This is a genomic window from Streptomyces sp. NWU339 (assembly GCF_003143855.1).
Lineage (GTDB): Bacteria > Actinomycetota > Actinomycetes > Streptomycetales > Streptomycetaceae > Streptomyces.
Genome location: NZ_QFRK01000059.1, coordinates 1 through 46,693, shown reverse-complemented (window position 1 = coordinate 46,693; position 46,693 = coordinate 1). Strand labels below are relative to the sequence as shown.

The 46,693-nt window shown below is 69.6% G+C and carries 49 protein-coding genes and 6 pseudogenes; 24 read left to right on the top strand and 31 right to left on the bottom strand.

Annotated features, from left to right (window positions below; all coding sequences use genetic code 11):
* Positions 1-615 (top strand): transposase (locus tag DIZ27_RS37915; protein WP_181383899.1); only part of this gene is annotated, 615 nt, incomplete at its 5' end.
* A gap of 134 nt (positions 616-749) precedes the next feature.
* On the opposite strand, the gene DIZ27_RS46205 is transcribed toward DIZ27_RS37915, so the two are convergent.
* From DIZ27_RS46205 to DIZ27_RS37885, 7 genes are all read right to left on the bottom strand, one after another.
* Positions 750-887 carry a hypothetical protein gene (locus DIZ27_RS46205; RefSeq protein ID WP_181383898.1) on the bottom strand — a complete coding sequence of 46 codons (138 nt, stop codon included), beginning with the start codon at positions 885-887 and terminating at the stop codon, positions 750-752.
* Entirely contained in the window at positions 887-1,369 is a 483-nt protein-coding gene (locus DIZ27_RS37910; RefSeq protein WP_109382926.1) for a hypothetical protein, read from the bottom strand. The genes DIZ27_RS46205 and DIZ27_RS37910 overlap by 1 nt, the downstream gene beginning before the upstream one ends.
* Complete coding sequence (locus DIZ27_RS37905) at positions 1,369-1,572, bottom strand: hypothetical protein (protein ID WP_109382934.1); 204 nt, start codon at positions 1,570-1,572, stop codon at positions 1,369-1,371. Before DIZ27_RS37905 ends, DIZ27_RS37910 begins: the two co-directional genes overlap by 1 nt.
* Before the next feature lie 25 nt (positions 1,573-1,597).
* Positions 1,598-1,855 (bottom strand): hypothetical protein, encoded by a 258-nt coding sequence (locus tag DIZ27_RS37900; RefSeq protein ID WP_258308734.1) that lies wholly within the window; start codon positions 1,853-1,855, stop codon positions 1,598-1,600.
* The gene (locus tag DIZ27_RS37895) at positions 1,852-2,298 is read right to left on the bottom strand and encodes a hypothetical protein (RefSeq protein WP_109382925.1); all 447 of its coding nucleotides are present in this window, start codon (positions 2,296-2,298) and stop codon (positions 1,852-1,854) included. Before DIZ27_RS37895 ends, DIZ27_RS37900 begins: the two co-directional genes overlap by 4 nt.
* Complete coding sequence (locus tag DIZ27_RS37890) at positions 2,295-2,972, bottom strand: GGDEF domain-containing protein (protein ID WP_109382924.1); 678 nt, start codon at positions 2,970-2,972, stop codon at positions 2,295-2,297. The genes DIZ27_RS37895 and DIZ27_RS37890 overlap by 4 nt, the downstream gene beginning before the upstream one ends.
* A gap of 131 nt (positions 2,973-3,103) precedes the next feature.
* Complete coding sequence (locus DIZ27_RS37885; protein ID WP_109382923.1) at positions 3,104-3,562, bottom strand: RRQRL motif-containing zinc-binding protein; 459 nt, start codon at positions 3,560-3,562, stop codon at positions 3,104-3,106.
* A 645-nt stretch (positions 3,563-4,207) separates the two neighbouring features.
* Between DIZ27_RS37885 and DIZ27_RS37875 the strand changes: the two genes are divergently transcribed.
* Positions 4,208-4,402, top strand: coding sequence for a hypothetical protein (locus DIZ27_RS37875; RefSeq protein ID WP_109382921.1), 195 nt, complete (start codon positions 4,208-4,210; stop codon positions 4,400-4,402).
* Positions 4,403-4,762: 360 nt separating this feature from the next.
* On the opposite strand, the gene DIZ27_RS37870 is transcribed toward DIZ27_RS37875, so the two are convergent.
* From DIZ27_RS37870 to DIZ27_RS37810, 13 genes are all read right to left on the bottom strand, one after another.
* Positions 4,763-6,895 (bottom strand): hypothetical protein, encoded by a 2,133-nt coding sequence (locus DIZ27_RS37870; protein ID WP_109382920.1) that lies wholly within the window; start codon positions 6,893-6,895, stop codon positions 4,763-4,765.
* Entirely contained in the window at positions 6,895-7,968 is a 1,074-nt protein-coding gene (locus tag DIZ27_RS37865; protein WP_109382919.1) for a hypothetical protein, read from the bottom strand. Before DIZ27_RS37865 ends, DIZ27_RS37870 begins: the two co-directional genes overlap by 1 nt.
* Positions 7,969-8,092: 124 nt before the next feature.
* On the bottom strand, positions 8,093-9,358 hold the full coding sequence (locus DIZ27_RS37860; protein WP_109382918.1) for a hypothetical protein: 1,266 nt from the start codon (positions 9,356-9,358) through the stop codon (positions 8,093-8,095).
* 4 nt (positions 9,359-9,362) lie between these two features.
* Positions 9,363-9,635 carry a hypothetical protein gene (locus DIZ27_RS37855; protein WP_109382917.1) on the bottom strand — a complete coding sequence of 91 codons (273 nt, stop codon included), beginning with the start codon at positions 9,633-9,635 and terminating at the stop codon, positions 9,363-9,365.
* A gap of 3 nt (positions 9,636-9,638) precedes the next feature.
* Positions 9,639-10,583 (bottom strand): bifunctional lytic transglycosylase/C40 family peptidase, encoded by a 945-nt coding sequence (locus DIZ27_RS37850; RefSeq protein WP_258308733.1) that lies wholly within the window; start codon positions 10,581-10,583, stop codon positions 9,639-9,641.
* 231 nt (positions 10,584-10,814) lie between these two features.
* Complete coding sequence (locus DIZ27_RS37845) at positions 10,815-12,431, bottom strand: FtsK/SpoIIIE domain-containing protein (protein ID WP_109382915.1); 1,617 nt, start codon at positions 12,429-12,431, stop codon at positions 10,815-10,817.
* Between the two features lie 168 nt (positions 12,432-12,599).
* Positions 12,600-13,790, bottom strand: a complete 1,191-nt coding sequence (locus DIZ27_RS37840; protein ID WP_109382914.1) for a hypothetical protein — start codon at positions 13,788-13,790, stop codon at positions 12,600-12,602.
* 152 nt (positions 13,791-13,942) lie between these two features.
* Positions 13,943-14,122, bottom strand: a complete 180-nt coding sequence (locus tag DIZ27_RS37835; RefSeq protein ID WP_109382913.1) for a hypothetical protein — start codon at positions 14,120-14,122, stop codon at positions 13,943-13,945.
* Positions 14,115-14,318 carry a hypothetical protein gene (locus DIZ27_RS37830; RefSeq protein WP_109382912.1) on the bottom strand — a complete coding sequence of 68 codons (204 nt, stop codon included), beginning with the start codon at positions 14,316-14,318 and terminating at the stop codon, positions 14,115-14,117. The genes DIZ27_RS37835 and DIZ27_RS37830 overlap by 8 nt, the downstream gene beginning before the upstream one ends.
* Before the next feature lie 101 nt (positions 14,319-14,419).
* Positions 14,420-14,794: a hypothetical protein gene (locus DIZ27_RS47880; protein WP_258308732.1), complete on the bottom strand. Its 375-nt coding sequence runs from the start codon at positions 14,792-14,794 to the stop codon at positions 14,420-14,422.
* A gap of 154 nt (positions 14,795-14,948) precedes the next feature.
* Positions 14,949-15,224 (bottom strand): hypothetical protein, encoded by a 276-nt coding sequence (locus DIZ27_RS37820; protein WP_109382911.1) that lies wholly within the window; start codon positions 15,222-15,224, stop codon positions 14,949-14,951.
* Positions 15,225-15,439: 215 nt separating this feature from the next.
* Complete coding sequence (locus tag DIZ27_RS37815) at positions 15,440-16,174, bottom strand: hypothetical protein (protein WP_181383897.1); 735 nt, start codon at positions 16,172-16,174, stop codon at positions 15,440-15,442.
* A gap of 281 nt (positions 16,175-16,455) precedes the next feature.
* Positions 16,456-16,851, bottom strand: coding sequence for a hypothetical protein (locus DIZ27_RS37810; protein WP_109382909.1), 396 nt, complete (start codon positions 16,849-16,851; stop codon positions 16,456-16,458).
* A gap of 185 nt (positions 16,852-17,036) precedes the next feature.
* Between DIZ27_RS37810 and DIZ27_RS37805 the strand changes: the two genes are divergently transcribed.
* The 3 genes from DIZ27_RS37805 (at position 17,037) to DIZ27_RS37795 (ending at position 19,667) form a co-directional block, all read left to right on the top strand.
* Positions 17,037-17,369: a GntR family transcriptional regulator gene (locus DIZ27_RS37805; RefSeq protein ID WP_181383896.1), complete on the top strand. Its 333-nt coding sequence runs from the start codon at positions 17,037-17,039 to the stop codon at positions 17,367-17,369.
* Between the two features lie 153 nt (positions 17,370-17,522).
* Positions 17,523-18,956 (top strand): helix-turn-helix transcriptional regulator, encoded by a 1,434-nt coding sequence (locus tag DIZ27_RS37800; RefSeq protein ID WP_258308731.1) that lies wholly within the window; start codon positions 17,523-17,525, stop codon positions 18,954-18,956.
* Between the two features lie 21 nt (positions 18,957-18,977).
* A complete protein-coding gene (locus DIZ27_RS37795; RefSeq protein WP_109382907.1) occupies positions 18,978-19,667 on the top strand; it encodes a dihydrofolate reductase family protein in 690 nt (229 codons plus the stop codon).
* Between the two features lie 32 nt (positions 19,668-19,699).
* On the opposite strand, the gene DIZ27_RS37790 is transcribed toward DIZ27_RS37795, so the two are convergent.
* On the bottom strand, positions 19,700-20,998 hold the full coding sequence (locus DIZ27_RS37790) for an IS630 family transposase (RefSeq protein ID WP_375232054.1): 1,299 nt from the start codon (positions 20,996-20,998) through the stop codon (positions 19,700-19,702).
* A 137-nt stretch (positions 20,999-21,135) separates the two neighbouring features.
* Here DIZ27_RS37790 and DIZ27_RS37785 point away from each other — a divergent pair, with 137 nt between their 5' ends.
* Both DIZ27_RS37785 and DIZ27_RS37780 read left to right on the top strand, forming a co-directional pair.
* Positions 21,136-22,365: an IS701 family transposase gene (locus DIZ27_RS37785; RefSeq protein WP_109382905.1), complete on the top strand. Its 1,230-nt coding sequence runs from the start codon at positions 21,136-21,138 to the stop codon at positions 22,363-22,365.
* 206 nt (positions 22,366-22,571) lie between these two features.
* Positions 22,572-23,084: a DinB family protein gene (locus DIZ27_RS37780; protein ID WP_109382904.1), complete on the top strand. Its 513-nt coding sequence runs from the start codon at positions 22,572-22,574 to the stop codon at positions 23,082-23,084.
* 7 nt (positions 23,085-23,091) lie between these two features.
* Here DIZ27_RS37780 and DIZ27_RS37775 read toward each other — a convergent pair whose 3' ends face one another.
* Complete coding sequence (locus DIZ27_RS37775) at positions 23,092-24,225, bottom strand: IS630 family transposase (protein WP_258308730.1); 1,134 nt, start codon at positions 24,223-24,225, stop codon at positions 23,092-23,094.
* A 173-nt stretch (positions 24,226-24,398) separates the two neighbouring features.
* Between DIZ27_RS37775 and DIZ27_RS37770 the strand changes: the two genes are divergently transcribed.
* From DIZ27_RS37770 to DIZ27_RS37755, 4 genes and pseudogenes are all read left to right on the top strand, one after another.
* Entirely contained in the window at positions 24,399-24,677 is a 279-nt protein-coding gene (locus DIZ27_RS37770; RefSeq protein ID WP_258308729.1) for a helix-turn-helix domain-containing protein, read from the top strand.
* A gap of 383 nt (positions 24,678-25,060) precedes the next feature.
* Positions 25,061-26,092, top strand: a complete 1,032-nt coding sequence (locus DIZ27_RS37765; RefSeq protein ID WP_109382902.1) for a hypothetical protein — start codon at positions 25,061-25,063, stop codon at positions 26,090-26,092.
* Positions 26,089-27,462 (top strand): replicative DNA helicase, encoded by a 1,374-nt coding sequence (locus DIZ27_RS37760; protein ID WP_181383895.1) that lies wholly within the window; start codon positions 26,089-26,091, stop codon positions 27,460-27,462. The genes DIZ27_RS37765 and DIZ27_RS37760 overlap by 4 nt, the downstream gene beginning before the upstream one ends.
* Before the next feature lie 132 nt (positions 27,463-27,594).
* Positions 27,595-28,153, top strand: a pseudogene (locus tag DIZ27_RS37755) (XRE family transcriptional regulator).
* Positions 28,154-28,208: 55 nt separating this feature from the next.
* Here DIZ27_RS37755 and DIZ27_RS37750 read toward each other — a convergent pair.
* The 3 genes from DIZ27_RS37750 to DIZ27_RS37740 all read right to left on the bottom strand — a co-directional run bounded on the left by DIZ27_RS37750 (position 28,209) and on the right by DIZ27_RS37740 (position 29,728).
* The gene (locus DIZ27_RS37750) at positions 28,209-28,877 is read right to left on the bottom strand and encodes an Abi family protein (protein ID WP_109382900.1); all 669 of its coding nucleotides are present in this window, start codon (positions 28,875-28,877) and stop codon (positions 28,209-28,211) included.
* Positions 28,878-29,031: 154 nt separating this feature from the next.
* Positions 29,032-29,244: a hypothetical protein gene (locus DIZ27_RS37745; protein WP_109382899.1), complete on the bottom strand. Its 213-nt coding sequence runs from the start codon at positions 29,242-29,244 to the stop codon at positions 29,032-29,034.
* A gap of 22 nt (positions 29,245-29,266) precedes the next feature.
* Positions 29,267-29,728 (bottom strand): hypothetical protein, encoded by a 462-nt coding sequence (locus DIZ27_RS37740; RefSeq protein WP_109382930.1) that lies wholly within the window; start codon positions 29,726-29,728, stop codon positions 29,267-29,269.
* A gap of 188 nt (positions 29,729-29,916) precedes the next feature.
* Between DIZ27_RS37740 and DIZ27_RS37735 the strand changes: the two genes are divergently transcribed.
* From DIZ27_RS37735 to DIZ27_RS37715, 5 genes are all read left to right on the top strand, one after another.
* Positions 29,917-32,154, top strand: a complete 2,238-nt coding sequence (locus tag DIZ27_RS37735; RefSeq protein ID WP_258308728.1) for a helix-turn-helix transcriptional regulator — start codon at positions 29,917-29,919, stop codon at positions 32,152-32,154.
* 9 nt (positions 32,155-32,163) lie between these two features.
* Positions 32,164-32,721: a DNA-binding protein gene (locus tag DIZ27_RS37730; RefSeq protein WP_109382898.1), complete on the top strand. Its 558-nt coding sequence runs from the start codon at positions 32,164-32,166 to the stop codon at positions 32,719-32,721.
* 210 nt (positions 32,722-32,931) lie between these two features.
* Positions 32,932-33,381, top strand: coding sequence for a hypothetical protein (locus DIZ27_RS37725; protein ID WP_258308727.1), 450 nt, complete (start codon positions 32,932-32,934; stop codon positions 33,379-33,381).
* Between the two features lie 468 nt (positions 33,382-33,849).
* Positions 33,850-34,083, top strand: a complete 234-nt coding sequence (locus DIZ27_RS37720) for a hypothetical protein (protein WP_109382897.1) — start codon at positions 33,850-33,852, stop codon at positions 34,081-34,083.
* A complete protein-coding gene (locus DIZ27_RS37715; protein ID WP_109382896.1) occupies positions 34,073-34,330 on the top strand; it encodes a hypothetical protein in 258 nt (85 codons plus the stop codon). The genes DIZ27_RS37720 and DIZ27_RS37715 overlap by 11 nt, the downstream gene beginning before the upstream one ends.
* 216 nt (positions 34,331-34,546) lie before the next feature.
* Here DIZ27_RS37715 and DIZ27_RS37710 read toward each other — a convergent pair whose 3' ends face one another.
* The 3 genes from DIZ27_RS37710 to DIZ27_RS37700 form a co-directional block, all read right to left on the bottom strand.
* Positions 34,547-34,927, bottom strand: a complete 381-nt coding sequence (locus DIZ27_RS37710) for a DUF6009 family protein (RefSeq protein WP_109382895.1) — start codon at positions 34,925-34,927, stop codon at positions 34,547-34,549.
* 133 nt (positions 34,928-35,060) lie between these two features.
* Positions 35,061-36,608 carry a phage/plasmid primase, P4 family gene (locus DIZ27_RS37705; RefSeq protein ID WP_109382894.1) on the bottom strand — a complete coding sequence of 516 codons (1,548 nt, stop codon included), beginning with the start codon at positions 36,606-36,608 and terminating at the stop codon, positions 35,061-35,063.
* Positions 36,601-37,620 (bottom strand): bifunctional DNA primase/polymerase, encoded by a 1,020-nt coding sequence (locus DIZ27_RS37700; RefSeq protein WP_109382927.1) that lies wholly within the window; start codon positions 37,618-37,620, stop codon positions 36,601-36,603. Before DIZ27_RS37700 ends, DIZ27_RS37705 begins: the two co-directional genes overlap by 8 nt.
* Before the next feature lie 703 nt (positions 37,621-38,323).
* Between DIZ27_RS37700 and DIZ27_RS37695 the strand changes: the two are divergent.
* The 3 genes and pseudogenes from DIZ27_RS37695 to DIZ27_RS37680 all read left to right on the top strand — a co-directional run.
* Positions 38,324-38,591: pseudogene (locus DIZ27_RS37695) on the top strand (hypothetical protein); the annotation flags it as partial.
* A 405-nt stretch (positions 38,592-38,996) separates the two neighbouring features.
* The gene (locus DIZ27_RS37685; protein ID WP_109382893.1) at positions 38,997-40,139 is read left to right on the top strand and encodes an IS110 family transposase; all 1,143 of its coding nucleotides are present in this window, start codon (positions 38,997-38,999) and stop codon (positions 40,137-40,139) included.
* A 118-nt stretch (positions 40,140-40,257) separates the two neighbouring features.
* Positions 40,258-41,459 (top strand): IS3 family transposase gene (locus DIZ27_RS37680; RefSeq protein WP_375232053.1). Its coding sequence is split into 2 segments (ribosomal slippage): positions 40,258-40,489 and positions 40,489-41,459, totalling 1,203 coding nucleotides; the frame shifts between segments, so codons are not numbered across the junction.
* A gap of 24 nt (positions 41,460-41,483) precedes the next feature.
* Here the strand turns inward: DIZ27_RS37680 and DIZ27_RS37675 are convergent.
* Positions 41,484-41,684 carry a hypothetical protein gene (locus DIZ27_RS37675; protein ID WP_109382892.1) on the bottom strand — a complete coding sequence of 67 codons (201 nt, stop codon included), beginning with the start codon at positions 41,682-41,684 and terminating at the stop codon, positions 41,484-41,486.
* Positions 41,685-42,034: 350 nt separating this feature from the next.
* On the opposite strand from DIZ27_RS37675, the gene DIZ27_RS46200 reads away from it, so the two are divergent.
* Positions 42,035-42,196 carry a hypothetical protein gene (locus tag DIZ27_RS46200; RefSeq protein WP_181383894.1) on the top strand — a complete coding sequence of 54 codons (162 nt, stop codon included), beginning with the start codon at positions 42,035-42,037 and terminating at the stop codon, positions 42,194-42,196.
* An 84-nt stretch (positions 42,197-42,280) separates the two neighbouring features.
* Here the strand turns inward: DIZ27_RS46200 and DIZ27_RS37665 are convergent.
* Positions 42,281-43,029 (bottom strand): annotated as a pseudogene (locus DIZ27_RS37665) (IS6 family transposase).
* A 252-nt stretch (positions 43,030-43,281) separates the two neighbouring features.
* On the opposite strand from DIZ27_RS37665, the pseudogene DIZ27_RS37655 reads away from it, so the two are divergent.
* Positions 43,282-43,650: pseudogene (locus DIZ27_RS37655) on the top strand (transposase); the annotation flags it as partial.
* 44 nt (positions 43,651-43,694) lie between these two features.
* Here the strand turns inward: DIZ27_RS37655 and DIZ27_RS37650 are convergent.
* Positions 43,695-44,237: pseudogene (locus DIZ27_RS37650) on the bottom strand (ISAzo13 family transposase); the annotation flags it as partial.
* A gap of 47 nt (positions 44,238-44,284) precedes the next feature.
* Here DIZ27_RS37650 and DIZ27_RS37645 point away from each other — a divergent pair.
* The 3 genes and pseudogenes from DIZ27_RS37645 to DIZ27_RS46195 all read left to right on the top strand — a co-directional run.
* Positions 44,285-44,743 (top strand): annotated as a pseudogene (locus DIZ27_RS37645) (transposase); the annotation flags it as partial.
* 377 nt (positions 44,744-45,120) lie between these two features.
* Entirely contained in the window at positions 45,121-45,522 is a 402-nt protein-coding gene (locus DIZ27_RS37640) for a hypothetical protein (RefSeq protein ID WP_181383893.1), read from the top strand.
* On the top strand, positions 45,519-46,688 hold the full coding sequence (locus DIZ27_RS46195; protein ID WP_181383892.1) for a hypothetical protein: 1,170 nt from the start codon (positions 45,519-45,521) through the stop codon (positions 46,686-46,688). Before DIZ27_RS37640 ends, DIZ27_RS46195 begins: the two co-directional genes overlap by 4 nt.
* Positions 46,689-46,693: the final 5 nt, after the last annotated feature.

Here is a 46,693-nt window from a genome sequence, read left to right as displayed (position 1 = left end):
GTCGCGGGCATCGACCCCGGCGCCTGGACGGCGATCAAGTACCCGWACGCCGTCTTCGACGAGGACGAACAACGCTGGGKCTCCGACGCCGAGGTCGCCKAGACCTCCTACACCGCGTTCACCGGGAAGCGGAAGGAGTACCACACCACTGCCCGGCTCCTTGTCCGCCGCGTCCGACGGCTGAATGCCGCCCAGGTCCCTGACGGGCAGGGCGAGTTGTTCGCCGCCCACCGCTTCCACGCCGTGTTCACCGACAGCCCTCTCGCCCTCCTCGATGCGGAGGCCGACCACCGCCGTCACGCCATCGTCGAGCAGGTCTTCGCCGACCTGGAGGACTCCGCTCTGGCCCACCTGCCATCGGGGAAGTTCACCGCGAACGCCGCCTGGCTGACCCTCGCGACCATCGCCCACAACCTCACCCGCGCCCTCGGCGCCCTGGCCTCCACGTTCCACGCCAGGGCCCGCACCGGCACCATCCGCCGCCACCTCATCGCCGTCCCCGCCCGCCTCACCCTCGGCGGACGCACCCTGACCTGGCACTTTCCCGACCGGTGGCCCTGGTGGGCGGCGCTGGAGAACCTGTGGACGGCCACCGGACACCGCCTGCGCACCTGACCGCCCGACCCGAACGCCCACCCACGACCCGAAAGATCTTGGAGACCCCGCCACCGGAACGGCCATCCGGCACCCACCCCTGCCCGAAACCCGAAAAAGCCCTCCCGGAACCGGCTCAGAAGCCTGATCAGGATTCACACGGTGGATCCAGGCTGAGTGTTGGCGCCTTGGGCGCGTTGGGCGGCGGCGTACTCTTCGGCCGGCCAGGAGCCGCGGGGGCCTCCGGCGGGGAACCGTTCCAGGACGGTGCGGGCCTGCGTGGTGGTGGTCATCAGGCGTCGCCGCCGGTCACGCGTTCGTGGATGTCGATGAGGGTGGCGATGGCGTCGGGGTTGTCCGCCAGGCCGACCCACTGCCCGAGCGCGGTGAAGACGGGCACGGCGTCGGTGTCGGCGTTGTAGATGACGCAGTAGTAGCCGTAGCGGTCCATCACCATGTCCCGCAGGACCGGGATCAGCGCGGTGTCCAGGACCTCCAGGGCGTCGACGGTGAGCCGGGCGGGCTCGCCGGGCGTCTGGGGCTGGACCAGGGTGCCGGTCGCGCGCAGCAGGTCGCCGGGCTGTATGCCGGTCAGCAGCTCGTGGGTGATCCGGGGGTCGCCGCTGGTGCAGGTGACGACCGTGTCGGGGGCGTCCTCGTCGACGGTGTCGATGTCGGCGGGTCGGACGATCAGGTCGAAGGTGGCGGTGCCGCGTGGGCCGGGGGTGGGTATCGCGTCGACCCAGCCGTCGACGGCGCAGTGCTTGGTGTCCATTAGCTGGCCTCCGCCAGGGTCTCGGTGGTGCGAGGGGAGCGGGGTCGGGTGGTGCGCTGGGCGAGGACCAGCAGCTCGCGGTTGCTTCGCTTCTGGGCGTCGGTGAGCGGGCGGGCCTTCGCGCCGTGCCGGTGCCAGAGCGGGGAGGCGGGTGGCTCGGGGTAGGCGAGGGCGTGGTCGACGTCGCGGTTGGTGCTGCTCATGGGGGCCTCCATCTGGAGGTAGAGGTCAGGCGTGGTCCTTGCCCTTGCCGCTCTTGGGCGGGTCGGAGACGAACCGGGTCTCGCCGGGATTCCGCGCGTTCCAGAGCTCCGCGCACGTCTTGTGCACGGCCTCTCCGGCGTGGGACCTCAGCGGAGTGGTCTTCCGGCACAGCACGCACTGCTGGGGCCAGGCGAAGTGCGCCCCGTCGTGCCAGTCCAGGAGTTGGACCGGCACGGCGGGCGGCGCGGGCGGTGCGGGTGCGGGGCGATGGCGGGTGCTCACGGCCGCAGGTCGGGCAGCTGCTGACGTACCTGAGCGACCAGGTCCTCGGTGGGCTTCCAGGGCCCGAGCTGTCTGCGCGCGGGGATCGGCAGGGCGAGCTCCTGGATGTCCATGAGCTCCAGGTGCCACCGGCCGGGCTCCGCCCACGGCCCGCAGGGCGGGGAGCCGTCCGGGTCCTGGTGGCAGCCGGTCAGGTGGGCGATGCCGATCACGGCGCCGGTCGGCAGGTCACGGCCGCGGATCGTGTGGGCGACCAGCGGCAGGCGCAGGGCGGGCCGGTCGATCTGCAGGCTCGCGTGCAGGAGCATCCAGCCTCGCCACGACCAGTCCCGGGGCCTGTTCTCGATCGTCTTGTCCCCGGCGAGGAGGCAGGCGGCATGCGGCTGCTTGACGCTGATTCCGCGGGTCCAGTCGCCCGCCGGCGGAAGGGTCGCGGTGCTCATGCCGCTCGCCCCCACACGGCCGTGCCCGGCCTGCCCGCGCGGCGCCCGTTGACGGACGGCGTGGTGGCGTGCGCGGCGGTCGCCAGGACCGCCTTCCCGGAGTGCTTGCCGTCGTACAGGGTGGCGTCGGCTGCCTTCTGCAGGCGCGTCAGGTCGCGTGTGCCGATCACGTCCGGGGTCGCGGCGCCGACCGAGGCGGCGACGTCGACGGTGCGGTCGTCGTCCAGGGTGACCGGCGTGTGCAGCATCCGGATCAGCTGCGCGAGGCGCTGCTTGCGGCGGTCGGAGGGCAGGTCCAGGACCACGGCGAACTCATCGCCTCCGAGGCGGCCGATCGCGGCGCGCGGGCCCGCCCAGGCCGTGAGCCGGGCCGCGATCGACGCGAGGACGGTGTCGCCCGCCGCGTGCCCGAGGCCGTCGTTGATCTCCTTGAACCTGTCGGCGTCGACCATGATCACGGTCGTGTCGTCGCCGTGGCGGGCCAGGAGCCGGCGGGCGCGGGCGGTGTAGGCGTCGCGGCGCAGCAGGCCGGTCAGCGGGTCGCGGCGGGTGGCGGCGAGTTGCTTGTGCAGCGCGACCGCGTGCACCGCCCAGCCGGTCAACGGCACGGCGGCGGTGGTCAGTAAGAGTGCGCGCTGCCCGATTCGGGCCTGAAAGCGCAGGAGGGACGACATACTTGGGTTCTCCGTCTCGTCTCGTACGGGATGGGTGGGCCCCGGGGCAGCCGTCCAGCCGCCAAGCACAGCGGCTGTCCCGGGAGCAGAGCTACAGCTCGAAGCCGCCGTCATCGGCGGAAACTCGGTGATCAGGCAGCCAGCTGGTGGATAACCGGGGCCGGGGACTGCGTCGTGTAGGTGTCGGGGCTGGGTTCATAGCCCCGGGCGCAGGGGTCACAGCAGCCCTGGGTGCGCAACGGGAGGCAATGGTGGTAGCGGCGACGGCAAAGGGGGCACGTGCTCCTGGCTGCCATCGCAGCGTCCAGGGCGGCTTCCTTGGCGAGGGTCATGGGCCGTACCGGCTGGGCGAGGTCGACGCGGTAGAGGTAGGCGGGCCGGGTGCAGGCGCGGTTCGGGCGAGTGGCGCAGGCTCGGCACCGCAGGATGGCGACGGGCTCCTGACCGCCGGGCCGCAGCCCGGCGGTGCGCAGCTGGCGGCGCGTGGCGAGCTGGTCGGTCGGGGCGGTGCCCCAGTCGTATTCGGGTAACCCCTGCTCGGTGCGCGGTCGGGCCGCCTTGAGTTGTCGGCGTCGGGCGCGGGTGCTCATCGTGGGCTCCGGGCGTGGGGCAGGTGGCGGGGGCGCTGCGGGCGGGGTCGGCCGACCTGGCGGCGCGATCGGGAAATAAGCACGGGCGTTCCTCCGGACGTCTGTAGACAGTGCCGCGCCCGCCGACCACGTCGGCGGGCGCGGGGTGGGGTTCAGGCGGGGTGGCTGAGGGCCGTGTGCGTGTGGTGCGGTCCGGGCGTGGCCGGCGCGGGCGTGGTGTGGCCCGGGCGTGGGTGCTGCGGCTGCTGATCGGGGGCGTCGGGCGCGTGGCTGCCGATCATGTAGCCGAGCAGCAGTCCGCTGACGCCGTAGACCTTGTGCCTGTTGGCTTGCCACCAGGTCGGGGCCGGGGGTGGCTTTATTCACGACTCACAGCGGCGTTTGTTCACGGCTGCGGGAGGCATCTACGGTGAGGTGGGGTCGATGTTCACGACGATGGCCAGCAGCCTGAATCGAGGGCAGGCGTCTGGCGACGACACGGTCGCCACCGACGGACTGTCCCTGTAGCCGGAGCTTTTGCGTCGTCCCGTCGGTGGGACGTACGGCATGTTGCCCAGGTGGCGTTTGGGCGGGACATCCCGTTGGAGCATCCCTTTCTAGCCTGAGACGATCACCAGAACCGTATGAGCGAATGCAGGGGGGAACATGGCTGTTCTGGCGCTGCTCGGCGTCTTGGCGCTCGTCGTTGGCGGATGCGCATGTGTGGTGTGGGCGGAGCGCGGCGGGCCCCGCTGGGTCCGCGGCGTGGCGACCGTGACGCTTGCCGCGGGGGAGTTGCTGCGCCGTTCCGAGAAGAACCGGCGCCGGGGCCTGAACCGGACCACCGATGACGGTGACTAGGAAACTGCGCGAGGGGCCGACGGTTCGCCCTCACGCAGCGCCCCCGCGCTGCTGCCCGTCGTCGTGAACAATCAACGGGCGCCGACGGTCACAACGCCGTCGGAACTGCTGTCAAAACGCTGCTCTCCGTCGCGTACAGAGCCACGGGGGCTCCGTCAGCACGCCTATGACAGCCACGAGTTCTCCAATCGATGGGGGACAGGGGGTTGATGGTGCGAGGCCGGACGGCCTGCCCGGTCCTCGCACGCCGCACGGCGGCGGGTGGGCGAGGACCAGGCGGAGCGTCCGGTGGTTGGTCGCGGCATGCAAGGGGCCCGCACCCCGGCGTTCGGGGATGCGGGCCCATCAGCCGTCGCGGGGTCAGAGGTCGGACGGCAGTTGCTTTCCGGTGTCGGCGTCGTAGGCGGTACCGGTGGGCGACAGGCGGATCGTGCGGGACTCTGCTCGAGACCCTTCCTTCCAGTCCTTCCCGCCGATCGCTACCCGGACCGTCACGTCAGCGATGGGATCCGTGACTGGCAGAGCGAGTTCCGGCGCCTTGGGGAACCAGCGGTCATCTCCGCGGGTGGTGTACGCGCTCTTCCCCGAGGCGTCGATCCGCAGGTATCGCGCGTTGCGATCGGCGTACGACCGCAGTTCCACGATGACGCGGTCACGGTCGCCGTTCCAGTGCGCCACCAGGTCTGCCTCGACGCCGTCGACACGAAGCGCAGTCCCCGACCTGCCCTTGTACGCGGCAGCCGTCTCCTGGCGTTCCTGACGGCGCTCCTCGTTGTCGGCGGCCTGCCACACACAGGCCGCCGCGACGGACAGGCAAGCGATGGCAGCGACGTAGGGCCAGGTACGCCGGCGTCCCTTCACCGGCTGTGCGTCGTCGACGGGCGGTTCGGGCGTAGCGGGTTGAGGTCCGCGGTGCCATTGCGGTGAGGTGCTGTCGTCTGTGGTCTGCTCGAACCATTCGACGTCTTTGCCCATGCGGGCGACGGTAGCGCGCAGCTGTATGGCTTGGTCCGGGCTTCCGCACAGTTCCGCCACCCGGGCCCGGGTCGACAGCCACGAGACGGCTTGGTCGGAGTTGATGCCGTGGGCGGTGATGTCCGCGCGTTCGCCGAGGGCGGCGAGGTGGGCGGCCTCGTTGCACCGGCCGTCCCTCGCGGCCTGGAGGACGTCGTGGTGGCGGGTGTCGATGACGTTGGGAGGCATCTCCCAGTCCCAGGCGCCGTCACCATCGGTGTCCTGCCCGGCCTCGGTGGGCAGATCGCCGTCCTGGTCCTGGTCGTGGCCGGTCGCGGGCGCCACAGTCGTGTGCTGTTCGACGGCCAGGGCCTGCTGTGCCATGCGGCGCCGGGACGAGGTGTCGGTGAGCGTGGCTTCGTCCTGGCTGATCACTGTCTGGACGATGTCGACGTAGTCGGGGCCGACCTTCCAGACGGCCTGTCCCGGGTCCAGGGCGGGGATCCGGTCGATGGCCCAGGCGGGCAGGTTGAGCAGGGCGCCGACGAGGGCCGCCTCCTCCGGGCCCAGGCGTCCGATGTGGGCGACCTCGCACAGCCGTGCCAGGTCCTGCGCCTTGCCGTCGCCGAGGTCGGACAGCGTGTGCATCACGACGTCCAGGGATAGCCCGGCCTTGCGGGAGTTCTTCAGGAGTCGCTGGATCAGCTCTGCCGTGGCGGGGGAGAGCAGGATCTGCCACGCCTCCTCCAGGACCAGGTGGCGGTGGACGGCGGTCGACTGGCGCAGCCAGACGTGCTCGGCCCAGCACGCCACCGCGGCCATCAGCGACGGGATCGCGGGGCTGTTGCGGTCCAGCCGGGAGAAGTCGAAGGAGAGGATCGGCAGGTCGGTTTCGGGGAGGCTGGCGTCCTGGCCGTCGAACAGGCCGCGCAGTGATCCTTCGGTGTAGCGGGACAGCGCGATGGCGGCGCCCTCGCCCCACTCGATGAGCTTCGCGGCCGGCCACCTGCCGTCCTCGGGCTGGACCAGGGCGTCCACCAGGCCGTTGAGGCTGGTTGCCTTGGGGTGGTTCAGGGCGTGCTGGAGGGCGTGGGTGGCCTGGGGGGTGAGGGCGCCGGGCTCCACGGCGGCGATCAGCGAGCGGACGAGCTGCTCGCGGACCTCGGCAGGGAACAGGCCGGAGACGGGGTTCAGCGTGAAGGAGCCGGCCTCGATGACCCGGCCCCCCAGCGAGCGGACCAGGGGCGCCCACTCGCCGGCGTTGTCCTCGCCGAAGGAGTCGATGACGACGGCCTGGTGACCGTGCTCGAGGATCTCGCGGCGAATCCGGGCTTTCGCCGTCGTGCTCTTGCCGGAGCCGAGACCGCCCAGGGCGAGGCTGTTCGTGGCGGGCAGGACGGCGGCGTCGGTCAGGACGGGGGAGAGGTGGAACGGGCGGCCGTCCAGCAGCGACCGCCCGATCGGGATGCCGGGGAAGCGGGTGCTGGACGCGACGAGCGGCGCCGTGATGGCGGCGTGGCTGGAGGGCAGGCGGATCATCAGAGGATCGCCCCTTTCCGGGTGGAGGCTCCGTGCGGGGTGGTCATCACGTGGGCGCGGTGCTGCTGGCCGGTGAGCCAGTCGAGCCGGATGCGGTGCCGGTCGGCCGTGAGACAGGCCTGCCACCGGGCGTCGGTGACGGCCTCGGGGCTGTCGCCCCACACCGTCAGGTAGGCGTCGAGGTCCACGAGCGTGGCGCCCTGGACCAGCGCACCATGCGTCGCGGTGCTGGCGAGGTCGTGGGTGTCCTGCTTGACCTTGTCCGTGGTGAAGGCCTCGGACGCGGCGCGCTGCCACTTCGCGGACCGGCGGGACTGGCCCGCCGGCAGCGGCCGGTACAGGACGGCCAGCGAACGGTCGGTGCCGTGGCCCAGCAGCAGTTTCGGCATGAGGTCGCCGCCGGTCTCCTCGGGCCAGGCGGTGATCCGTGCCGTGCTGGCGTGGCGGCCGTCGTCCAGACCGACCCAGCCCGGGCCCCGTGCGGTCACGGCGGGGACCGGCCCGGGCTCCACCGGGGTCAGCACCCCGAGGCCGGCGAACTCGTGCGCCAGGGTGTCGACGACACGGGCGGGCCGGCCCACCAGTCCCTTCGGCACGTGGACGGAGAGCGTCTGGGTGTGGGCGGTGTAGTCGCCGACGGCGGCGTGGTGGGTGATGTGCACCTGGAGGCCCGCGCCGCGGGCCTGGTCGCCGGCGAAGGCGAGGGCGCGGGAGAACGCCTCGTGGAACGCGGCCCGCTGCTGCGGGTCCTGCATGGTGCCGTGCTCCGGATACAGCGTCCACGTGGTGGTCACTCCCGCACCGGTGGCCATGGAGGCCGGCGCGGTGCGCTCCCGCAGCCGCCGGTAGCCGACGGCCGCCCACCGGGCGAGCGAGCGCGGCCCCGGCGCCACGTTGAACAGCGCCGCGGCGGCGCCCACCGCGCCGAACGTCCATGCCGGGGGCGGGGTGAGCATCGCCGACATGAGCACGGCGCCCCCGACCCCGGCGTTCGCCTTCGTCAGCAGAGTCTCGGCAGGGCTCAGTCCGCGCTGCAGGGCGGGCACGCGGTAGCCGGGCGTCAGGGAATACACGGGGTCCTCCTCAAGTACAGGTGTCTAGGACGGCCGGTGCGTCGGCCGGGCGGAGAGACCGCTTGGCCCCGGCGTGCTGCCCCGCAGGGCGGGGCAGCACGCCGGGGCCAGGACGGTCGGCTTGCTACGGGTTGTTCGGCCGGTTCGGCACCGGAGCCGGTGTGGGTGCCGGTGTGGGTGTGGGCGCCCCGGGAGTCCGGGGGTTCGGTGTCGACGGTGTGGCGGCGGCCCGCGCCTCGCGGCGCGCCTGGGTGATGTGCGCGGTGCGAGCCGCGTCGTGCCGGGCCTTGGCCACAGCGGACTCGGTCGTCAGCCGCCCGGGCCGCTGCTGCCGCTTGATCCCGTACGCGGCGAACAGGACACCGGTGTCCTGGGACACGGCGCGGCGCGGGGTGTCCACCGTGCGCGGCCCGCGCGGCGTGGTCTCCTGCTCGTACACATCCGGGACGCCGGCCCGCACGACCGCCCGCGCCAGCGGGTTGTCGGTCCTGCGCTCCACCAGTGTCCGGGCGGCGCCGGCTACCCGGGGGCCGATGTACGGCACACCGTGGAAGATCATGCGCAGCATCAGGGCGTCCGCGGCCACCAGCAGGACGGCGTCCATCACCAGCGCCCCCTCGGTGAGCTTCACGAACGGGCTGACCAGCAGCAGTGCGAACGGGGCGAACATCAGCCCCAGCAGCCGCTGCGCCCACGCCTTGACCGCCGACGTGTCGCCCCCGCGGGCCAGCGACGCCAGCACCACGGGAGCTATGCAGACGAACACCAGGATGCCGAGGTTGCGCGTCATGAACACCAGCGCCGCGAAGGCGAGGGCCACCACGAGCGCAGCGAAGATCAGCAGAACCGACAGCGGGTTGTCTGCGTCTGCCGCCTCCTTCATGTCGTCACGGATGACCGTGAACAGGGTCGACTCGTCGCTGTCGAACGCGACCGTGAACGCGGCGCTCACGGCCTTGTTCAGCAGCATCACCACGCCCGGGACCGACGCCATGCCGGCGACGGCCGCGAGCGTCCAGCCGGTCGAGGCGCCCATCTGCTTCAGGCGGGGTGCGCCCTGCCAGGCGGTCAGGGCGCACACGACGACGACACACATGAAGATGGCGACGGCCAGGTGCTGGCCCAGCCAGAGGAACTGCTGGTAGATCCAGCTGTCGGCCTGCTCCGGCGCCCATGTGTCCTTGGGGGCGACCAGATCAATGATCTTCTTGATCAGGCTGTCGGCGAGGTCTCGGACGTTGCCGGCGGCCCCGTCGGTGAGGCCCTGGCCCCCGCCGGGGCCGGGCGGCCCCCCGTCGGGGGGACCGCCGCCGTCGTTGTCCCGCGCGCAGTACTCGTAGCCCGGCGTGCCCTTCAGGGCGTCGCACGGGTCGTCTGCTCGGAACGCCATGTGATCAGCCCTTGGCCTCGGTCACGGTGGAGAACAGGGTGTCGCCGTACAGCGCGAGGATCACCGCGACGAACAGCGTGCCCACGGCCATGGAGCCCTTGCGCAGGGCGCCCTTGGGGTCGTTGGACAGCTGGAGCAGCATGCGGACGGCGATGACGGCGATGACGGCGGCGATGCCCTTGGTGACCAGGCCGCCGCCGGTGAGGCCGATGGTGTCGAAGAAGTCCTTGAAGCCGGTGGACATGTCGACGGGGGCGGCGAGGACGTTCTTGCGCATGGGTCAGATCTCCTTGTTGGTGTGCGAGGTGGGCCGGGCGACGGCGTACAGGTCGGTCATGGTGTCCAGGGGGGAATAGCGGACCTGTGTGCCGGGGCGGGGAGCGTCGATCATCCAGCCGCCGCCGACGTAAAGGCCGACGTGGTGAATACTCGTGGCGCTTTCGCCGTAGAAGACAAGATCTCCGGGCTTTACCTGTCCGGGCTTGACCGGCTCGGAGGCGGCGTATTGCGCGGCTGCCGTGCGGGGCAGGGTGATGCCTGCCTTCGCGTAGGCGTACAGCGTGAGTCCGGAGCAGTCGAAACCGGTGACGGTCTTTCCGGAGTTGCCATTGGGAGAGCAGCAGATTCCCGTACTGGGGCCGTTTACGCTGCCTCCGCCCCACGAATAGGGGGTGCCGAGCATTTCTTTCGCCGCGCTGATGGCCGTGGTGGCCTGGCCCGTGGTCGCCGCCTTTCCGCCGCCGCCCTGGTTCTGGTTGGCGAGGGCGGTGATCGACCGGACGTAGTTCTGCGTCTCCTGGTAGGGCGGGATACCACCGTATTTCTGGACGGCGCCGCTTCCGGCGTTGTAGGCGGCGAGCATGTTGTGCTGCTTGTTGCCGGGCACGCCTTTGACGTCCTGGGCGATGGTGCACAGGTATGTCGCGGATGAGGGGATCGCGTCCTCGGGATCCCACACGTCGCGTGTGCCGTCGCCGTTGCCGTCGATTCCGTGGCTCTCCCACGTGGACGGCATGAACTGTGCGATGCCCTGCGCTCCGACCGGTGACTTGGCTTTCGGATTGAAGCCGGACTCCTGGGTGAGCAGGGCGGCGAGCAGGTTCGGGCTGACCTCGGGGCAGGTGTTTCCCGCGTCCTCGATCAGCTGCTCGTACTGGGCGGGGACGGCCAGGCTGAGCGCCGTCCCTATCGGGTCGTCGCCGGCGGCCTGGACGAGCGCGGCCACGACGACAGCCGCGGTCGCTCCTAAGCCGATAGTGACCGCTGTAGAGGCTCTCAAGAGCGTCTTCCCTCCTTTCCTGGATTCTTGGGTGTTTTTGCAGGTCAGAACCGCCATGGCGGTCCGCCACAACACCGCCATGCGACCGCCGGGGACCGCCATGGCACCGTCGGGATGGCGGTGCCATGGCGGTCGATGGCGGTGTTGTGGCGGTGCGCTGGCGGTGCCGCGTGGCGGTCACGAACCGGACATCGCGAAGGCGACCAGGTCGTCCAGGCGGTAGCCGCGGCCCCGTGAGTTCTTGTAGGTGCGAGGGCCTCCGAGAAGCTCCTTGAGCTTCTTTCCGCGCTCGACATCGTCGTCTTCCAGGATTCCGAGGGCGGGCGCCAAGTCCGGAGTGGTCATGAAGTCCACGCCCTTGCTGCGCATCAGATCGATGGCCTGCCGGAGCGGGGTTTCCTCCGGAAGTGCCTCCAGGCGCTTGGTGGTTTTTTCGTCCACCACATCCCAGATGAACTTGTCGTCGAAGTTGAAGCCTCGGATGAGGGTGGAGCGCCCGTTGGCGAAGAGGACCGCCTGACCCTTGATATCCGGGTCGAGGAGTGCCGGGTTGATCGGTGCGACCGTTTCGAAATAGGTGTCACCGAGAGCAACCTTGGTGGTTCCCGCCGATGCCACGTACAGGCACATCCGGTACAGGAACTGGTCCCGCACCTCGACGGGAATGGCATTCACGGAGGGGCGCTGTGTCATGAGCACCGTGGAGATGCCGGATTCCAGGGACTTGGAGACCAGTTGCCGTGTGTCCTTGGCAATCTCCTTGGCCTGGTCCTTTTCCTCGTTCGTGGCGCCGGAAGCGAAGAAGTCGGCCGCCTCGTCCACGATGAAAATGACTGGCTTGAATTTCGGTGCAGGCTGCCGGTTCCGGATGGCCTCCTTGATTTTCGCGTACCGGCTGTCCGAGCGGACATTCAGCTCCCGGACCATGTCCCAGAACACGGCCGGGTCGTCGGACGATTCGTAGCGGGTGGCGATCGGCTCGAACCGGGTCAGCCCGCAGAATTTCCCGTCGAGCAGATACAGCTCGAATTCGCCGTAGGCGATCAGCAGGCAGGTGATGAGCCCGTTGACCAGGGTCGTCTTGCCCATCTGCGTCATCCCGGCGACCAGCAGCGACGCCTTGTCGAAGGTGGGCACACCGGTCAGCCGGCCGGTCACGTCGTGGCCGAGCGGAACGCCGGCGAACGTCTCGATCTCCTGCCGGGTGGGGGCCGGGAACGGGCGGGTGAACGGGGGCTCGTGCAGCTTGAGGAGCTTGACGCGGCGTTCGGTGTCGCGGCTGCGCTCCATGGTCATGTGCAGGCGGGTGACGCCGAACATGCCCGCCACGGTGCCCAGCCGCTTCTCCACGTCCTCGTATGTGCGGCCCTTGGGGACCAGGAAGTCGTAGACCTCGCCGGTCTGCACCGGGGCGATGGTGACCTCATCGGCCCGGATCACCTGCTCGTTGCCGATGACGCCGGCCGTGCGCAGCGCCGCGGTGAGTTCCGGGTGCGCCACCACGGCCTCGGCGTCCGTCGGCTCCCCGTCCAGGGAGGCCGCGGGCGCGTCCTGCTTCAGGGCTGTCGCAGGCTGCGCCCCGCGTGCCCACAGCTGTTTGACGGCCGTGCGGATCCGCCAGGCCGCGTAGCCGAGGGCGACCAGCGCCCCGGCGGTGAGCAGCACGGTGGCCGGCCACGAGAGGCCGAGCTTGTCCTTGATGGCGGCGAGGATGCCGAATGCGATGGCCAGGCCGCCGATGGCGCCTGCCGCCTGCCCGTAGGTGTCCTCGCCTGCCTGCTGTTTCTTCCCCACACCCCTCTCCTTCTTGTGGTTTCGGTCTTCTGTGGTGGTGCTCGCCGGGTCTGCTTGCCGGGTCTGCGAAGCGCGTTGTTCGCTCGCCGGGTCACTCGCCGGGTCTGCACTCGGGTCGACTGCGTGGTGTTGGTTCCGGCCCTCACTGGTGGTGCCGGACAGGGTTGGTCAGGCGTCCGCGTCCTCGGACTCGTCCTCGCTGTCGGCGTCCTCGGAGGCCTCGGCAGGCTCGGCGGGCTCGGTGCGTACGCCCGCGGGGGTCTCCTCGTTCGACAGCAGCGCGCCCCAGGCGCGGCGCACCCGCTTCTCGCTGCCGACGAAGCCGTGGTCGCGGAAGGTGGTGACGGCCTGCCGGTAGGACAGCGGCGGGTCGTCGTGGTAGCGCAGGTGCCGCAGTACGACGTCCAGCTGGCCGTCCGTGAGCTGTTCGCCGGGCTCCGGGGTGGGCACGCCCGTGACGGCCGCGAGGTCGGCGAGCGTGACGGCGTCACGGTCGGCGTCACGCCCGGTGTGACGGACCCCGTCACGGCCGGACGCGAAACCGTCCTGACCTGCGTGACTGCCCGTGCCGCCGGTGGTGGAGGCGTCACGCCCGGCGGGCAGGGCGGGCATGTCCGGGCCAAAGGCGTCACGGTCGGCCGTGCCGGGCAGGGCGGGCGCCTCGGGGGTCCATGTGCCGAGTTCCGGCAGGCGGATCGCCGCCACCGAGGGCGGGAGAGCCTGCTCCGTGACCGTGCTCGCGGTGGCCTCGGCCTGCCCGTGCAGCTTCTCGGTCATCTTCTGCTGCGTCTTGAGCACCGACTTGCGGTAGCGGGTCTCGGCCTCGGCCACCTGCTTCTCCAGCGTGGTGGCCAGCTCCAGCAGCTCGATCCGGTGCGCGGCCTCGGCCTCCATCTCCTCCAGGCGGTCGGCGACCTCCTGGCGCTTGATGTCGATGGCCTGCTGGGTGCCGGCCGACACCTTCCGCCCCAGCGAGGGCAGAGCGATCCACCACGCGGTCTTGGTCGCGACGATGGCGATCGGGGTGAGGACGACGGCCAGGTCGAACCCGTCGGCCCGGGACAGGATCAGGTCGGCCGTGGGGATGGCCGCGTTGACGGCCGTCAGCGCCAGGCCGGCCGCCTGGACGCGGCGGACGCGAGCGCGGTTGTTGCCGGCCAGGATCTCGGTGGCCTGGAACACCACCCACAGGGCGTCCAGGGCGCCGACGGTCGGCACCGCCCACGCGCCGAACTTCGGCTGAAGGATGTCGTAGGACACGGCCACCGACAGGATGGCCACGCTCAGGGTGACCATGCCCAGGATGCCGAGCACCACCCCGCGCGGGGAGGCGTCGTACCACTGCTTCTCGCCGTTCACGGAAGTCTCCATTCTTGGTACTTGGTACGGGGTCCGGGCTGTCCGGCTCCCCTGGACCGCGCCCGGACCAGCCGCCGCACAAGGGGTGCGGGGCGGGGCCGGGCGGGTCAGGCAACCGACAGAGGTGGCGGTGTCGGCCGAGCGGGAAGAGCTCAGCGGGTGGTGCGGTTGCGCTGGCGTTTGAGGTAGGCGTCCTGCAGCCGCTCGAACGCCGACCACAGCCGCTCGCCGTCGGGGCAGCGGGCGCGGTCCGTGCAATGGGTGCAGTCGGTGCGGTGCGCCTGGTGGGCGCGGTGCGCTTGCTGGTAGCGCTGATACAGATCGTCAGGCACGCGTTGCTCGTCTTTCGTGGTGTCGGCGGTTGGGGTGAAGGTCGGCGACCTGGTACCCGGCCTCCCAGGCCGCGGTGGCCGCCACCGCGGCGGCCACCAGCAGCAGGCGGGTGAGCGGGTGCGCGGGGCCGATGGTGAGGGCGGCCCGGGCGGCGCGGTGCTGCGCTGCCCGGGCCGCGTGTATGAGGTGAGGCATCCGCTCGTCTCGTCAGCGGCGGGGCCGCTGCTGCGACTGCTTGTTGACCTCGCGGACCTTCTCGGACAGCTTCTTGCGCTCTTCGTCCGTCAGGCGGGTGATCATGCGGTCACCGCCTTCCGGACCGCGGTGGCCGGTGCGGGCGCCGCCCCGGGCGGGCAGTCGCCGCCGGTGCACGACCAGCGGCCGCACAGCGGGCAGGCGTCCTCGGCCATCACCGGCCGGTGCAGGGTCAGGACCGGCTGCCGCTGGTAGCCGGGCGCCATCTCCTGGAGCGTGCGGCGTGCCCGCCGGCCGGACGGGATCCGGGCGTCGGCCTCGCGCACCCTGCGCGCCAGCAGATCCTCGAGCCGGTGGTGTGCGGCGGCGGGGCAGGCACCGGGATGCCCAGTGCCGCACCGGCCGCCCGCGTACTCGGGGTTGGTCGCGGCCTCTGCCGTAGGGGCCGCGGTTCGTGTCATGATCGTCGTGGTCAAGGGATTCTCCTTCTGTGGTCCGTTGACCGGACAGCCCCGGGGGTCCGATCCCTGGGGCTGTCGCCCTTGCTGGCTGGCCGGACGGCCGGCCACGGCCCGTCTCCCGCCCCGATCCGGCGCTCTGGCGGGGTGGGAGACGGACCGTGGCGGAGCGTCAGGCAGCCGCGGCGTAGCCGGTTCGGGCGGGCCGGACCAGGTAGTCCGACGTCGTCCAGACGGAGCCGACCGCGTAGGGCTGGCCGTCGGCGCGGAGGGTGTCGCGGACGATGACCGCCCACCGGGCGGCCCGGCGAAGGAGCTGCGCGGCCTCTACCGGGTTGGTGATGAGGGCCAGGACCTCGAAGCGTCCGTCCGTGTTGGCGTAGATGGCGCCCGGGCGGCGGGGGCCGATCTCGTCCTGGACGCTCGGGCGGGATGCGATGCTGCGCATGTGGGTCGTCCTCTCCTGACGGGGTGACCTGCGACAGAACCCCCAGGGCGGCATCCCTGGGGGTTCGTCGCGTGAGTGCGTCCTGCGCACTCCACCGGCTACCGGGCCCGTCATGGGCACGGTCGACGATGGGCAGCGCGGGCTGCGGGGAGGCCCGGCAGAGGTGGCGGTGCCGGAGCGAGAGCAGTCACAGCCGCGCTCGCGTAAGGGGTGGGTCAGCGCGCGGGAGGCTTGGGGCGGAGCGTGTCCAGCGGGACCGGCGGGCTCTCCAGCGGAGCGTCGCCCGCGGGCAGCATCATGCGCCGCTTGTCGGCCCGCTCCACGGCAGAGGCCACCCGGCGCCACTGCTGGGTACGCGGGATGGTCGGCGCGGCCGCGGCCCGCAGCGCACTCTCGTGCTGTTCGTGTGCCAGCCGCACCGCGGCGTCGGTGTGACCCATGCGGATCTCCAGCTCACGGCCGACGGGGCAGCGGGTCCGTCCGGTCCGGCACACCCCGCACTTGCCGCGGTGCTGGTTGACGGCGTCCCGGGCTCGAGTCTGCGCGGCCAGCAGTCGTGTGCTCGGGCCAGGCACGGAGGCCACACGGTGCACCGGCGTCGGGACAGCTGCTCGGGGCTTGCTGTTCACCCTGCCGCTGCGACGTCCCATCGCAGTGGCATCTGCTTCAGCGGCCTTGTGGCCCCATTCGGTGATGTCCACGTCGATGGTGATGCGCTGCGCGCTGCCGGGGCAGCGGCGGCCACCGGCCGGCTTGTCGCCGAGGTACCGGCGCTCGCCGGTCTTCGGGGTGTCGGTGCCGTCGCGGTGCGGCCTGATCATTGAGCGGGTGAGGCGGTGCCAGGTGTCGCAGTCGGGGCAGACCGCGAGGCGGGGCTCGCCGTCGCGGAGGTTGAGGTGTTCGGGCCGCATGGTGCTGGCCTTGATGGGGGCACGTCCGTTGTGACGCATCAGGTGTCTCCCTTGCTGCTGCGTTCTCCGCCGGCCAGGGGGCGGAGCAGGTCCTGCTCCTGGCCGGCGGGCAGCGCAACGGCTGCGGGTGGCTCACCTGGCTGTGCTCCGGGGGATCTCGTGGTGCGTCACCTCGGCCACGCGTGTAAGCGGCGGTCAGCCAGACGTATGAAGTTGATCGGGAGGGGACCGAGGGTCCGGCTCCCTCATCCGGCGCCGCCCAAGGGGCGGTTCCGGGTGGGGGAGCCGGGTCCGAAGACCCGGCGGGCAGGGGGAGGGAGTCAGGCCGCGATCGGGAGGGGCGCGGCGGTCGGCGGCGTGATGCGCAGCTGCGCGGCGTGGGGGAGGAGCACGTCGACCAGGCGCTCGCGGACGCGGGCGGTGAGGGCCGGGTCGTCGGTGAGGATGTCGCGGCCCGCGTCAATGCGGGCCTGAATCTCGGCTCCGTGGAGGCGCGACAGCTGGTGGCGCTGACTGGTCGGGGCGGCCACGACGGCGGCGGCGTAGGCACGCATCTCGCGTTGGCTGCCGGCGGGCTCGTACAGGTCCAGCGGCGTACCGAACGCCACGTCCAGGTCCAGGCCGGTGAACTCGGGAAGCGGCACCTCAACCGCCTCCAGGAGCCCGAGCGTCTCGGCGTCGAAGTCCTCGGTGGCGGGGGTGCGGGTGGCGTTCATGGGTGGTGCTCCTCTCGGTGTCGGGCTCTGCGTGATCCCGGCCAGTGGCAGGTGGAGGCTCTACCGACTGACTCATGTTGTCGACATACATAACTTAGCTGATACGGTTCGGGGTATGTCAAGCGGTTCATTGAGGAAGCTATGGAAGCTAGCTATGCCGAGGGGGTCGACCTACGATGTCGCTCATGAGCAACGAGGCCGTGCAGCCATACCAGCGAATCGTTCAGGACGTACGGGACAAGATCCGCTCGGCGCGGCTGACAGCCGGCACGAAGTTGCCGAGCACTCGGGAGCTTGCCGACGAGTACGGCGTTGCGCCGGGCACCGTCCAGCGCGCGCTGGCTGAGCTGCGGACAGCCGGACTGATCTACTCCCACCAGGGGCGTGGGTCGTTCGTCACCGAGACGGCCAGCGAGTCCACCGAGGACCCGACGGCTCGCGCCCTCAAGAGACTTGAGGAGCAGGTCGCCGACCTGTCCGCACGTCTCGAAAAGATCGAAAAGGGACGCAGCGACTGACATCCTTTCCTGCGTCACGTTCTGCATGTTCGCCCCTCCGAGCCGGGTTCAACCTCGTTAGCAAAGTTGTAGGCCGAGCCACGGAGCAAGTTCTAGATCGACCGTGTATCCAGCCGCCGGATACACCGAGTGGAGACATAAAGGAGGCACCAAGTGGGCCAGCGGCCGAAGGTGTTGACGCCCGATCAGTCACCTGTGCACCGCTTCGGCTACATGCTCCGGGAGTTCCGTGAAGCGCGGCGCTACTCCCTGCGCGGCTTAGCCGAGAAGGCGTTCATGTCGCACTCCAAGCTGCAGAAATGGGAGAACGGAGAGCGGGCGCCGAAGGATCGGGCGGAGGTCGAACTGGTCGACTCGTTACTCCAGGCCGGCGGCGTCCTGGTCGACCTCTGGGAGCGCATCAATCCGCCTGTATCCGCCCCGGGGCGTGTATCCGTTTCGGCCCCCCATGTATCCGAAGCGTCGATCGGGCTGGCCATGGCTGGTGCCCAGCAGGCAGCGTCTGATCATGAGGGGACCTTTGTCCCTGCTCGTCTACGGGATGGATCGGTGGTTTTCGTGGCGCTCGATCGACGCTCGATGCTGCGTGGTGGGGTGGGCATCGGTGCTGCGGCCGCATTCGGCATGGGCACGCCGGCGGTCGCGGACACAGAAGTCGTGCAGGGCCTTAAACAGCCCGCACGGTCCGCAGCCGCCTACAACGGCACGCCCATCGAGCACTTCAAGCGCGCTCGCCGACTGCTGATCGACAACGACAACCTGCTCGGGCCGGGGCACGCCGTCAAGACCGTGCGCGAGCACATTGAGCACATCAAGCACCTGCGCCGCGACGCCAAGGGCGTCGACCGTCAGGCCCTGATGGAACTCCAGACCCAGTACGCGGAATTCGCCTCCTGGCTCTACCAGGACCTCGGTGACTTCGACCGCGCGGAATTCTGGCTCGACCGCGCCTTCCAGTGGAGCCACACCGTCGGCGACAGCGACCTGACCTCCTACGTCATGGCTCGCAAGGCGCAGCTCGCCGGAGAGAAGCGGGACCTTGTCGACGTCGTCGACCTGGCCGAGGCAGCGCAGCGCATGGCCCGGCCTCGCAGTCGTCTCGCCGCGGTGGCCCGAACCTACGAGTCGTACGGCCACGCGCTGCGAGGCGAGTCCACCGACAGCGAGCGCGCCATCGATGACGTCCGCAACGCTCTCGACCGCGTCTCCAGTGACACAACCCCGTGGGGCGTGTGGCTGAACGAGCAGTACGTCGACGTTCATCGCGCGCAGGGCCTGGAGGTTCTCGGCAAGCACACCGAAGCTGCGGAGGTCTTCACCGACGCCATCAAGGCCCTGCCAGAGGGCTACCACCGGGACCGGGGCGTTTACCTGGCCCGCGCGGCGGTTGCCCACGCTGGCGCCGGTTCGCCGGAGGAGGCCGCCACCGTCGGCCTCCAAGCCCTGACGGTTGCAAACGACACTGGCTCCGGCCGGATCATGCGCGAACTCGTTCGCCTCGACAGGGCGCTGGTCCCGTGGCAGCGCCAGCCCGAGGTGTCCGACTTCCGTGAGAACTTCGACGCCGTCCTCGCCCACGAGGCCTAAGAGAAACGGATCACAACACCGATGACCACGCGCCCGTACGTCATCCTCTCCGCCGCCATGTCAGTCGACGGATACCTGGACGACACCAGCCCCGATCGGCTGCTTCTGTCCAACGAGCCCGACTTTGACCGCGTCGACCAGGTCCGCGCGGAGTCCGACGCCATCCTGATCGGCGCGAATACGATGCGCCGGGACAATCCCCGCCTGCTGGTGAATAGTGAGGAGCGGCGCACGCGGCGCATCGCCGACGGCAAGCCCGAGTACCCGCTGAAGGTCACCGTCACCGCGAGCGGCGATCTGTCCGCCGACCTCAAGTTCTGGCACCACGGCGGCCAGAAGTTGGTGCTCACCGTGGACAGCGCCGAGGAGAAGGTGCGTGCCACCCTGGGCGACTTCGCCGACGTTGTCAGCGTCGGCCCCGAGCTTGATTGGGGCCTGGTCCTCGATGAGCTGGGTCGTCGCGGTGTCGAACGGCTAATGGTGGAGGGTGGCGGCACCATTCACACTCAGCTCATGGCGCAGAACCTGGCCGACGAAGTACACCTGGCCATCGCCCCGTTGCTCGTGGGGCAGCCCGAGGCAGCCCGGTTCTTGGGCGCCGCCGACTACCCGGGCGGTTCGACGGCCCGGATGAAGGTGCTGGAGGTCAGGGCAATCGGCGACGTCGTCTTCGTTCGTTACGCACCGAAGGGACGTTCTACCGAGAACTAGTGTCCTGCGCCGTAAATCACGCGGGTAAGTTGCTACCTGTTTGGCGGGTTGATTTTGCTGAGGTAGTCGGCGAGAGATTTCAGAATCTCGTCGGCGGTCTTGACCCAGGTGAAGGGTCGCGGGTTCTCGTTCCAGGTGTCGATCCACGCCTTGATGTCGTCCTCGAGGGCCTTGACGGAGGTGTGCACGCCGCGGCGGATGAGCTTGTCGGTCAGCAGGCCGAACCAGCGCTCCACCTGGTTGATCCAGGAGGAGCCGGTCGGGGTGAAGTGGACGTGGAAGCGCGGGTGCCGGCCCAGCCAGGTTCTGATCTCGGCGGTGTTGTGGGTGGCGTAGTTGTCGCACACCAGGTGCACGTCGAGTTCACGCGGTACTGCCTTGTCTATCGCCACCAGGAACTTCTTGAACTCGATGGCCCGGTGGCGGCGGTGGATCTGGCTGATGACGGTGCCGTCGGCGATGTTGAACGCGGCGAACAGGCTGGTGATGCCGTGCCGCAGGTAGTCGTGGGTGCGGCGTTCGGGCATGCCCGGCATCATCGGCAGCACCGGCTGCGAGCGGTCCAGCGCCTGAATCTGGCTCTTCTCATCGACACAGAGCACCACCGCCCTCTCGGGCGGGTTGTGGTAGAGCCCGACCACGTCCACGACCTTGTCGACGAACTGCGGGTCGGTGGACAGCTTGAAGGAGTCCTGCAGGTGCGGCTTGAGGTCGAACTTCTTCCAGATCCGTCCGATGGTCGATTTCGACAGCCCCGTGCGGGCGGCCATCGAGGCCCGCGACCAGTGCGTGTCCTGGCCCGGGCTGGACTCCAGCGTCGCGGCGAGCACGTCCTCGACCTGATCGAGCAGGATCGACGGGGGCCGGCCCGGCCGTGGCTCGTCGACCAGCCCGTCCAGGCGCCTGGCGATGAACCGGGCCCGCCAGCGGTCCACGGTCGACTCGTCGACCCCGAGATCGGCGGCGGCCTGCCGGTTCGTCCCGCCCTCCGCGCAGCGCAGCACGATCTTCGCCCGCAGCGCGAGGTACTGCGCGGTCTTCGCTCGCCTCGCCCAGCGCACCAGCTGGTCCCGCTCGTCCTTGCTCAGGACCAGCTCCGCCTTCGGCCTGCCGATCCGGCCCGCGTCCCGCAGCCCGGCCAACCCCTCGGCCGCGAACTTCCGGCGCCACTTGCCCACCGTCTTGGCCTGAACGCCAACGAGCCGCCCCACGGCAGCATTCGACATCCCGTCAGCGCACGCCAGAATGATCCGGGCCCGCTCAACMRCWCKCCGGTCCSGCRRCCCSGCSCGGCGCACCARCTCGRYRCGCTCGTCSTCRGAMARMRYGATCKMYACWGCAGMRGGSCCTSGATGCGWCACCYGAAAAGAAGGTAGCAACTWACCCKCRKRATTTMYGGCGCASSACACTAGTAGGGCTTGGTTACCTTGGATGAGTAGCGGTGTGTCGTCTCTCGGAGGTGAGGGCCATGACACCGCAGGAGCTCACGGAGGCCCAGCAGCGGCTGGAGGTGTTCACCGCCGAGGTGTTCGGCTCGTTCGGCCGGACCGACCAGCGGCGGTGGGGCGAGCGGTATGTCCGCGGGCTGCTGGGGGCGGGACGACGCAAGTCGATGGAGCCGATGGCCGCCCGGCTGGGGGTGGACCGGCAGGGGCTGCAGCAGTTCCTGGCCGACTCCCCCTGGTCGCACCAGATGGTGCTGGCCGAACTGGCCTGGAAGATGGAGCCGGTCATCCGCCCGGCCGCCTGGGTGATCGACGACGTGTCCTTTCCCAAGGACGGTCACGCCTCCCCGGGGGTGGCCGCCCAGTACTGCGGGGCGCTGGGCAAGACCGCCAACTGCCAGGTCGCCCCGAGCGTGCACCTGGTCACCGACGCCGCCTCCTGCCCGGTGAACTGGCGGTTGTTCCTGCCCGAGGAGTGGGACCCGACGCGGGCCGCCGAGCCCGACCAGGCCGCCCGGCGGCGACTGCGGGCCCGCATCCCCGGCGATGTCGGACACGTGCCGAAGTGGCAGCTGGCCGTCGACATGGTCGACGAGCTGCGCTGCTGGGGGCTGGACCCGCCGCTGATCGTGGCCGACGAGGGCTACGGCCAGGACGGGGCCTTCCGCCTGGCGCTGGAGGAGCGCGGCATCTGCTACGTGGTGGGGGTGCGCTCGGACACCGCGGTGCTGCCCGAGACCGCGGTGCGCACCGCCCCGGCCTGGTCGGGCACCGGCCGCAAGCCCGTCCCGCGCTACCGCGACAAGCCCACCTCGGTACGGGAGTTGGTCTTGGGCGGCGGACGCGGCGCGCTGCACCGGGTGACCTGGCGGCAGGGCTCCAAGGGGCCGCTGCACTCGCGGTTCGCCGCGCTGCGGGTGCGCCCGGCGGGCCGGCGGATCCGGCAGGCCCACCCGGGCGAGGACCTGCCGGTGTGCTGGCTGCTGGCCGAGTGGCCGGCCGGCGAGAAGGAGCCGGCCAAGTACTGGCTGTCCACCCTGCCCGCCCACGTTCCCCTGCGGCGCCTGGTGCGGCTGGCGAAGATCCGCTGGCGGGTCGAGCACGACTACCGGGAGCTGAAGACCGCCCTGGGGCTGGGCCACTTCGAGGGACGTACCTACCAGGGCTTTCTGCGGCATCTCAGCCTGGCCTCGGTGGCGCAGGCGTTCTGCACCCTGGAGCGGCTGTGCCCGCCAGCATCGGCCACGGTCTGACGACCTACCAGGTCGTGGCCGGGCTGCAGTTCCTGCTGGCCTGCTGGGCCGGGACGTGCCCGACCTGCCGAAGATCCCTGAAGCCGACCCGACATGCCGAACCCGTCCCAACCTAACCAAGCCCTACTAGTGCCGCATCAGGCAACGTTCGCCCTGTAGTGAGGCCCCGCCTGTCGAGGGCTTCGGCCGCTGGCGATAATCAACCGGTGAGTGCCATCGATCGCCCTATGCCGCCCCTGAACGCCGACGAGCGCACGACGCTGGAAAGCTGGCTCGACTTTCACCGCACCACACTGGCCATGAAGTGCGAGGGGCTGGACGATGAGCAGGCCGCTGCGGCGTCCGTGCCGCCGTCCGGCTTCACGCTGACCGGCCTCGTCCAGCACATGGCGGAGGTTGAGCGGAATTGGTTCCGCCGTGTGTTCGCCGGAGAACAGGCTCCGCCCATCTACGACCCGCAGGCCGACCCGGATGCCCCCGACGGTGGGTTCGATGTGGCTGAGGGCGCCACTCTGAGCGACGCCCTCGCCACCTGGCACGCGGAGATCGCCCGCGCCCGTGAGAACTGCGCCGAGCATGCTCTGACCGATACGGGGCGCTTCATGGAGCAGGACGTCAACCTTCGCTGGATCTACGTCCACATGATCGAGGAGTACGCCCGCCACAACGGCCACGCCGACCTGGTCCGGGAACGCATCGATGGCGCCACCGGCGTGTAGCGCCGGATCAGGCAGCGTTGGCCCTGCCGACGACAGCGCGTAGGCGCTGGTCGTCGGCGTGGCGGTTTCGCCAGATGATGTAGCGGCGGATCATACTGCCCTGTTCCTTGTGGCTGGCGTGGTCGGTGCCGTCGAGGGTGAAGTAGCGCAGCGCGGTGAACTGGGCCTCGATGCGATTGAGCCAGGAGCTGTTGGTGGGGGTGTAGGCGATTTCGACGTTGTTTGCCGCGGCCCAGGTGCCGACGCGTTGGCACTTCTTGGTGGTCAGATGCGGGGAGAAGTTGTCGCAGACGATCGCGATACGGACCTGGGGCGGGTAGAGGCTGCGCAGGTAGCGGCAGAATTCCAGGAACTGGGTGCGCTTCTTGACCGGCTTGATGTGGCCGTAGAGCTTGTCCTTGGCCAGGTCCAGGGCGGCGAACAGGTGCCGTACTCCGCCGTAGCGGTTGTAGGTCGCCCGCCGCCTGCGGCGAGGTTCGCGGTCGGGGTCCTTGTACTTGCCACCGCGTTCGGTCCACTGCCGGCCCGGGTGGGGCATCAGGTTGAGCGGCCCGAACTCGTCCATGCAGAAGACGACTTCGGGCTCGCCCTCCTCGGGTATGACCTCGGCGTCGGCGATCGCGTAGAGGTGCTCGACGCGGGCCTTCTTCGCCGCGTAGTCAGGGTCCTTGGAGGTCTTCCAGGTCTTCAGGTGTTGAAAGGAGACGCCCTCCTCGCGGAGCAGGATGCGCAGGCCCTCGTGGCTGATGTCGTCGACCACCCCCTCGGCGACCAGGAAGTCCGCCAGCTTGGTCAGGCTCCACGTCGAAAACGGCAGGTCGTGCTCGGCCGGCCTGGACTTCGCGATCTTCTTGATCTCGCGCCGCTCAGGCAGGGTGAACGTCTTAGGCCGACCGCCCTTGTACTTCGGATACAGGGAGTCGAAGCCGTCGGCGTTGAAATTGTGGATCACATCCCGGACCCGATCCGCGCTCGTGAACGTCACCTCGGCAATCTTCGCCACGGGCATACCCTGCGCGGACAGCAGCACCATCTGAGCGCGCCGCCAGGTCACCACCGACCCCGTGCCCCTGCGGATAATCCGCAACAGGCGCTGCCCCTCGTCGTCATCGATCTCACGGACACGTACTCGTTCTGCCACCCGGACAGCCTGGCGACACCGCGCCGTCCGGACCAGCATCCGAACGGCGCGTCACGTCACTACGGGGCAAAGGTTGTCTGATGCGGCACTAGAACTGACGACACGCCGTCAACTCCACCTGAAGAAGTGCAGAACTATGTATAGTTCTGGATCGCGTAAGGAGAGGGGGATCAGTGTCTGAGCTACTCAACGCAGTCGATGCTCTGCTCGCGCGGCCGGACGCCATGCCGCCGCCGGACGTCCGGGCTCGGCTGAGGAAAGCCGACGGGTTGACGCAAGAAGAAGTCGCCGAAGTCTTCGGTGTCACCCGCGTGGCCTTCCATCGCTGGGAGACGGGCTTGGCCAAACCTCGCCGACGTCACCTCGAGGCTTACGTTCGTCTGCTGACCGGCTGGGCGGCAAAGCATCCAGAGGCAGCACAGGCTTCGGAAGCAGAACGACAGGCTGGATAAGGAGACTGATGCCAACCGGTCCGTAAACGCCGAAGCGGCCCCGTCGCCACAACGGGACCGCTTCTTAGCGATCGACTCGCAACCCTTCCAAAAGCTCGAGTCGTGAGCAGCGAGGTGACCTCGTCTGCCGGGTGATGCCCGTGGACCCTAGAGCCCGCGTGGTCACCTATACCCAGGATATGCGCGGCTTCGCGCGCATCGCCACTATCCCGGGTCGGCAGTTACGTCACACTCGCTGATCACGACTCCCCTACTTGGGGAGATGTCCTCCTTTGCACAGCCCACATCACCCGCCCGCCGGCCCTGCTGGCGAGGACTTCGGGTCCACCTACCTAGAACGCGCCTGGGAGCCACCGGAAGAGGTCATCCTGAGGCGAGAGCTGGTGCGCACACCCACGCTGCAGCCAGAAGATCTCGGCGTCCTGGCGGAGCTGCTGCTCCGTGACCCGCGCCTGCCGTCGACCATGGAAGCCATCCGCGCCGACCTCCAGGCGCGCGGCTGGAAGATGGGCAAGGACCGCTACAACGCCATCGCGGCGCGCCTGACGAAGGCCGGCCACCTCGCCCGCCTCTCGGTCTACGACGACACCACGCAGCGCCCTACCTGGGTCACTCGGGTCTACCGGAACCCCGCGAACAACGAGCAGTACGTCGATCTCGGCATCGCCGCATCAGCACAGGTCAGCACCGAAATGCGGGAAACCCGCGATCCAGCCGACGCCCCCGACTCCGAACAGCAGGAAACCCGCGTTTCGCCTGGTCAGAGCCGGACCGCGGAAAACCCGCGGTCCGGAGCCGGATCGCGGAAAACCCGCGATCTGAAAACCCGCGTTTCGCCTGGTCAGCGCCGAAATGCGGAAAACCCGCGATCCGCTCCGCACCCCCCACACCCCCCGGGGGAGGAGGATTCCTCCTCCCCTACCCCTCCCACGCGCACCACGGGGTCGCTCCCGTCACAGAGGGAGGAGGCGGAGTTCTCCTTGGAGGAGCTCTCGGCGGCCCGGGAGTTTCTGCAGCGGATGGAGCGCTGGCAGGCGGGCGCGGCCACGGCTCGCCGGGTGGCGCCGAAGCTGCTGGCCACGATGCGCGAGCAGGGCTGGCCGTCCCTGGTCGGCATGACTGCTCAGGACCGCGCGCTGCTGGAGGCCGATCTCCTGCGGAACACCGGCGGCGCCAAGTCCTGGGTCAAGTGCCTGCCCGGTTGGGTGCAGGACCTGCGCCGCTACGCGCTGGTGCGCCCGCAGCCCGCCCCCGCGCCGGGCGGCAGCCCGCGGCCGGCGGCAACGCGTGCCGTCATCGCGGCCTGCCCCGCATGCGACGAGTACGGCTGGCTCCTGGACGACGACGACAGCGGCCCGCAGCGCCGCTGCCCGCACCCCGGCATCACCCGCAGCCAAGTGGAGGCGGCTCAGTGACCACCCAGACCCTCGACCAGGAGCAGCAGGAGCAGGGGCAGGCCGTGTCGGTGGACGCGGAGCGCCGCGCGCTGGGCGCCTGCCTGCTGGCCACCCCCTCCTACGACCCGGTGGCCGACGTGGCCCGGGCCGTGCGCGAGGGCGACTGGCACGAACCCGCGCACGAGCTGGTCTGGTCGGCCGTGCAGCGGCTGCACGGGGCCAGTCGGCCGACCGGCGTACCGGCGGTGGAGGCGGAGCTGCGCCGCACCGGCGACCTGGAGCGCACCGGCGGCGTGGTCGGCCTGTCCCGGCTCGCGAGCGAGGCGTGTTCGGCGGCCGAGGCCGGCCACTACGCCGACCTGGTGCACGGCTACGCCCAGGTGCGCCGCTACCAGGCCGCGCTGGTGCGCGGGATGCAGGGTGCCCGCCTGGCCGACCCCCTGTCCGTGCCGGAGAGCATCGCGGCCCATCAGGCGGAGCTGGAGTACCTCGCCGCCGACGGCCAGGCCGACGATGACGACTTCGGCCGGTTCGGCGACCACTTGGACGCCCACCTGGACGGCCTGGCGGTGTCTCTCCCGGCGGCCGCCGTTACCGGCTTCAGTGATCTGGACGCCCTGATGAAGCTGATGCCCGGGCAGCTGATCGTGGTCGCCGCCCGGCCGGCCATGGGCAAGTCCGCGTTCGCGCTCGGCGTGGCCACCGCCAACGCCCGCACCGGGGCCCCCACCCTGGTGCACAGCCTGGAGATGGGGAGGGCCGAGGTCAGCAACCGCATCCTGTCCGCCCGGGCCCGGGTGGCGTTCCACCACATCCGCGACGGCGTCGACGGCCTGACCCAGGACGACTGGGACCGCCTGGACCGGCACACCCCCGAACTGCGGGGCCTGCCGCTGTGGATGGACTACTCCGCTCGCCTCAGCCCCGCCCGGATCCGCTCCCGGATCAAGACCATCCTCCGGGAGACCGGCCGGGCGCCGCTGGTGGTGGTGGACTATCTCCAGCTGATGCAGACCGATCAGCGTTCCGCCCGGCAGTCGCCGTATGAGCGGGTCACCGAGATCAGCCGCGAACTGAAGATCCTCGCCGCCGACACCGGCGCCGTGCTCATCGCCCTGGCCCAGCTCAACCGCGGCCCCGAGCAGCGGCAGGACAAGCGGCCGGCGGTCAGCGACCTGCGCGACTCCGGCGCCCTGGAGCAGGACGCCGACGCGATCCTCCTGCTGCACCGCGAGGACTACTACGAGCCGGAGTCCGAGCGGGCCGGGGAGACCGATCTGATCGTGGCCAAGCACCGCAACGGGCCCACCGCCACGGTGACGGTGGCGCACCAGTTCCACTACAGCCGCCTGCGCGACATGTCCGCCGCCGAAGAACCCGCCCCCTGACCGCCCTGGACGCCGCCGTGCGGCGCGTTCCACCCGACGCCGGGCAACTGCCCGGCGCCGGGCAAACTACCCCGGCCCGGCCGGGAACGCCGCACAGCGGCCCCCACAGCCGATCATGAACGGAGAGCCCCGATGGGCATCGTCGGAGACGGCTTCGAGCGGGCCGTGCAGCAGGCGTTCACCCGCCCCCTCCCCAAGTCCGCCGGCGCGCAGATGCGCTACCTGGTCAAGCAGCTCAAGGGCACCAGGGCCGTCGCCCAGATGCTGCGGATCTCCCAGCGCACCGTCAAGCGGTACGTAAAAGACCAGATCCGCCGGCCCCGCCCGGACCTCGCCCGGCGCCTGGAGGACGCGGTGCGCGCCCGCTGGCAGCCCCGCATCCGCATCCGCGAGCGCGCCCGCCGCCAGGCGGCCACCCGCACCGGCCTGGTCGCCGACACCCGGGCCCGCTTCGGCTTCACCGCCGCACCCGACACCACCGACGACGCCCGCATCCGCCACCTCACCCTCGCCCCCGCAGCACGCGGCCCGCCTCTTCGACGCCCAGCAGGCTGGCGCCAGCGACGCCCGACTCCAGGAGATCGCAGCCGAAGCGCTCAAGGAGGTCTACTTCCAGGACGGCGGCCGCCGCGCCGGAAGCCTGGAAGAGGTCCGGTTCACGGACATCGAGCACCTCGAGTTCGACCTGTAGCGGCAGTCCCAGGGGCTGTGGGCGTTGGAGAAGCGTATCGATCGCGTGCAGGGCGTCAGGGGCGGCGGGCGAGGACGTCGTCGATGCGGGAGGCGTCGGCGACCCAGGTTGCGGCGACCGGCGCTATGAAGCCGAGCACGGTCTGGATGTCGTCCCGGCGTGCTTCGAGCGGCAGGTGCCAGATGCCCTCGTGGTGGGCGATGCGGTTGCGGAACTTGTGCAGCCGCTTGACCGGGTCTTCCACCGTGTTCAGGGCACGGTTGGGGGCATGGGGGAAGGCACCCGCGAGATCGGGCCACAGGCTGGTCTTGTACTGGCGGGCCAGCAGGAAGCGCCAAAAGCCGAAGCTCAGCTCCGCAATGATCTTCCCGCGCGGGATGATTACGCCGCCCCGCCCAGCGCGCTCTTGGGCCTGGGTGATGTCGCTGCGGGCCTTGCCGCTGAGTGGAACCTGCCTGTCGGCGTACCACTCGGTGGTGCGGCCCCGACGCTGCTGGCGGGCAACGAGCCGCGCGTCCAGCGCGTTGCGCAGCATGATCTCCAGGTGCCCGAGCGATTCGAAGAACGCCGCGGCGAGGTCGCTGTTCCACTGGTACAGCGCGAGCGCGGCGGTGGTGTCGCCAGTGCATGCGGTCAAGTAGGGGTTCAGCCGGTCGGGGCTGATCAGCTCGATGACGGCCTTGTCGTCGGGCGGCTCGATGCTGGTGGGCGACGTGCTGTGCATGGTGGGGCAAATCGTAGGTACACTGGGCGGCGAAGACCCTGGAATCGTCCCTGGTAGCCCTCGAAAGTGGGCAGGCCATACCCCAGGGTTCAGACCTCAGACAAGGGCCGCCCGGGAAACCGGGCGGCCCTTGTGCGTGCCGGGCGAGGCCGACTCAGGTCTCGGAGACGTCTCCGTGCGCGTCTCGCTCCAGGCGGCGGAACAGCAGCTCCGCGCGGATGAGCACGGCGACGCCGGTGACCGTGGCAGCGAGCATGACCAGCCAGGCAGCGGCCTGCCACGTCGCTTCGGTGCGCAGAACGTACGGCGTGAGCACCGCCATCACGACGGCGAGCACACTGATCGCGGCCAGCCAGACAAGTCTCATCACATTCTCCTTCGGGGCGTCGTCAGGACGGGTCCGCCGGAGCCTTCTTCGGGCGCAGGGTGTCGAATAGCCGCGGGGACAGGCTCGGCGGCAGGAGCCACAGGCCGACGATGCCGATGGTCGTGACCATCACGGTGAGCACCACGAAGACGACGTCCCGGCTCGCGGAGTCGAAGAAGCCGGCCATCAGGGACAGGGCGACGACGAAGATCATCATGAACCGCCAGTGCTCGCGGTCCAAGAGGAACGGACGGGTCTCGGTGCTCCACCACCAGGACGTGCTGGAGATCGTGGTGAAGCTGAACGCGGCGAGTGGGACGACGATCGGCAGCCAGAAGCACAGGTCGTCGGCGGGCAGCTGCTGGCCCCAGCGGTCGCCCTTGTGGTGCAGGAACCACAGGTACAGCGGGATGCTCACGAGCGCGTACAGCCACAGCACCACCCGCATCGTCCAGTCGACCGGGCCGGTCTTCCCCTTCGCCATGGTCACGACGGTAGTGACCAGCGTCTCGAGCCGGTCCGCGTTCGTGAGAGCCGGCCACCAATCCGGTCAGAACAACCGACCCGACACCCCTCGAGCACATTCTGTACGCAATTCGTACGGTAAAAGTACGCGATTCGTACGCTTCATGGGGTAGGGTGCTGGTTGGCAGGAGGTGTTCCACGTCCGAGTTGTTCGACGCGGTCGACGCACTGCTCGCGTCCCGCGCCACGCTGCCGCCACCGGYGGAGCGCAAGCGGCTGCGTGCCGCRCACGGCCTGACGATCGACGAAGTGGCCACCGCRCTGAAGGTGCGCCGGGCCACGGTGTCCGGCTGGGAGTCCGGCAARACCGAGCCCCGCCCGCCGGAGCGCRACGCCTACGCCCGGCTGCTGGACAAGCTCGCGGAGCTCTACCCCGCCGACCCGCCCGCGCCCGCCCAGGACGCTGCGGTGCCGGCCGCGTCCACCGCCGCGCCCGCCCCGGCGAAATCGCAGACTCTCTCCCCAGGCCCGGCATCCGACGCTGCGGACACGACCGCACACGAAAACACCCAGACCAGCACCGCCCCCGTCGCCGCTGCTCCGACGGCCGCGCCGCGTCCGGCGCGCACCACCAGGCCGACGTCGTCGACGTCGCGCCGTCCGGGCGCGAAGCAGGCGGCCCCGGCCGGCGCTCCCGCGGGCGGCGCCGACGCGCGCTTCGAGAACGGGCCGCTGGCGGTCGTCGACGTCGAAGACGGCAAGGTGCTGGCGTACTGCACCGGCGGCCTGGTCCTGGACGTGCCCGCCAAGAGCATCCCGGCCCTGGTCGACTGGACGCTGCGCGAGGCGAAGCTCGGTCAGCCCAAGCTGTCCGGCCCGGGCAAAAACGCCGACCCGCTGCTCGTGCTCACCGAGGCCGCGCTGGAACGCTATGGCCTGCCGGCCGCCCTCGCGGAGGAGGAGCGACTCGCCGGGCGCATCCCGGAGGGCCACAAGGTCATCAAGCAGCTGGTCCGCGCGGAGTGGAAGCTGACCAAGCGCGGGTTCGGCCCGTGGGCGCGGATCTACCGCCCCGCGCAGGGTTCGGAGCGGGCCTGCGTGCAGCTGTGCATCCCGTCGTGGAACGCGCTGGACACCCGGCACTGGGGTGAGGCCGGGCAGCTGCCGCCGGCCGAACTCGCCCGCGTGCTGGGCGTGTACGCGTCCCGGTTGATGACGCCGCGCGGTTCCACCGCCGTCACCGGCCTGGAGCTGATGACCGCGCTGCACCCGCCGACCCGGGCCTCCGAGCCCGACGCCGACGGCAAGCGGCACTCCGAGCGCAACCCCGGCAGCCTGGGCAAGGACCCGGTGGACTGCGCGCCGTGCGAGGCCCCGGACGGGCACCCGCTGCTCAACGCCCTGGACCTTCCCCGCTTCCATGTCCGCGGCCCGGCGGAGAAGCTGTTCGAGGAGGCGTACGACTGGGCACGCCCGATGACCGACGCCGAATGCATGCGCCGCCACCTGGTCGGCATCGACGTGAACATGGCCTTCGCGGCCGGCGCCAACGGCCTGGTCGTCGGCCTCGGTGCGCCCACGCAGGTCAAGGCGCCGGTGTTCGACCCGAAGCTGCCCGGCTCGTGGCTGGTGGACCTCTCGCACGTCGACCTGTCCCGGGTGAAGGTCGGCAAGGACAAGTGGGCGGAGCTGGACGGCTCGCTGCTGCCCAGCCCGTTCACGCCGAAGGGCGACCGTCCCGAGGGGCCGGCCTGGTACGCGACACCCACCGTGGCGTACGCGGTGGAGCTGGGCTACGAGGTGCGCCCGATCGAGGCCTGGGTGCGCTACGAGAACGGCCGCTACCTGGACGGCTGGTACCAGCGGCTGCGCGATGCCTACCTGGCCACAATGGCCGACCTTGGCGTCGACGCCAACCTGCCGCCGGCCGACTTCCTCACCGCGATGGACGACTACAAGAGCCGCGACCCGGAGCTGGCGATCGTCGTCTCGGCGATCAAGGCGACGGTCAAGGGCGGCCTGGGCAAGCTGCGCGAGCGCCCGCGCGGGGAGGGCTGGCGGCCCGGCGAGCCGTGGCGTGCCCTGTCCCGGCCCACCTGGCGGCCGGACATCCGCGCGGCGGTCATCTCCCGCACCCGGATCAACCTGCACCGCAAGATCGTCAAGCACGCGGCGTTCACCGGCCAGTACCCGGTGGCGATCCTGTCCGACTGCGTCGTGTACGCGGCCGATGGGCCCTCGCCGCTGGACTTCCTGCCCTACCGGGACGGCAGGCCGCTGCCGGGCGGCTTCAAGCTCGGCCTCAACCCGGGCCTGGTCAAGCACGAGGGCACCCAGAGCGTGCTGTGGGGCGAGGGGGTCCGCGAGCGGTTCGAGGCGCCGGAGCTGAACCTCGCCCGGTACATCAAGGACGGCACCGTCACCGACGTCGATAACGGAGAGTAGGAGTAGGCGATGAGCCTGTTCGGGGACGGCCTGGACGCCGCGGTGCACAAGGCGTTCACCCGCCCGGTACCCAAGAGCGCGCCCGCGCAGATGCGGTACCTGGTCAAGCAGCTCAAGGGCACCAAGGCGGTCGCCCAGCTGCTGCGGATCTCCCAGCGCACCGTGGAGCGGTACGTGAAGGACCAGATCAAAAAGCCCCGCCCAGAGCTTGCCGCGCGGATGGAGCGCGAGGTGAAGAAGCGGTGGCAGCCGCAGATCCGGGCGAAGGCCAAGGCGAAGGCGGCGAGCACGGGCGGCATCGTCATCGACGCCCGTGCCCGCATGGGCTACACCGCGCCGATCGGGTCGACGGACCAGGACCGCATCCGGCACCTGACCGTGACCCTGCCGCCGCAGTACGCGGCCCGCTTCTTCGAGGCCCAGGAGGCCGGGGCCAGCGACGCCCGACTGCAGGAGATCGCGGCCGAAGCGCTCAAGGAGGTGTACTTCCAGGACGGCGGCCGCCGCGCCGGAAGCCTGGAGGAGGTCCGGTTCACGGACATCGAGCACCTGGAGTTCGACCTCTAGCAGCCGCGCCCCGAGCAGCCGCGTGCCCCGGACCGATGCGGTCCGGGGCACGCTCGAGTATCCGCGCGGGGGCGGATGTTCATGTGTGGTCGGGTAGCCGGGTCACGTTGCCGTGACCCGGCTACCCGACCTCAACAGCGCTCTGGCGGCGGCCCGCAGCTGCTCGCCGTCTCGGCACCGGGCACCATCTACGACCCGGACACCGACGACGTGGTCCAGGCCGAGCTCGGCGCCGAAGCCGCGGCCGCCGCCCGGGAAGCCGAGCTGCGCGAAGCCACACGGATCGCGGCCCGCGCCGATGAGTTCCAGGCGCTGCGCGAGCTGGGCACGCTGGAGCAGACCGAGCCCCGCGAAGGCGACGAGGCCGTGCGTGGCGAACTCACCCGCCGCGCGGGCGGGTACGTCCAGGCCGATGTCGACGCCTGGCTCGCCCACGCCCTGGCCGCGCACCTTGGGTACTACCGCGACCCGGCCGCCCGCGAGGCTGCCGCCAGCCTTCTCACGTCGTCGATCCTCGCGCACGTTGCGCTGCTCGCCGAACTCGCCCGCCTGGTTCCCGGTGTCGGCGTCGACCAGCTGGCGTTCGCGGCCGGGCTCGCCACCACCGAGCCCGAAGCCGCCGGTGCACTCGCCGTGTTCCTCGCCCGCGCCCGGTCGTAGCGCAGTATTCGCACGGCCCACTCCGGCACGCGGCCAGCCTCAGCCCGTGATCACCGTCGGTGACTGTCACGCTCACTCGTGTCACGCACACCGATCCGGTTGTCACACTGGACTGTCACGCTGGCGATCCGGTCCGGAGCCATGGGCCCGACCCCCGGATTTGGGCCACCTCGCCGATCAGCGTGACAACCCTCCCAGGCCGACTACAGTCCGCGTTCGAATCTGGCGGTCCCCTCGCCCGCCTGAACAGTCCGCCGATCTGTGTCATCAGGACCCAGGGACCAGGTCCCTGGGCCCTGGTCCCTGGGTCCTGAGACCGGTGTTTTCCCTGGTGGCCACCGAACGGGGCCGGAAGCTGGGTCCGGGGTCCGCACCCTCGTACGAGCCGGTTCGTCCGGAGTGGTCCCCAGGGCCCGGAGCGGCCGATACCGTTGGAGCAGACGCCAGTTCTGCCACTTGGAGCCTTCGATGAGCGAACAGCCGGCCACCGCCGACCATACCCGGCAGCAGCTGGAGCCCGCGGCCGCCGACGCGGTCCGCGCCTACGCGGCCGCGGAGCGCGCCAAGACGGACGCCCTCGCCTCGGTGCTGGAGGACATCGCCGAACACGGCTACCCCTCGCCCGAGTCAGGTGTGCCGTGGGAGACGGCCCGGGATACCCACCTCGCCCGCCTCGCGGACGAGCAGCCCCGTGTCGCCTGACCACGGCGCGCGCCGCTCGCGCGTCATCATGGTGGAGCCTGCGCTCACCCAGCTGGCGAAGCTCACGGCGAGCGAGACGCATCGGCTGGACCGCGCGATCGTTGCCATCAGCGTCAACCCGGAGCTGGGCACCGAGGTGCCCGGAACGCTGCTGCGCGACTACGCGGACGAGATCGACGGGGTCCGCGTCATCTACTACGTGACCGCCTTGCGGACGATCACGATCGTGTCGTACGTCGAAGCCTGATCACACAGCAGCGCCCCGGATCCGACCGAACCCGGGGCGCTGCTGTGTCTGCTGCACGGGGCAGCAAGGCGGGCGTGTGAGGTCGGTGGGTGGTGCTGTTCGGTGACTGGGGCTGCTGCTCTGGGGGCTGGAGAGCGATGACACTCGAAGGCTGGCCCCGGACGGCACACGGTGCTCGTGCACCAGATTGTCTGGGGTGGGGCGAATGCCGGGCCGTCAGGAGGGCACTATCTGGCTTCTGCGCTTCCCTTGGGAGCGGGGCGTCTTTTCTCCCACGCGACGCGGTTCGATGGTCCGAGGGTCGACCGCCTCTCCCGGGGCTCCCTCCTTGTAGAGGCCCTCGGGCTCGTTCGGCCGGTCGTGTGGGAGCAGGAAGAAGGTGCGGCGCTGGAAGAGGCCACTGTCGGGGTTGGCCTCGGCGTCCTTGTCGAGCTCGGCGTAGCCGACCATGCGTCCGTCGCGGGCGTAGCGGGGCTTCCCGCTGCGGCGGGCGCTCTTGTCGAGCGCCTGGCGGACGTAGTCGAGGTCGTCGAGGTCCTCCAGCCACACCACGTTCGCTTCGTGTGCGAGCTGGCCTTCGTGCAGCAGCGAGCTCATGGACGCAGCTCCTTGTCGGTGATGTGGCGGTGCGGGCAGGAGGTGTAGCTGCTCGCTGCAGGCAGTGGGGTGCGGGGGTCTGGGACGCTTCCATAGTAGGACGGTGTCCGGGTCCCGGGCAGGAGGCCTTCGGTCATGGCCGTTTGCCTGACGGGGCGTCGGGGCGGGCGATGTCGTCGGGGAGCAGGGCGAGGTTCGGGTAGTACTTCTTGCCGCTGGACTTCAGCATCTCCGCGGGGGACGCGAGACCGATCTCCTGGCGGATGCGGCCGGCGAAGGCGCGGGCGGTGTCGGCCCGGATGCCCTCCGAGCTGCACCAGCCGGTGTAGGTGGCATAGAGCAGGCCCTGTTCGACGCGCAGGTCACCGGTGTCCGGGCCCTGGCGCATGCAGCACTCACTGAGGAAGCGGCCGATGTGGTCCTCGGTGGTCTCGTACGCGGCGGTGGCCAGTCGGACGGATGAAGGGCCGGTGAGGGGGTCCCGACTGGTGAGATAGCGGATGGCGCCCTGGATGAGCCAGTGCAGGATGCCGGGACCCTCTTCCCGGACCAGTTCGCCGGCCAGGTTGTCGATCTTCCGCTCGGCGGGGACGACGCGTTCGAAGGGGATGAGGCGGATACGGCGCCAGAAGGCGTGGCCGCCGGTGCCGACTTCGGGCTGGTGGTTTCCGAGCAGCCAGAGCTTGTGGGTGGGGGTGAAGCTGAAGTAGTCCTGCCGCATGCGGCGGGCTTTGATCTTGTCGCCGCCGGTCAGGAGCTTGACCCGCGCCTCGTCGAACTTGTCGTTGGGCTTGAGCTCGCTGCAGACGAAGATGCGGCGGCCGTGGAGCTCGGTCAGTTCCGTGGAGTGCTCGGCGAAGTTGCCCTTGTCCATCAGGAAGCCGGGCGGGGCCGCGTCGGCGTAGTCGCCCATCACCTGGATCATGACGTCCAGGAGAACCGACTTGCCGTTGGCCCCCTTGCCCCACAGGAAGGGCAGCACCTGTGCGCCGACGTCCCCGGTGATGGAGTACCCAAGCAACAGGTGCAGGAAGTCGATCATCTCCTGTCCCTTGGCGTCGACGCCGAAGGTGTCCTCCAGGAAGGCATGCCAACGCGGGGTGGGCATCGCCTGGGGAGCCACGTTGGTGGCCCGGGAGTGAAGATCACGCAACGGATCGGGCTTGCGCAAATGACCGTTGCGCAGGTCGACGACACCGGCGGGCGTGCACAGCGCGTACGCGTCGCCGTCAAGGACGTCGGGGTCGAGGCTCAGGGCAGGCGCGGCCTTGGCCTGGTGGAGCAGCGCCTTCATGCCGCTCGTGGACATGGTGCGCCGACGGTGCTGGGCGATCTCGCGGTCGCTGAAGATGCCGCGGGGGTCAGTGGCGGCCATCTGCTCGGCCATGTCGCCCGCGGCCCACAGCGCGGCCTTCTCGCCCCCCACCCGCTTCCACCGGAACTGGTCCCAGCAGTACCAGCCAAGGCCTTCGACGTGGCGGAATTGGTCGCTGTAGAGCTGGGCGAACAGCTTGGCGTTGCCCCGGTCGGTGAGCATGGGCGGCAGCAGAACCGGCGCATCGGCCGCGGCAGGCGCCTGTGCCTGCTGGGGAGGGACCCATGCGGGGGCAGCGGCCTCGAGGTCGAGCATCTGCTGAGCGGCGGCAGCCGCGTCGAAGCGGCCGCTCTCGGCGCTACTCATGCGAGTCCTTGGGGTGGAACGGGCGGCTGGCGCCTGCGGAAAGGGCTGCGTCGATGATCGTCTCACTGCGGCGTGTCTGGCGGGGACGAGCATAGTAAGCGGCCTCTGCCAGCTCTTGGCGGGCTTCGGCCTGATTGAGGTGGCCTGCTCCGACAAGTCCTCCTGCCGTGTAGGCGGCTCGGTTGAGCTTCTCGGTGAAGCCCGTTCCTTCGGCGTGGGCGGCACATTCACGCACGGTCTCGATGAGCGGCTGCAAAAGCGCCTGCGCGGCGCCGGTCCGGGGGCGCCGACGGCTGCTGTGCCGGAGCGGGCCGGGAACCGGGGGCTTCTGTATGACATGCCCGGTGCGCGTCAGTTCGGCGGCCAGCCAGGCGGGCAGGGGGGCCGGCTCCCGTACGGACCCGAGAGGCGTGTAGACGCCGGCGGACGTACGGGTGGCGGGAGCGACGATGTACCCGCCGTGAGCCCGTACGTCGACCTGCCAGGCCAGGGCGGTCTTGGGGCTGGACCCGGTGGACGAGCGGTAGCGGACCTGGGGTTCGGGGTTCAGATACCAGATGTGCAGCCCGCCGGAAGGCGTGCGTACGCGCAGAGTCGTGTCGTCCTGCGCCGGGTCCTGCTGCTGCCGGTAGGCAGCGAGGAGGGCCAGTGTGTCGAAGCCCGAGGCAAGCCCGTCGAGATTCACCTGGTCCGGGATCGGGATACCGGGCAGCAGGCGGTCGCGGTGGGGAATCTGTGCCGCGTGGGCGTCGACGTCCAGGACCACGAGATGCGCCGGCCCGCAGGACACCCCGACTCCTGCACGGGGCTCTCTGCTCCACCAGGCATCGATACGGGCCAGGTCCGTGGTCGCACTGTGGAAACCATGGCACCACAGTCCTCGGGTATGGCAGGGACAGCCCGAGGGGGCGTGGGGACGGATGCGGCACTGCTCGCAGTTGGCGGCCGGAGTCTTGCGTCCCGGTGCCAGCGGATGGACCGGCCACTGACGGCCTGCCAGCCAGCGGGCCACATCCGCGGGTCGCGGCGGCTGCGCGACTTCGGATGAAGCGGTCTCGGCGTGGCGCTGCACTGTCGTCGGTCCGTTCCTCTGGTGTGGCCAGGCTTTGGTCCCTCAGTTCGGTCCCGGGCGTTTTGCCTGTTCAGGAGGGGTGCGGCACGGGCTGAGGGACTGAAGGGACTGACTTTCCCTTATGGGTGGCAGAGCCTAGCGCACCGCTTCCCACCGCCAGGGGAGGCATGAGCACTTATTCCAGAATCAGTCCCTTCAGTCCCTCGTGCGGCCCGCGAGCGGAAGCAGGAGGAAACCCGCCTGCAAGGGCAGGTCGCTGAGGGACCGAAAGGCTGACAGCGGCCGAGGGACTCTTCGGCACCTTTCGGTCCCGGTCGCGTTCCAGCAGGTCAGAGCGCCTGTGTGATCGAGGAGAGGGACTGAAGGGACTCAACTTCCCAGTTATCAGCGCACCAGGATATGTGCAGGTCAGTCCGCGTACGCGTGCATGGGTGCGCGCGCACGCAGCTGGAACAGGAACCTTCGGTCCCTTCGGTCCCTTCAGCTCCGAATCGATCGCTCTGACCTGCACTTTTTCTAAGGGACTGAAACGCGGAGGGACCGAAGGAATCCGGTCCCTTCGCCTTCCTGGGCCCGCAGCCAGGAAAGCGGCGAGGGTGAGAGGACCGATCACCGAAGCACGGAGGCCCTCGCATGGCTGAACCGTTCCTGCGCGGACCGGATCGAGCAGGAGATCCGCAGACCGAGGCCGAGGGCCGGGACTACGCCTCGCTGCCGGTCGAGGAGGCCCGCAGGTGCACGGGCTCCATACCAAGACGTCCTCCGGCGCCTCGGACACCCGTCTGCTGTCCGTGGGCCGGGACAGCCGGACAGTGACCGTCGTAGGTCGGGGGCAGTTGGGCGTCTTCGACGACGCTCCGGTGGCCGACTGCAAGGAGACGACGACCACGGCGGTCGCCAAGCTGTACTGACGCTTGGAACAGACCGGGACCCGAACCGATTGCACGACCACGGTGAAAAACGGGGCCGTCCTTTCACCACGGGGACTGGGAGGACGAGCCCGCCCCCCTGCCTGGCCGTTGCAGTCGACGGTGCAACCTGTCATGACGGTCCGTGAACCGTTCCGGGTTCGATAGGGACTCGATCGTTTGAGAGGATCGAGTCATGGCACGTCCCTAAGAATGTGAGGCGGTCCGGGAGGACCGGGTATGGCTGATGGCACGTTGCCCTCGAGGGCTCGGAAGGAATGGCCGCCCGGTCCTCCGGGACGCTCCGGCCACTGATTGAGAACTGCGGTCATCGCTGGTTAGGGACCTGTCGGCGGGGTGTTCTTCGGACCATGGAGTGCTGGTCACGAGGGATACGGAGCGACGGGCTTGAGCACGTCTCACGAGCGGATATGGGTCGGCATCGATGCCGGCAAGGGGCATCACTGGGCCGTGGCTGTCGATGCCGACGGCGAGACACTGTTCTCGACGAAGGTGATCAACGACGAATCGCAGATCCTCACGCTCATCGACACCGCCCGAGAACGGGCAGGTGAAGCGAGGTGGGCGGTCGACATCTCCGGCCGGGCCTCCACCCTGCTGCTGGCGCTGCTGATCGCGCGCGGCCAGGAGGTGGTTTACGTACCTGGGCGGACGGTCAACCGCATGTCGGGCGCCTACCGGGGCGAGGGCAAGACCGACGCGAAGGACGCCCGTGTCATCGCCGACCAGGCACGTATGCGCCGGGACTTCGTCCCGTTGGCCATGCCCCCGGAGCTGGTCACCTCTCTGCAGGTACTGACGCGCTACCGGGCCGATCTGATAGCCGACCGGGTCCGTCTGATCAACCGGCTCCGCGACCTGCTGGTGGGCATTTGTCCCGCCTTGGAGCGGGCCTTCGACTACTCCGCAGCCAAGGGGCCGGTCGTGATGCTGACCGAGTACCAGACTCCGGCCTCCCTGCGACGGATCGGCGTCAAGCGGCTGACGACCTGGCTGGAACGCCGCAAGGTCCGAGGGGCCGGCGTCGTTGCGGCGAAGGCGGTGGAGGCAGCCCAGTCGCAGATGACCGCGCTGCCGGGCGAGAAGCGTGCCGCGAAGCTGGTCTGCGATCTCGCCCACCAGCTTCTGGCCCTGGACGAGCGGATCAAAGACAACGACCGGGAGATCCGCGAGACCTTCCGCACTGACGACCGCGCCGAGATCATCGAGTCGATGCCCGGCATGGGTCCCATCCTGGGCGCCGAGTTCGTTGCCATCGTCGGCGACCTGTCCGGCTACAGGGATGCCGGACGCCTCGCCTCCCACGCCGGCCTCGCCCCGGTCCCGCGGGACTCCGGCCGCCGCAGCGGCAACCACCACCGACCCAAGCGCTACAGCCGGCGTCTGCGGCACATCTTCTACATGGCCGCGCAGACCGCGATGATGCGGTCTGGCCCCTCCCGGGACTACTACCTCAAGAAACGAGGCGAAGGGCTGTTGCACACCCAGGCATTGCTCGCGCTCGCCCGCCGACGGGTCGATGTTCTGTGAGCGATGCTGCGTGACAAGAGGCTGTTCACCTCTGCCCCGTCGGTCACGCAGACGGCTTGACACGGTCATTGAGATTCCTTCCCCCTACCCGCTTGAGCTGCGCCGTCGTGCGGTACGCATGGTCGCCGAGGTGCGGCCCGACTACAACACCGAGTGGGCCGCGATGAAAGCGGTCGCCGCGAAGCTCGGCATCGGCACGACCGAAACGCTGCGCAAGTGGGTCCGCCAGGACGAGATCGACGCCGGCACCCGGCCGGGGACGACGACGGAGGAATCCGCGCAGATCAAGGCGATGAAGAAGGAGATCGCCGAGCTGAAGCGGGCCAACGAGATCATGAAGGCCGCGGCAAGTTTCTTCGCGGCCGAGCTCGACCGGCCACACACACGCTCGTAGCGTTCATCGACGAGCACCGGGACCGCTTCGGCGGAGTCGAGCCGATCTGCCGTGTTCTGACCGAGCACGACTGCAAGATCGCCCCGTCCACCTACTACGCCCACCACAAACGTCTGGCGGCACCCTCGGCCCGCACCGTTCGGGACACCGAACTGAAGATCCTGATCCAGGAGGCATACGACGCCAACTACCGTGTCTACGGCGCGAGAAAGGTCTGGCGGCACCTGAACCGCCAGGGCCGGACCGTGGCCCGCTGCACCGTCGAACGCCTCATGCGCGAGCTCGGCATCACCGGCGCCGTCCGCGGCAAGAAAGTGATCACCACGATTCCGGACCCCTCCGCGCCAAGGGCGCCGGACCTGGTCGACCGCGACTTCGTCGCCGGCGCGCCGAACCGCTGCTGGGTCGCCGACTTCACCCATGTCGCCACGTTCTCCGGCGTCGTCTACGTCGCCTTCGTCGTGGACACCTTCTCCCGCCGCATCGTCGGCTGGTCCGCCTCGACCACGAAGCAGACTCGGCTCGTCCTGGACGCCCTGGACATGGGACTGTGGCAACGTGATCGCGACCAACGCCCACCCCAGTCAGGCGAGTTGGTGCATCACTCGGACGCGGGCTCGCAATATATGTCCTTCGCGCTGGCCGAGCACTTGGAGAAGGCCGGCATCGCCGCCTCGATCGGATCGGTCGGCGACGCGTACGACAACGCGCTGATGGAGTCCACGATCGGCCTCTTCAAGACCGAGGTGATCAAGCCGCAGCGGCCCTGGCGATCCCTCGCCCAGGTCGAGCTGGCCACCGCCGAATGGACCGACTGGTACAACCACACCCGGCTCCACGGTGAGATAGGGCACATCCCGCCCGCCGAATACGAAGCCAACCACTACCTGACAACCACGAAACCCCAGCTCACAATCAACATCTGAGGTCTCTACCGAACCCGGAACGGTTCAGACCTCGGGTTGGAGTGGGCTGGGGCGTAGCAGCGCTGAACCGGTGTTGTCCTCGTGGATACCGGTCATCGTCAGGGACTCCGGGAACGTCCCGACGTCGCCGCGGCGGGCGTTGCCTGGGTAGGGGGTGAGGTCCTGGAGAGGGCGAGTCTCCAGGCGGCGGAAGACGGCGCCGGCGGGCGCGGCGGCCGTGATCACGACGGGCTCTTTCCGGTCGGCCGGGGTCAAGGCCGCAGGAGGACAGGCGCCCAGGGCGATCACTTTTGGGGGACTGACCGTCACTCGTTGTGGTGACCGGGGGCCGGTCGCCGTGCCTTTCGCTCTAGGTTCTAATCATTCATCCCCCAGTGAAAGGCAGGTCAGCCGTGGTGATGCGGGTTCTCGGAACGGTGTTGGCGACGACCGGGCTCGTGGTGGGAGTGGTGGTCGGGACTGGGGGCACGGCCTCCGCCGCCACCTGCCCGTCCTCGGCCCACCCGAAGACAACAGGCGGGGAGGCCAGTTGGGCGCTGTCTTGCAGTAACGGCCACCTGACCGTCCACGGGTGGGTGGAAGACACCTTCCGTGATAACCGGTGCGCCTACGTCACCATCACGCCCCGCAGGGAGCGGAGCAGGACGATCGAAGCGTGCGGCTCCGGCGTGCGGAAGAACTTCAGTGAGGTGTTCGTCGACGAGTATGAGGCGACGGTCAAACTCCGCGTCGCCTGACGTCGCGGGGCGCTGTCACGTTGTTGAGTGAGGAGGTGCCTGGGGTGCGTCGGGGCGTGGCGAAGCCGGGTTCCAGCCGCGTGTTCAAGGGGTGCTGGACAGGCCAGCAACTCTGGTGACCTGGTCCCAGATGGCGAAGCGGGTGGTCATCTCGGCTCGGTAGTCGTGTGCGGTCATCAGATGACGGTGGGGCCGGAAGTGGGGTGAGATGCCGCTGAACGCGGACAGGAACCGCTGGGCTGCGCCGACGGAGCGGAAGCCTTTCATCGCGCGTTCGCGTTGCCGGGTGGGCTGGTGGCTGTTCTCGGCCCGGTTGTTCAGGCCCTTGTGCGAACGGTGCTCCACCGACGGCATGACCTCGCGGTGGGCCGCGCGGTAGGAGCGGAGCTTGTCCGTGACCACCACCCTCGGCACGGCCCCGATTCCTTTGAGGAGCCGACGGAAGAAGTACCTGGCCGCGGCCTTGGTGCGCCGGTGCTGGACCAGGATGTCCAGCACGGTGCCGTCCTGGTCGACCGTGCGCCAGAGACACTTCTGCCGCCGTTGATCGTGATGAAGACCTCGTCGAGGTGACACCTGTCGCCGGGGCGGGGCCGGGGGCGCAGCGCGTGGGACTGCCCGAACTTTCGGCACCACCGGCGGACCGTCTCGTAGGACACGATGACGCCGCGCTGCAGCATCAGCTCCTCCACCTCACGGAATGACAACGGGAAGCGGAAGTACCGCCACACGCAGTGGGAGATCACCTCGACCGGGTACCGGTGCCCCTGGTACGACGGCGATGCGGACGACACGAGCGAACCCTTTCCCGGCACGATCAACTCCAAGATCATCCCAGGCCGGTCAGCCAACGTGACAGCACCGGCGGCGCAGGTCGGCTAGCAGGTCGCGGGCTATGTCCCGGCGGCAGGCGTCGGTGGCGGTCACGGGGCGGAGGCCCTTCATGACGGCGGCGGCCTTGTCGGCGGACAGGCCGGTGGGGGCGCCGCCGGGCAGCAGGTCACGCAGGACGGCGTGGAGCCGGTTGAGGACGCGGGTGCGTTCGTGGACCAGGTCGTCGTGCCGTTCGGTCAGCAGCCGCAGGTCGGCGCCGGATCGACCAGGCCCTCTACGCGGTCGTCATGGAAGCTTACGTCCACGGCGTCTCCACCCTTCCCCAAGCTCTCGGCTCGGACACCGGCATATCGAAGAGCGAGGTCTCCCGGATCTGCGCGGACCTCGACGAGCAACTCGACGCGTTTCGCACCCGGCCGCTGGATCACACCCGCTTCCCCTACGTCCATCTCGACGCCACCTACGTCAAGGCACGCGTGAATCACCAGATCGTCTCCCAGGCCGTCGTCATCGCCACCGGCGTCACCGAGGACGGCGGCCGTGAGGTCCTGGGCGTCATGGTCGGCGACAGCGAAACCGAAGCGTTCTGGACCGAGTTCCTGCGTTCGTTGCGTGGACGCGTGTCGGCGTACTCGCTTGTACGTTCACGTGTACGCCGACAGTCCTCGACCTGTACCGGATTACCCTTGGGGCGCCACTCGCGCCCGGGCATGGGCAGGCGCCCGATCTGCTCGCGCTTCTTGGTGTCCACGCTGATCATCGGGTCGCCTGCCGCCTGGTGCTGCTTGACCTGCTTGTTGAGGTAGCGGAACTGGGCGTTGCGGTCCGGATGTTGGCCTCCTTCGAGAGTCTTGGCATTGGCCCGCAGGCTGAAGCCAGCCTGCTTCAGCAGCCGGCCCACCGTCGGCGCGGAGACCGGGTGGCCCTGCCGGGTCAGCTCCTCGGCCGGTTTGCGGCCTCCGCCTCCGCCTTCGGCGCGGATGCGTCCGCCGGGCAGCGGTCCGGTGCCGGCTTCCAGTTCCGTAATCCCCCGGCGCACGGTGGTCTCGCTGACCGTCGCTGTCCGGGCGGCGGCGCGCACCCCGCCGTGGCCAAGCAGTCTCGCCTCGGCCGCTACCGCCAGACGCCGCTGCCGCTCGTTCAGATGGGGCAGCAACACCGCAAAGTGGCAGTTGAGTTGGGACAGCATCTCCTCCGTGATCGTCATACCAGGCCAACGAGCTGCTGACCGCGAAGCAACAGATTGATTCTTGACGGCTTCACTTCGTCCGCAACGTCTTCTCGGTGATCCCGAAGGGAGCCGCGGAGATGGTCGCCGCGACGATCCGCACGCTCTTCGCCCAGCCCACCGCCGACGAGGTCCGGGCCCACCTCGACACCGTCGCGGACATGCTTGGCGCACAGTTCCCCAAGGTCAAAGAGATGCTTCTCGACGCGAAGGAGGATCTGACCGCGTTCGCGGACTTCCCACACCAGGACTGGAAGAAGATCTAGTCGACCAACCCGCTCGAACGGCTGAACCGGGAGATCAAGTGCCGTTCCGACGTCGTCCAGGTCTTCCCGAACCCCGGCGCCGTCGGCCGGCTCGCTACCGCCGTCCTCGTCGAACTCCATGACGAGTGGATTGCCTTCCTCCGCCGCTACCTGTCCATCGAGAGCATGGACAGCCTGTTTCCGGACAGCACCACCCTCCTGCCCGGCACGACCGAGTGATCACCTACACCACGTCGTGGGACATGCCCCCCCCCGAAGATCATCCCATCCGGTCGGCCAACGTGACAGCACCCGTAATCTATTCACTACTGACCGTGCCATGTTTGGAGCACTGTGAATTTCGCACAACCCCCATGACGAGCGCTACGGCCGCCCCTGCGCCAACAGGAACGGCCGTCCATAGCAATCGACTCGACGCCTACCAAAGCCCTGAGTCGTGAGCAGCGAGGTGACCTCGTCTGCCGGGTGATGCCCGTGGGCTCGTGGGCCCGCGTGGTCACCTGTACCCAGAATAAGCGTCCCGTCTTACGGGAAGCCACCTCCCTGGGCTACCGGTCAGGTCACATCCGCTGGTCACGGCTCCCCTACCTGGGGAGATGTTCCAGTTGTACCGCCCGTTCCATCCACCTATGTCCCCCGCTCCAATTGTTCCGCTCACCAGAGCCCAGGACGAAGCCGAGTTGCCGGACGCGGACACCTTCAGCAACTCCGTTTTCGTCCGCGCGGACGAACCTGAGGTAGAGGCCGGCGACGGCATCGCCATCTCGCGCACGGACCTTCTGTTGTGCGCTCCGGAACCGCTGCGCCTGGTGGTGCTCATGCACTGGCGGTCGCGCAAGCAAGACGGCCGGCCCCGCACGGCGGAGGCCATCTGGGCGACGCTCACCGAACTTGGCATGCGCGGTAACGACGAAGCGCCGGTGCACCTGGACGAGGTGCGCGCAGCTGTCGGCTTCCTGTTGGCCCAGGGCCTGATCGTTCAGGGCGGTGAGCTGTGACTGTCGAGCAGATCAACGAGACGGGCACTATCGCCTACCGGGGTCCGGTGGCCGGCGTTCAGGTGCATGCGCACATGGAGTTCGGCCCCTATGCGTTGACGGTTCCGCTGGACTCCAAAGTCGTCATCCAGCTTATGTTCATGCTCGCGGAACAGACGCGTCAGGGTCCCGACGCGGGACCGCTGCGTGTGACGCCTCTGACGGTGCTGGAGCGTCTGCGCGAGCTGGGTGTGGTCTCGGGGAACGGTTCTCGGCTGGTCGGCCGGGACGCGGTCTACGAGTCGTTCACCCGCCTCCAGGAGAAGGGGTACATCCGGCGGATCGACGAGCGCGATGCGGGCGGGCGACGAACGCGCGTCGCATACGAGTTCTACGACTGGCCGTCGTGGAACCCTGATGCTCCGAAGCACTCCGGCATCGCCGATTTCTCGGTGTTCCCGCAGGTCAACACCACTTCCGGCATTGCCGGATCTGGCAATGCCGGAAGTGAAAACATCCAAAAAACCTCAAATAATCGATCCTCGCAGGTCAGTACCACTTCCGGTATTGCCGGATCCGGCAATACCGGATCCGGCAGTGCCGAGCCTGCTTTTCCGCAGGTCAGCACCACTTCCGGCATTGCCGGATCCCCCCCACACCCCCCGGGGGAGGAGGATTCCTCCTCCCCTACCCCTCCCACGCGCACCACGGGGTCGCTCCCGTCACAGAGGGAGGAGGGGGCGGAGTTCTCCCCGGAGGAGATCACCGCGGCTGAGGACTTCCTGCAGCAGATGCAGCGCTGGCAGGCGGGCGCGGCCACCGCCCGCAGGTGCGCGCCGAAGCTGCTGGCCACGATGCGCAAGCAGGGCTGGCCGCCCCTGGCCGGCCTGGATGCGGAGTACCGCGGCCTGCTCGAGGCGGAGGTGCTGAAGAACACCGGCGGCGCGACCTCCTGGACCAAGTGCCTGCCCGGTTGGGTGCAGGACCTGCGCCGCTACGCGCTGGTGCGCCCGCAGCCCGCCCCCGCGCCGGGCGGCAGCCCGCGGCCGGCGGCAACGCGTGCCGTCATCGCGGCCTGCCCCGCATGCGACGAGTACGGCTGGCTCCTGGACGACGACGACAGCGGCCCGCAGCGCCGCTGCCCGCACCCCGGCATCACCCGCAGCCAAGTGGAGGCGGCTCAGTGACCACC

Coding starts and splice junctions, on each gene's coding strand:
- DIZ27_RS37895 (WP_109382925.1), bottom strand. CDS start 2,298: ATGAGCACCGCGACCCTTCCGCCGGCGGGCGACTGGACCCGCGGAATC.
- DIZ27_RS37805 (WP_181383896.1), top strand. CDS start 17,037: ATGAGCAACGAGGCCGTGCAGCCATACCAGCGAATCGTTCAGGACGTA.
- DIZ27_RS37710 (WP_109382895.1), bottom strand. CDS start 34,927: ATGAGCTCGCTGCTGCACGAAGGCCAGCTCGCACACGAAGCGAACGTG.
- DIZ27_RS37820 (WP_109382911.1), bottom strand. CDS start 15,224: ATGCGCAGCATCGCATCCCGCCCGAGCGTCCAGGACGAGATCGGCCCC.
- DIZ27_RS37640 (WP_181383893.1), top strand. CDS start 45,121: ATGTTCCAGTTGTACCGCCCGTTCCATCCACCTATGTCCCCCGCTCCA.
- DIZ27_RS37740 (WP_109382930.1), bottom strand. CDS start 29,728: ATGGCGAAGGGGAAGACCGGCCCGGTCGACTGGACGATGCGGGTGGTG.
- DIZ27_RS46205 (WP_181383898.1), bottom strand. CDS start 887: ATGACCACCACCACGCAGGCCCGCACCGTCCTGGAACGGTTCCCCGCC.
- DIZ27_RS37855 (WP_109382917.1), bottom strand. CDS start 9,635: ATGCGCAAGAACGTCCTCGCCGCCCCCGTCGACATGTCCACCGGCTTC.
- DIZ27_RS37890 (WP_109382924.1), bottom strand. CDS start 2,972: ATGTCGTCCCTCCTGCGCTTTCAGGCCCGAATCGGGCAGCGCGCACTC.
- DIZ27_RS37705 (WP_109382894.1), bottom strand. CDS start 36,608: ATGAGTAGCGCCGAGAGCGGCCGCTTCGACGCGGCTGCCGCCGCTCAG.
- DIZ27_RS37870 (WP_109382920.1), bottom strand. CDS start 6,895: ATGATCCGCCTGCCCTCCAGCCACGCCGCCATCACGGCGCCGCTCGTC.
- DIZ27_RS37730 (WP_109382898.1), top strand. CDS start 32,164: ATGAGCCTGTTCGGGGACGGCCTGGACGCCGCGGTGCACAAGGCGTTC.
- DIZ27_RS37720 (WP_109382897.1), top strand. CDS start 33,850: ATGAGCGAACAGCCGGCCACCGCCGACCATACCCGGCAGCAGCTGGAG.
- DIZ27_RS37905 (WP_109382934.1), bottom strand. CDS start 1,572: ATGAGCAGCACCAACCGCGACGTCGACCACGCCCTCGCCTACCCCGAG.
- DIZ27_RS37815 (WP_181383897.1), bottom strand. CDS start 16,174: ATGCGTCACAACGGACGTGCCCCCATCAAGGCCAGCACCATGCGGCCC.
- DIZ27_RS37875 (WP_109382921.1), top strand. CDS start 4,208: ATGGCTGTTCTGGCGCTGCTCGGCGTCTTGGCGCTCGTCGTTGGCGGA.
- DIZ27_RS37745 (WP_109382899.1), bottom strand. CDS start 29,244: ATGAGACTTGTCTGGCTGGCCGCGATCAGTGTGCTCGCCGTCGTGATG.
- DIZ27_RS37860 (WP_109382918.1), bottom strand. CDS start 9,358: ATGGCGTTCCGAGCAGACGACCCGTGCGACGCCCTGAAGGGCACGCCG.
- DIZ27_RS37750 (WP_109382900.1), bottom strand. CDS start 28,877: ATGCACAGCACGTCGCCCACCAGCATCGAGCCGCCCGACGACAAGGCC.
- DIZ27_RS37910 (WP_109382926.1), bottom strand. CDS start 1,369: ATGGACACCAAGCACTGCGCCGTCGACGGCTGGGTCGACGCGATACCC.
- DIZ27_RS37830 (WP_109382912.1), bottom strand. CDS start 14,318: ATGCCTCACCTCATACACGCGGCCCGGGCAGCGCAGCACCGCGCCGCC.
- DIZ27_RS37795 (WP_109382907.1), top strand. CDS start 18,978: ATGACCACGCGCCCGTACGTCATCCTCTCCGCCGCCATGTCAGTCGAC.
- DIZ27_RS37885 (WP_109382923.1), bottom strand. CDS start 3,562: ATGAGCACCCGCGCCCGACGCCGACAACTCAAGGCGGCCCGACCGCGC.
- DIZ27_RS37810 (WP_109382909.1), bottom strand. CDS start 16,851: ATGAACGCCACCCGCACCCCCGCCACCGAGGACTTCGACGCCGAGACG.
- DIZ27_RS37785 (WP_109382905.1), top strand. CDS start 21,136: ATGACACCGCAGGAGCTCACGGAGGCCCAGCAGCGGCTGGAGGTGTTC.